General features: G+C 69.1%; 50 protein-coding genes, 1 tRNA gene and 1 pseudogene. 32 read left to right on the plus strand and 20 right to left on the minus strand.

Going from position 1 to position 45,327, the window contains the following annotated elements:
- The 3 genes and pseudogenes from G7B71_RS09855 to G7B71_RS09865 all read left to right on the plus strand — a co-directional run.
- Nucleotides 1-708: pseudogene (locus G7B71_RS09855) on the plus strand (hypothetical protein); the annotation flags it as partial.
- A gap of 78 nt (nt 709-786) precedes the next feature.
- Entirely contained in the window at nt 787-2,178 is a 1,392-nt protein-coding gene (locus tag G7B71_RS09860; RefSeq protein WP_166040367.1) for a M48 family metalloprotease, read from the plus strand.
- A 21-nt stretch (nt 2,179-2,199) separates the two neighbouring features.
- Nucleotides 2,200-2,928 carry a DsbA family protein gene (locus tag G7B71_RS09865; protein ID WP_166040369.1) on the plus strand — a complete coding sequence of 243 codons (729 nt, stop codon included), beginning with the start codon at nt 2,200-2,202 and terminating at the stop codon, nt 2,926-2,928.
- Between the two features lie 91 nt (nt 2,929-3,019).
- On the opposite strand, the gene G7B71_RS09870 is transcribed toward G7B71_RS09865, so the two are convergent.
- Together G7B71_RS09870 and G7B71_RS09875 are read right to left on the minus strand one after the other, a co-directional pair.
- The gene (locus G7B71_RS09870) at nt 3,020-3,670 is read right to left on the minus strand and encodes an RlmE family RNA methyltransferase (RefSeq protein WP_166040371.1); all 651 of its coding nucleotides are present in this window, start codon (nt 3,668-3,670) and stop codon (nt 3,020-3,022) included.
- Between the two features lie 9 nt (nt 3,671-3,679).
- The gene (locus tag G7B71_RS09875; protein WP_166040373.1) at nt 3,680-4,777 is read right to left on the minus strand and encodes a Ppx/GppA phosphatase family protein; all 1,098 of its coding nucleotides are present in this window, start codon (nt 4,775-4,777) and stop codon (nt 3,680-3,682) included.
- 149 nt (nt 4,778-4,926) lie between these two features.
- On the opposite strand from G7B71_RS09875, the gene G7B71_RS09880 reads away from it, so the two are divergent.
- Together G7B71_RS09880 and G7B71_RS09885 are read left to right on the plus strand one after the other, a co-directional pair.
- A tRNA-Gln gene (locus G7B71_RS09880) sits at nt 4,927-5,000 on the plus strand.
- A 58-nt stretch (nt 5,001-5,058) separates the two neighbouring features.
- A complete protein-coding gene (locus G7B71_RS09885; RefSeq protein ID WP_166040375.1) occupies nt 5,059-6,588 on the plus strand; it encodes a M28 family peptidase in 1,530 nt (509 codons plus the stop codon).
- Here G7B71_RS09885 and G7B71_RS09890 read toward each other — a convergent pair.
- Nucleotides 6,585-6,956 (minus strand): VOC family protein, encoded by a 372-nt coding sequence (locus G7B71_RS09890; RefSeq protein WP_166040377.1) that lies wholly within the window; start codon nt 6,954-6,956, stop codon nt 6,585-6,587. The two genes, G7B71_RS09885 and G7B71_RS09890, sit on opposite strands and share 4 nt — an antisense overlap.
- A gap of 98 nt (nt 6,957-7,054) precedes the next feature.
- On the opposite strand from G7B71_RS09890, the gene soxR reads away from it, so the two are divergent.
- Nucleotides 7,055-7,498: a redox-sensitive transcriptional activator SoxR gene (gene soxR / locus G7B71_RS09895; protein WP_166040379.1), complete on the plus strand. Its 444-nt coding sequence runs from the start codon at nt 7,055-7,057 to the stop codon at nt 7,496-7,498.
- Nucleotides 7,499-7,538: 40 nt separating this feature from the next.
- The gene (locus tag G7B71_RS09900) at nt 7,539-8,465 is read left to right on the plus strand and encodes a glutaminase (RefSeq protein WP_166040381.1); all 927 of its coding nucleotides are present in this window, start codon (nt 7,539-7,541) and stop codon (nt 8,463-8,465) included.
- 15 nt (nt 8,466-8,480) lie between these two features.
- Here G7B71_RS09900 and G7B71_RS09905 read toward each other — a convergent pair whose 3' ends face one another.
- Nucleotides 8,481-8,702 carry a hypothetical protein gene (locus G7B71_RS09905; RefSeq protein ID WP_166040383.1) on the minus strand — a complete coding sequence of 74 codons (222 nt, stop codon included), beginning with the start codon at nt 8,700-8,702 and terminating at the stop codon, nt 8,481-8,483.
- A gap of 307 nt (nt 8,703-9,009) precedes the next feature.
- Between G7B71_RS09905 and G7B71_RS09910 the strand changes: the two genes are divergently transcribed.
- The 5 genes from G7B71_RS09910 (at nt 9,010) to tatC (ending at nt 11,964) form a co-directional block, all read left to right on the plus strand.
- Entirely contained in the window at nt 9,010-9,762 is a 753-nt protein-coding gene (locus tag G7B71_RS09910) for a ScpA family protein (RefSeq protein WP_243406193.1), read from the plus strand.
- Nucleotides 9,759-10,358, plus strand: coding sequence for an SMC-Scp complex subunit ScpB (gene scpB, locus G7B71_RS09915; RefSeq protein ID WP_166040387.1), 600 nt, complete (start codon nt 9,759-9,761; stop codon nt 10,356-10,358). Before G7B71_RS09910 ends, scpB begins: the two co-directional genes overlap by 4 nt.
- A gap of 30 nt (nt 10,359-10,388) precedes the next feature.
- Nucleotides 10,389-10,631, plus strand: coding sequence for a twin-arginine translocase TatA/TatE family subunit (locus G7B71_RS09920; RefSeq protein WP_166040389.1), 243 nt, complete (start codon nt 10,389-10,391; stop codon nt 10,629-10,631).
- Nucleotides 10,632-10,744: 113 nt separating this feature from the next.
- Complete coding sequence (tatB, locus tag G7B71_RS09925; RefSeq protein WP_166040391.1) at nt 10,745-11,185, plus strand: Sec-independent protein translocase protein TatB; 441 nt, start codon at nt 10,745-10,747, stop codon at nt 11,183-11,185.
- A complete protein-coding gene (gene tatC / locus G7B71_RS09930) occupies nt 11,182-11,964 on the plus strand; it encodes a twin-arginine translocase subunit TatC (RefSeq protein WP_166040393.1) in 783 nt (260 codons plus the stop codon). The genes tatB and tatC overlap by 4 nt, the downstream gene beginning before the upstream one ends.
- A 57-nt stretch (nt 11,965-12,021) precedes the next feature.
- Here the strand turns inward: tatC and G7B71_RS09935 are convergent, their stop codons facing one another.
- Entirely contained in the window at nt 12,022-12,147 is a 126-nt protein-coding gene (locus G7B71_RS09935) for an entericidin A/B family lipoprotein (RefSeq protein ID WP_166040395.1), read from the minus strand.
- 377 nt (nt 12,148-12,524) lie between these two features.
- Here G7B71_RS09935 and G7B71_RS09940 point away from each other — a divergent pair, with 377 nt between their 5' ends.
- Complete coding sequence (locus G7B71_RS09940; protein WP_166040397.1) at nt 12,525-12,710, plus strand: hypothetical protein; 186 nt, start codon at nt 12,525-12,527, stop codon at nt 12,708-12,710.
- Nucleotides 12,711-12,736: 26 nt separating this feature from the next.
- On the opposite strand, the gene G7B71_RS09945 is transcribed toward G7B71_RS09940, so the two are convergent.
- Nucleotides 12,737-14,323 (minus strand): sensor histidine kinase, encoded by a 1,587-nt coding sequence (locus tag G7B71_RS09945; RefSeq protein ID WP_166040399.1) that lies wholly within the window; start codon nt 14,321-14,323, stop codon nt 12,737-12,739.
- Between the two features lie 39 nt (nt 14,324-14,362).
- Nucleotides 14,363-14,566 carry a hypothetical protein gene (locus G7B71_RS09950; RefSeq protein WP_243406194.1) on the minus strand — a complete coding sequence of 68 codons (204 nt, stop codon included), beginning with the start codon at nt 14,564-14,566 and terminating at the stop codon, nt 14,363-14,365.
- A 281-nt stretch (nt 14,567-14,847) separates the two neighbouring features.
- Between G7B71_RS09950 and G7B71_RS09955 the strand changes: the two genes are divergently transcribed.
- The 3 genes from G7B71_RS09955 (at nt 14,848) to G7B71_RS09965 (ending at nt 16,643) form a co-directional block, all read left to right on the plus strand.
- Nucleotides 14,848-15,648, plus strand: a complete 801-nt coding sequence (locus G7B71_RS09955) for a response regulator (RefSeq protein ID WP_166040401.1) — start codon at nt 14,848-14,850, stop codon at nt 15,646-15,648.
- Nucleotides 15,649-15,745: 97 nt separating this feature from the next.
- The gene (locus G7B71_RS09960; protein ID WP_166040403.1) at nt 15,746-15,883 is read left to right on the plus strand and encodes a hypothetical protein; all 138 of its coding nucleotides are present in this window, start codon (nt 15,746-15,748) and stop codon (nt 15,881-15,883) included.
- Nucleotides 15,884-15,962: 79 nt separating this feature from the next.
- Nucleotides 15,963-16,643 (plus strand): sigma-70 family RNA polymerase sigma factor, encoded by a 681-nt coding sequence (locus G7B71_RS09965; RefSeq protein WP_166040405.1) that lies wholly within the window; start codon nt 15,963-15,965, stop codon nt 16,641-16,643.
- Between the two features lie 111 nt (nt 16,644-16,754).
- Here the strand turns inward: G7B71_RS09965 and G7B71_RS09970 are convergent, their stop codons facing one another.
- Complete coding sequence (locus tag G7B71_RS09970) at nt 16,755-16,934, minus strand: hypothetical protein (protein ID WP_166040407.1); 180 nt, start codon at nt 16,932-16,934, stop codon at nt 16,755-16,757.
- A gap of 51 nt (nt 16,935-16,985) precedes the next feature.
- Between G7B71_RS09970 and G7B71_RS09975 the strand changes: the two genes are divergently transcribed.
- The 5 genes from G7B71_RS09975 (at nt 16,986) to G7B71_RS09995 (ending at nt 22,920) form a co-directional block, all read left to right on the plus strand.
- Nucleotides 16,986-19,721 (plus strand): bifunctional [glutamine synthetase] adenylyltransferase/[glutamine synthetase]-adenylyl-L-tyrosine phosphorylase, encoded by a 2,736-nt coding sequence (locus tag G7B71_RS09975; protein WP_166040409.1) that lies wholly within the window; start codon nt 16,986-16,988, stop codon nt 19,719-19,721.
- Nucleotides 19,722-19,723: 2 nt separating this feature from the next.
- A complete protein-coding gene (locus tag G7B71_RS09980; RefSeq protein ID WP_166040460.1) occupies nt 19,724-20,188 on the plus strand; it encodes a peroxiredoxin in 465 nt (154 codons plus the stop codon).
- Nucleotides 20,189-20,253: 65 nt separating this feature from the next.
- Nucleotides 20,254-20,769, plus strand: coding sequence for a hypothetical protein (locus G7B71_RS09985; protein WP_166040411.1), 516 nt, complete (start codon nt 20,254-20,256; stop codon nt 20,767-20,769).
- A gap of 98 nt (nt 20,770-20,867) precedes the next feature.
- The gene (locus G7B71_RS09990) at nt 20,868-21,668 is read left to right on the plus strand and encodes a ferritin-like domain-containing protein (RefSeq protein ID WP_166040413.1); all 801 of its coding nucleotides are present in this window, start codon (nt 20,868-20,870) and stop codon (nt 21,666-21,668) included.
- 223 nt (nt 21,669-21,891) lie between these two features.
- Nucleotides 21,892-22,920, plus strand: coding sequence for a M23 family metallopeptidase (locus G7B71_RS09995; protein WP_243406195.1), 1,029 nt, complete (start codon nt 21,892-21,894; stop codon nt 22,918-22,920).
- Between the two features lie 114 nt (nt 22,921-23,034).
- On the opposite strand, the gene purC is transcribed toward G7B71_RS09995, so the two are convergent.
- The 4 genes from purC to G7B71_RS10015 form a co-directional block, all read right to left on the minus strand.
- Nucleotides 23,035-23,814: a phosphoribosylaminoimidazolesuccinocarboxamide synthase gene (gene purC, locus G7B71_RS10000; RefSeq protein ID WP_166040417.1), complete on the minus strand. Its 780-nt coding sequence runs from the start codon at nt 23,812-23,814 to the stop codon at nt 23,035-23,037.
- 132 nt (nt 23,815-23,946) lie between these two features.
- The gene (kynU, locus tag G7B71_RS10005) at nt 23,947-25,170 is read right to left on the minus strand and encodes a kynureninase (RefSeq protein WP_166040418.1); all 1,224 of its coding nucleotides are present in this window, start codon (nt 25,168-25,170) and stop codon (nt 23,947-23,949) included.
- Complete coding sequence (locus tag G7B71_RS10010; protein WP_243406196.1) at nt 25,170-26,111, minus strand: alpha/beta hydrolase; 942 nt, start codon at nt 26,109-26,111, stop codon at nt 25,170-25,172. Before G7B71_RS10010 ends, kynU begins: the two co-directional genes overlap by 1 nt.
- Before the next feature lie 240 nt (nt 26,112-26,351).
- Nucleotides 26,352-26,828 (minus strand): UrcA family protein, encoded by a 477-nt coding sequence (locus G7B71_RS10015; RefSeq protein WP_166040420.1) that lies wholly within the window; start codon nt 26,826-26,828, stop codon nt 26,352-26,354.
- 131 nt (nt 26,829-26,959) lie between these two features.
- Here G7B71_RS10015 and G7B71_RS10020 point away from each other — a divergent pair, with 131 nt between their 5' ends.
- Nucleotides 26,960-27,889: a LysR substrate-binding domain-containing protein gene (locus tag G7B71_RS10020; RefSeq protein ID WP_166040422.1), complete on the plus strand. Its 930-nt coding sequence runs from the start codon at nt 26,960-26,962 to the stop codon at nt 27,887-27,889.
- A gap of 159 nt (nt 27,890-28,048) precedes the next feature.
- Here the strand turns inward: G7B71_RS10020 and G7B71_RS10025 are convergent, their stop codons facing one another.
- On the minus strand, nt 28,049-28,963 hold the full coding sequence (locus G7B71_RS10025) for a DUF4349 domain-containing protein (protein WP_166040425.1): 915 nt from the start codon (nt 28,961-28,963) through the stop codon (nt 28,049-28,051).
- 529 nt (nt 28,964-29,492) lie between these two features.
- Here G7B71_RS10025 and G7B71_RS10030 point away from each other — a divergent pair.
- The 3 genes from G7B71_RS10030 (at nt 29,493) to G7B71_RS10040 (ending at nt 34,064) form a co-directional block, all read left to right on the plus strand.
- Nucleotides 29,493-29,933 carry a GNAT family N-acetyltransferase gene (locus G7B71_RS10030; RefSeq protein ID WP_166040427.1) on the plus strand — a complete coding sequence of 147 codons (441 nt, stop codon included), beginning with the start codon at nt 29,493-29,495 and terminating at the stop codon, nt 29,931-29,933.
- A 70-nt stretch (nt 29,934-30,003) separates the two neighbouring features.
- A complete protein-coding gene (parC, locus tag G7B71_RS10035; RefSeq protein WP_166040429.1) occupies nt 30,004-32,244 on the plus strand; it encodes a DNA topoisomerase IV subunit A in 2,241 nt (746 codons plus the stop codon).
- A gap of 71 nt (nt 32,245-32,315) precedes the next feature.
- Entirely contained in the window at nt 32,316-34,064 is a 1,749-nt protein-coding gene (locus G7B71_RS10040) for a bifunctional diguanylate cyclase/phosphodiesterase (RefSeq protein WP_243406197.1), read from the plus strand.
- Here G7B71_RS10040 and G7B71_RS10045 read toward each other — a convergent pair.
- From G7B71_RS10045 to G7B71_RS10060, 4 genes are read right to left on the minus strand one after another with little or no spacing between them, the layout of a single operon-like run.
- Nucleotides 34,061-34,996: a YwqG family protein gene (locus tag G7B71_RS10045; RefSeq protein ID WP_166040433.1), complete on the minus strand. Its 936-nt coding sequence runs from the start codon at nt 34,994-34,996 to the stop codon at nt 34,061-34,063. The genes G7B71_RS10040 and G7B71_RS10045 overlap by 4 nt on opposite strands.
- Nucleotides 34,986-36,191, minus strand: a complete 1,206-nt coding sequence (locus tag G7B71_RS10050; RefSeq protein WP_166040435.1) for a CCA tRNA nucleotidyltransferase — start codon at nt 36,189-36,191, stop codon at nt 34,986-34,988. The genes G7B71_RS10045 and G7B71_RS10050 overlap by 11 nt, the downstream gene beginning before the upstream one ends.
- Nucleotides 36,188-36,787: a CoA pyrophosphatase gene (locus G7B71_RS10055; protein ID WP_166040437.1), complete on the minus strand. Its 600-nt coding sequence runs from the start codon at nt 36,785-36,787 to the stop codon at nt 36,188-36,190. Before G7B71_RS10055 ends, G7B71_RS10050 begins: the two co-directional genes overlap by 4 nt.
- Nucleotides 36,784-37,353, minus strand: coding sequence for a DUF1285 domain-containing protein (locus G7B71_RS10060; protein ID WP_166040439.1), 570 nt, complete (start codon nt 37,351-37,353; stop codon nt 36,784-36,786). The genes G7B71_RS10055 and G7B71_RS10060 overlap by 4 nt, the downstream gene beginning before the upstream one ends.
- A 60-nt stretch (nt 37,354-37,413) precedes the next feature.
- On the opposite strand from G7B71_RS10060, the gene G7B71_RS10065 reads away from it, so the two are divergent.
- Nucleotides 37,414-38,160, plus strand: coding sequence for an SDR family NAD(P)-dependent oxidoreductase (locus G7B71_RS10065; RefSeq protein WP_166040441.1), 747 nt, complete (start codon nt 37,414-37,416; stop codon nt 38,158-38,160).
- Nucleotides 38,144-38,581 carry a dihydroneopterin aldolase gene (locus tag G7B71_RS10070; protein WP_166040443.1) on the plus strand — a complete coding sequence of 146 codons (438 nt, stop codon included), beginning with the start codon at nt 38,144-38,146 and terminating at the stop codon, nt 38,579-38,581. The genes G7B71_RS10065 and G7B71_RS10070 overlap by 17 nt, the downstream gene beginning before the upstream one ends.
- Here G7B71_RS10070 and G7B71_RS10075 read toward each other — a convergent pair.
- Entirely contained in the window at nt 38,578-39,423 is an 846-nt protein-coding gene (locus G7B71_RS10075; RefSeq protein WP_243406198.1) for a hypothetical protein, read from the minus strand. The genes G7B71_RS10070 and G7B71_RS10075 overlap by 4 nt on opposite strands.
- A gap of 259 nt (nt 39,424-39,682) precedes the next feature.
- Here G7B71_RS10075 and G7B71_RS10080 point away from each other — a divergent pair, with 259 nt between their 5' ends.
- From G7B71_RS10080 to G7B71_RS10095, 4 genes are all read left to right on the plus strand, one after another.
- Nucleotides 39,683-40,372, plus strand: a complete 690-nt coding sequence (locus tag G7B71_RS10080; protein ID WP_243406199.1) for an energy transducer TonB — start codon at nt 39,683-39,685, stop codon at nt 40,370-40,372.
- Between the two features lie 74 nt (nt 40,373-40,446).
- Nucleotides 40,447-41,247 (plus strand): MotA/TolQ/ExbB proton channel family protein, encoded by an 801-nt coding sequence (locus G7B71_RS10085; protein WP_166040447.1) that lies wholly within the window; start codon nt 40,447-40,449, stop codon nt 41,245-41,247.
- An 89-nt stretch (nt 41,248-41,336) separates the two neighbouring features.
- Entirely contained in the window at nt 41,337-41,807 is a 471-nt protein-coding gene (locus tag G7B71_RS10090) for a biopolymer transporter ExbD (protein ID WP_166040449.1), read from the plus strand.
- Nucleotides 41,808-41,849: 42 nt separating this feature from the next.
- Nucleotides 41,850-42,272 carry a biopolymer transporter ExbD gene (locus G7B71_RS10095; protein WP_166040451.1) on the plus strand — a complete coding sequence of 141 codons (423 nt, stop codon included), beginning with the start codon at nt 41,850-41,852 and terminating at the stop codon, nt 42,270-42,272.
- A 301-nt stretch (nt 42,273-42,573) separates the two neighbouring features.
- Here G7B71_RS10095 and G7B71_RS10100 read toward each other — a convergent pair whose 3' ends face one another.
- Nucleotides 42,574-43,461: a dienelactone hydrolase family protein gene (locus G7B71_RS10100; RefSeq protein WP_166040452.1), complete on the minus strand. Its 888-nt coding sequence runs from the start codon at nt 43,459-43,461 to the stop codon at nt 42,574-42,576.
- Entirely contained in the window at nt 43,458-44,108 is a 651-nt protein-coding gene (locus G7B71_RS10105; protein WP_166040454.1) for a glutathione S-transferase family protein, read from the minus strand. The genes G7B71_RS10100 and G7B71_RS10105 overlap by 4 nt, the downstream gene beginning before the upstream one ends.
- Before the next feature lie 103 nt (nt 44,109-44,211).
- Here G7B71_RS10105 and G7B71_RS10110 point away from each other — a divergent pair.
- Nucleotides 44,212-45,327: adenylate/guanylate cyclase domain-containing protein (locus tag G7B71_RS10110; protein WP_166040456.1), on the plus strand; the 1,116-nt coding region annotated here is incomplete at its 3' end.

The following is a 45,327-nucleotide window of genomic DNA, read 5'->3' on the forward strand; positions in this document are numbered from 1 at the left end:
TCGCGCGAGCCGGCGTCCGTGTTCGTTTCTCCCGGCTGGAGTCCAGCCGCGTGCTCTTCCGACCCACGCCGCCGCCGCCGCCGCCGCGGCCGCCGCGGTGGCCGTCGCCAGGGTGGCGACGAGCAGCGCGAAGCCGGCGCCGAGGGCGAGGAGATCGAAGCGGTCGAGGCGCCCGAGGGCGGCGAGCCCGTGACGGCCGAGACCGGGACGGTCCAGGCCGAAGCGGCCGAAGCGCCCGTCGAGGCCGCCGCCGAGGACGAGAAGCCGAAGCGCGGCCGTCGTCGTCCGCGCGCCCGCAAGGCCGACGAGGCGAGCGAGGCCGCGGCCGAGACCGCCGCTCCGGTCGAGGCGGAAGCCCCGGCGGCGGAGCCGGCCCCGGTTGAAGCGGCTCCCGCCGAGGAAGCGCCGGCCGAGGAGAAGCCCAAGAAGCGCCGCACCGGCGGCCGTCGCAAGAAGGCCGATGCCGAGGCCGAGGCCGCAGCCGCGGCCGAGCCGGTGCCGGCGCCGGCCAATGACGAGGGCGGCGTCGTGCCGACCCAGGTCGCCGAGAAGCTCGACGGTCACGCCGGCAACGGCACCGCCGCGCCGGACTCGCCGGAAGCGCCGATGCTCGAGCGTCAGACGATGGAAGGCAGCGACGAGGCCGAGATGACCGGCCCGGGCGAGCCCGCCCGCCGCGGCTGGTGGCAGCGCACCTTCGGCGGCTGATCGATCTTCCCCTCCGGCTCTGGCCGGAGGGGAAAAGATTTAATCGGCGGTTCACAATGCGGAGAAGAGAGCAGGACCATGGCTGAAGCTCTTCACGCCCGCCGCGGTCGCGGCGTCCTTGCCCGCCTTCTGCTGCTGCTCGTGCTGAGCTTCGCCTTCGTCGCTAGGCCGGCGATGGCGCAGTCGGTGCTCCGCGACGCCGAGACCGAAGCCCTGTTCCGCGACATGTCGGCGCCGTTGATCGAGGCGGCGGGGCTTCGGCCGGCGGACGTGCGCATCGTCCTGCTCAACGACGCCAGCATCAACGCCTTCGTCGCCGGCGGCCAGATCGTCTATCTCCATTCGGGACTGATCACGTCGGCGAGCAACGCCAACGAGGTCCAGGGCGTGATCGCCCACGAGCTCGGCCACGTCACCGGCGGCCACATCATCCGGTTGCAGGAAGGGATCGGCCAGGCCGGCAACATATCGCTGCTGTCCCTGCTTCTCGGCGCCGCGGCGATCGCGGTCGGAGCGCCCGAGGCCGGCATGGCGATCATCACCGGCGGCCAGGCGGCGGCGATGAGCCGCTTCCTCGCCTTCAGCCGCGTCCAGGAGAACAGCGCGGACCAAGCCGGCGCCAGCTTCCTGAGCCGCGCCGGAATCAGCGGCCGCGGCAGCATCGCCTTCTTCGAGAAGCTGCAGAACCAGGAGTTCCGCCTCGCCATCCCGCAGACCGACAGCTACCAGCGCACCCACCCGCTCAATCGCGAGCGCATCGCGGTGCTCGAGAATGTCTATCGCACCGACCCGGCCTGGGACCGCCCGACCCCGCCGGAGCTGGAGGCGCGCTTCCAGCGCGTGCGCGCCAAGCTGCGCGGCTATATCGACGAGCCGGAGCGGGTGCTCGCCGCCTATCCGGACAGCGACACCTCGGTTCCGGCGCGCTATGCGCGCGCCTTCGCGCTCCACCGCGCGGCCTATCCCGAGCGTTCGCTCGCCGAGGTCGAAACCCTGCTCGCCGAGCAGCCGCACGATCCCTATTTCCTGGAATTGAAGGGCCAGATCCTGCTCGAGTCCGGTCGCCCGACCGAGGCGATCACGGTTCTGCGCGAGGCGGTCGAGCGCTCGCGCAGCGAGCCGCTGATCGCGACCATGCTCGGCCATGCGCTGATCGCCACCGAGGACCCGGCCAATTTCCCCGAGGCCGAGCGGGTGCTGCGCACCGTCGTCCAGCGCGACGAGCGCAATCCCTTCGCCTGGTTCCAGCTCGGCGTCGTCTACGACCGCGCCGGCGACCTCGGCCGAGCCAACCTCGCCAGCGCCGAGCGCTACAGCCTGATGAACGAGCCGCAGCTGGCGCTGGCCAGCGCGCGCAACGCCATGGCCGGAATCACCGCGGGCACGCCGGACTGGATCCGCGCGCAGGACATCGTGATGGTGTCGCGCGCCGCGCTCGAGAACCAGCGCGGCCGGCGCCGGCGGCGATAATCCGGGGACGGTGACCAAGGAATGAGCGACAAGAAGAGCCGCCTCGCGGGCGGCATGAGCGGGTTGTTGCTGGCGGGGGCGATCGGCCTCGTCGTCGGCGGCGGGGCGATGGTGCTGGCGCAGGGCGGCTTCGGCGACGCCCGCACCGAGCGCGTCGTCCACGACTATATCCTCGAAAATCCGGAGATCATCCCGGAGGCGATGGAGCGGCTTCAGCAGCGTGAGGCCGCCGCAGCGATCGGGCCGCGCCGGGCGCAGCTCGAGACGCCCTATGGCAGCGCCTGGGCAGGCGCGGCCGACGCCGACGTCGTTCTGGTCGAGTTCTTCGACTATGCCTGCGGCTATTGCCGGGCGAGCAACTCGGTGGTCGAGCGGCTGCTGCGCGAGGATCCGCGCCTGAAGGTGGTGTGGCGCGAGCTGCCGGTGCTCGGGCCGGCCAGCCAGGAGGCTGCCTTCGTCAGCCTCGCCGCCGCCGAGCAGGGCCGTTTCCGCCAGTTCCACGACGCCCTGTTCGCGCTCGGTCCGCCCAGCGCCCAGAACGTCGCCCAGGTCCAGCGCGCCGTCGGCGTCCAGCTCGCGCGATCGAGCGACGGCCACCGCCAAGAACTCCAGCGCAACATGGAGCTCGCCAATTTGCTGCGCGCCACCGGCACGCCGACCTTCGTGGTCGGCGACCAGGTGATGCACGGCGCGGTCGGCTATGAGCGCTTGAAGCAGGCGATCGAAGAGGCGCGGGCTTCGCGTTCCTAGAGATCGTCATGCCAGCGAAAGCTGGCATCTCAATTCATGTGGTCTCGAGAGGGCCGGGAGATTCCCGCTTTCGCTGGAATGACGGGTGCACCTAGCCCTTGAACCCCTGCGCGACGACGTACCACTCGCTCGAATCCTTGCGGCTGGCGGGCGGCTTGGCGTGCTTCACGGTCGTGAAGCGGCGTTTCAGTTCGGCGACGAGATTGTTGTCGGCGCCGCCGGCCAGCACCTTGGCGACATAGGCGCCGCCGGGGCGGAGCACTTCGCCGGCGAAGTCCAGCCCCGCCTCGACCAGCGCCATGGTGCGCAAATGGTCGGTCTGCGGGTGGCCGACGGTGTTGGCGGCCATGTCCGATAGGACGACGTCGGCGGGGCCGCCGAGCGCTTCCTTGAGAAGGTCGGGCGCGCTGTCGTCCATGAAATCGAGCTGGAGGATGGTCGCCCCCTCGATCGGGTCCGTCGGCAGGAAGTCGATGCCGACCACCACCGCCTGCGGCGCGGTCTTGCGCACCACCTGGGTCCAGCCGCCGGGAGCGATGCCGAGGTCGACGACGCGCTTGACGCCGCCGAGGAACTTGAAGCGCTCGTTCAGCTCGATCAGCTTGTAGGCGGCGCGGGAGCGGTAGCCCTCGGCCTTGGCCTTGCGGACATAGGGATCGGCGAGCTGGCGCTCGATCCACTTGGTCGAGCTGATCTTGCGCCCCTTGGCGGTGCGGATGCGCTGTTTGGGAGGGGCGGGCATGGCCGCTCTCTAGATGCGATAGCCGTCGCGCGCCATGAGGCTGCGCAAGATTCCCTCGCGGATGCCGCGGTCGGCGATGCCGAGGGTGTCGGCCGGCCAGATGTCCATGATCGTCTCGAGGATCGCGCAGCCGGCGACGACGAGGTCGGCGCGCTCATGGCCGATGCACGGGAATTTGGCGCGCTCGTCATGGCTCGCGACGGACAGGATCTGGCTGATCTCGCGCATCGCCGGCGCCGGAACCATCAGGCCGTCGATCTGCTTGCGGTCGTAGGCGGGCAAAGCGAGGTAGACGCTCGCCAGAGTCGTCACCGTGCCGCTGGTGCCCATCAGGCGAATGTTGGTCTTGTCCGCCGGAAGCAGCTGCTGGAAGCGGCGGAAAGCGTGGCGGACGCGCTCGCGCATGCGGCCGTAGGCGGCGAGGCGCTCGTCGGCGTCCTTGAACACCGTGCCCTCGCTCTCGGTCAGCGAGGCGACGCCCCAGGGCGCGCTCCACCAGCAGCGGATTCGCGGCGCCTCGCCGTCGGTGTCGATCAGCACCAGCTCGGTCGAGCCGCCGCCGATGTCGAAGATGAGGGCTGGACCGTCGCCCGGCTCGAGCAGGCGGTGGCAGCCGAGCATGGCGAGCCGCGCTTCCTCCTCGGGCGAGATGATCTCGAGCACGATTCCGGTCTCGCGGCGCACCCGCTCGACGAACTGGCGGCCGTTGACGGCGCGGCGGCATGCCTCGGTCGCCACCGAGCGGGCGAGGCTGACGCGGCGGCGGCGGAGCTTGTCGGAGCAGACCGAGAGGGCGGCGACGGCGCGGTCCATCGCGTCCTGGCTGATCTTGCCCGAGGTGCCGAGCCCTTCGCCGAGCCGGACCACGCGCGAGAAGGCGTCGACGACGGTGAAGCCGTCGTCGGACGGCCGCGCCACGAGCAGCCGGCAATTGTTGGTGCCGAGGTCGATCGCGCCATAAGTGTGGCGCGGGAAGCGGCGATGTTGGGGAACGCCGTTGGCGGCGAGCGGGGCGAGGCCCTCGGAAACCGGAGCGGTGGTGGGTAAGGCCGCGTCGGCCGGACCCCCGCCCGGCGCTTGCGGAGCCGGTACGGCTTGCTGCGCCATCCTGACACTTACTCTTGTTCTCTTGGCGGCCGGGAATACCGTCCGCTGACTTGCCGCCAGTCGTACACGAGGCGACCGTTTCGGGCAAGCACAGGGGTTTCCGAGGCGTTGACAGGGCCGGGCCGCGCTCCTATTTCGCCCGTCCGCGTTGCCCGATCGTCTAATGGTAAGACTACGGACTCTGACTCCGTCAATCGAGGTTCGAATCCTCGTCGGGCATCCAGCTTCCGCCTTCTGATCCAAGCCTCTATGCCTCTGCCGCGTCACGGTAGGGGATGATCATGCGCGGCAGGTTTTGGGCGGCTTCCTTCATTCTGATGCTTGCGGGCTGCGCCACTTCGGCGCCGGGACCGGCGATCAGCGACGCCGAGACTCGGGCGTGGTGGGCGGTGACCGCCGAACTTTCCAATGATGCGATGGAGGGCCGCGACACCGGCTCGCCCGGCTATGACCGCGCCGCCGCCCTTGTCGTCGAACGGTGGCGGCGGGCGGGGCTGCGGCCGGCCGGCGACAACGGGACCTGGTTCCAGCCGATCGCGATGAAGGAGGTGCGGGTCGATCGCGCCGGCACCGCGCTGACGCTGACCGGCCAGGGTGCGCGCCCGGTGCAGATGCAGTTCCTCCATGCCTGGACCGTGCGGCCGACCGAGCAATTGCCCGCTTCCGTTTCCGGGGCTCTGGCCTTTCGCGGCTATTGCGCGGCGGCCGACCTCCGGGACGTGGCCGGCAAGGTCGTCGTCTGCCTCAACACCAGGCGAACGGGAGCGCCGTCGGCCGGGCAGCAGGTCCAGGCCGCGGCCGCGGCGCGGGCGGCGGCGATCATCCAGGTCGACAACCCGTATTTCATGGTCGAGCCGCCCCGCTGGCCCATCGCCTATGCGCGGTCCGTCTCGTTGCTCGACGCCGCGCCGCCCGCAGCCGCCGCGCTCCCGGTCATTCGGTGGAATGCCGAATGGTTCGGCTGGCTGGTTCCGGACGGCGCCGACGATCTGCTTCGGGCCGCCGACCGCGGTGAGCCGGTGGCGAGTTCCGACCCGCCGGCCCGTCTCGACGCCCGCTTTGCGATTGGCCGCGGCACCCTTTCGTCCCCGAACGTTCTCGGCGTCCTCCCCGGCACTGATCCGGCGCTGGCGGACGAATATGTCGTCGTCGGCGCGCATCTCGACGGCTACGGCTTTGGCGAGCCGATCGACGGGGACGGGCTCTACAACGGCACGTTCGACGACGCGGCCTATGTCGCGACTTTGATCCGCCTCGCCGAGCAGAGGCAGGGGCGGGGCTTCCGGCGGCCGGTCCTGTTCGCGGCCTTCACCGGCGAAGAGAAGGGGCTGATCGGGTCGCGCTGGCTCGTCGACCATCTGCCGATGCCGCGCGACCAGGTCGCCGCGATGATCAACCTCGATCAGTTGCGGCCGATCTTCCCGCTCGACCTGCTCACCGTCCACGCGCTCGACGACACGACTCTGGGCGAGGATGCACGGGCGGTGGCGGAAGGGATGGGAATCCGGGTTCGTCTCGATCCCGAGCCGGAGCGCAACCTCCTCCAGCGCACCGACCATTGGCCGTTCCTGATGGCGGGCGTGCCGGCGATCAATTTCGTGTTCGGCTACGAGCCCGGAAGCGACGCCGAGCGGCGCTACCGGCTGTGGTACCAGACCCGCTACCATCATCCCGGGGACGACCTCACCCAGCCGTGGGACCCGGTCGCGGCGGAGCGGTTCAACCGCTTCTTCTACGACCTGGTCGCCCGGGTCGCCGACGCCGACCGGCGGCCGGCATTCGTCCGCGGCAACCCCTATCGGCGCCGCTAGGCGTAGCTGACCACCTCGAACTCGATTCCGTCCGAATCGTCGAAATAGAAGCGGCGGCCGGGGTCGTAGTCGGCGTGGCTCTGCGGGGTGAAGCCCTCGGCGATCACCTTGCGTTCGGTGGCGTCGAGATCATCGACGACCACGCCGATATGGTTGAGGCGGCTGTCCTCGTCACCCGCGGTGAAGCCCGGGGGCGGCGACCAGAGCGCGACATAGGCGTCGTCGGTGCCGACATGGACGGTGCGGCCGTTCAATTTGGCCGGTCCTTCCCAGCGGATGCTCCAGCTGAACAGGCGCTCAAGCATCTCCGCCGTCCGTCGCGGGTCGCTGACCGTCACGTTCACATGTTCCAGAATGCCCTTAGCCATCGTCCGAATGTCCTTTCGCTTGCGATTCGTTTCGCGATGGCGCTTTGATAGAACCTCAACCTAAGTTCAGGTCAAGCAGCTCCCGACGGAGAGGAATCATGCACACGACCGACCTGCTGCCGATCGGCGACCTCGCCGCGCGGACCGGGTTATCGGTCTCGGCGATCCGCTTCTACGAAGCGCGCGGGCTGGTCAGCGCGCTACGCAACCGCGGTGGGCAGCGGCGCTTCCTGCGCTCCGACATCCGCCGCTTGTCCTTCATCCGAATCGCGCAGCAGCTGGGCTTCACCATCGAGGAGATTGGAGGGGTGCTGGCCAAGTTGCCGCAGGGGCGAACTCCGACCCAGAAGGACTGGGCGGCGATCAGCGCGCTGTTCCGCAAGCGCCTCGACGAGCGGATCGCAGCGCTCACCCACATGCGCAGCAAGCTCGACGAATGCATCGGCTGCGGCTGCCTGTCGCTGAAGCGCTGCGCCCTCTACAACCCGCAGGACAGGTTGCGCGAGCGCGGGCCGGGACCAAGGCTGCTGCTCGACTTCTAGCGGCCTTTGCCGCTAGGCAAGGCATCCGGAAGGGGGCGGCATGGACGACATCCTGGCCGAGGTGCTGGCGGCGATCGAGCCGCATCGCGGCGAGGGCAAGGTCGCCGACTATATTCCCGCGCTGGCCTGCGTCGATCCGAGCAAGTTCGGAATCGCCTTCGCCGACGCCGGCGGCGCGGTGCACGGCGCCGGCGACTTCGAGGCGGCTTTTTCGATCCAGTCCATCTCCAAGGTGTTCACGCTTTCGCTGGTCCTAGAGAAGGTCGGCGTGGCGATCTGGGACAAGGTCGGGCGCGAGCCGTCCGGAAGCGCGTTCAACTCGATCGTCCAGCTCGAGCGCGAGGACGGCCGGCCGCGCAACCCGCTGATCAACGCCGGCGCCATCGCCGTCACCGACCAGCTGATCGGCGCCGGCGACGCCGATGCGGCGATCGGCGCGCTCCTCGCGCTGCTCCGCGCGCGCAGCGGCGACGCGGCGATCTCGGTGGACGAGGAGGTGGCGGCGTCGGAGGCGGCGACCGGCAGCCGCAACCGCAGCCTCGCCTGGTTCATGAAGACCTACGGAATCCTCGACAACGAGGTGGAGACGGTGCTGGGCGCCTATTTCAGGCAATGCGCGGTGGCGATGAGCTGCCGCCAGCTCGCCCGCGCCGCCTTGTTCCTCGCCTTCGACGGGCGCGACCCGGCGAGCGGCGCGGAGGTCGTCGCCTGGCACAATGCCCGCCGAATCAACAGCGTGATGATGCTGTGCGGCCATTACGACAATTCGGGCGAGTTCGCTTACCGGATCGGCCTGCCCGGCAAGTCCGGCGTCGGCGGCGGCATCCTCGCGGTCGCTCCGGGGCACGGCACCCTGGCGGTATGGTCGCCGGGCCTCAACGCCTCCGGCACCAGCGCCGTCGGCGCGCTCGCGCTGGAGAAACTCGTCGACCTCACCGGCTGGTCGGTGTTCGCGCCGCGCCCGTAACCCTGCCGGCCGCGATCAGGGTCCCGAGTGAGGCCCGTCGGAGACGCCCCAGCGGTCGCGGTCATGGGCATTGTTGCAGACATGGATGCGCGCGCCATCGTGCCAGACCAAGCGCTTGGCGTGACCGGGCAGGGCGGCCGCGGCGCCGGCCGTCATCGCGTCGCGCAGCGCATGGCGGCGCTGGCGGTGCCAGGCGGCGGCGGGCTTGTCGTCGATGAACAGGCAGTACCAGTGCATGGGTGCCGATCCCTCGACCGCGACGACGCAGGAGAGCGCCCCCGCGTTCCGCGCTGGCCGCGCGAAGATAACCTGGCTTGGCGAAAAAGCGGCGCGGCACTGACCTGTGTGGGTGCGCGCGGGCCAGACGTGCCGCATGGCGACGGCCGGCGCGGACAGTCCTCTCCCGCGCGTCGATCGGACCTGCGGAAGGCGCCTGGGGAGGTGGCCCTTCCGCCCCTTCGGCCGCGAACTGATCCACAGGAACAGGGGCTTCGGCGCGCCGGCGGGCTTCGACTCGCATGCGCGAGCCGCTAGACTTTGGCTCGTGGATTCGGCCGACCCCTTCGACACGCCCGACGAGCCAGACCGGCTGCGGCTGGACCTCGACGGGTGGGAAGGGCCGCTCGACCTGCTGCTGACCCTCGCGCGGGCGCAGAAGGTCGACCTCGCCAAGATCTCGATCCTCGCGCTGGTCGAGCAATATCTCGCCTTCATCGCCGATGCGCGCCAGCTGAAGCTGGAGATCGCCGCCGATTACCTCGTGATGGCGGCGTGGCTCGCCTATCTCAAATCCTGCCTGCTGCTGCCCAAGGACCCGGAGGTCGAGCCCAGCCCCGAGGACCTCGCGCTCAGGCTGCAGATGCGGCTTCAGCGGCTCGACGCGATGCGCGAGGCCGGCGCGCGGCTGATCGCGCGCGACCGCATCGGCCGCGACGTCTTCCTGCGCGGAGCGCCCGAAGGGCTGCCGCTGATCCGCCGAGCGCGCTGGCAGGCCGAGCTCTACGACCTCATCGCTGCCTACGGACGGGTGCGCGCGCGCAGCGCGCCGGTCGTCCACATGGTCGCTCGCCGGCCGGTGATGACTCTAGACGAGGCGCTGGTGCGGATCGAGCGGCTGATCGGAGTGCGCGTCGACTGGGCGGACATCCGCAGCTTCCTGCCCGAGACGCAGGACGGCGAATTTCGCCGCTCGGCGCTCGCTTCGAGTTTCGTCGCCGCGCTCGAGCTGGCGCGCCAGGGCAAGGTCGCCATCGCCCAGGACGAGCCGTTCGGCGAATTGCTGTTGAGGCGGGCATGAACGAACCGGACGAGATGCTTCGCGCGGTCGAGGCGATCCTGTTCGCCGCCGAGGGGCCGCTGACCGCGGACGAGATCGCCGAAATGGCCGGCGAGGCGCTCGCGGTGCGCGCCGCCCTTCAGCAGCTTCGCGACCATTATGCCGGCCGCGGAGTCGAGCTGGTCGAGCGCGGCGGGCGCTGGCACTTCCAGACCGCAGCGGACCTTGCCCCCTTGCTCCGCCGCGAGCGCGAGGAGACCCGCAAGCTCAGCCGCGCCGCGGTCGAGACGCTGGCGATCATCGCCTATCACGAGCCGGTCAGCCGGGCCGAGATCGAGGCGATCCGCGGCGTGCAGATTTCGAAGGGCACGCTCGACGTGCTTCTGGAGGCGGGCTGGGTGCGGCCGGCGGGCCGGCGCGAGGCGCCGGGGCGGCCGCTTACCTTCGCCACCACGGCGACCTTCCTGTCCCATTTCGGCCTGGCGAGCCGGCGCGACCTGCCCGGCATCGACGATCTCAAGGCCGCCGGACTGCTCGATCCGATCGACGTCGCCCTCGAGCGGTCGGGCGGCGATCCCGACCTGCTCGATCTGGAAACTGACAACGGCGCCGCTTAGGTGTAAGCACGGCCGCGAGGAGAATTTTCAATGGGTATGACGAGCATCTGGCACTGGCTGATCGTGCTGGTGGTGGTGATGCTGCTGTTCGGCGCCGGGCGCATCTCCGGCGTGATGGGTGACCTCGGACGCGGCATCAAGAGCTTCAAGAAGGGCCTCAACGAGGAGGACGAGCCGGCGACGCCGCGCCCGCAGCCGCGGCTGAGCGACGAGCGCCCGGCCGAGACGCCGACCGCGTCCGCGCAGCCGACCGCCGACCTCGACAAGCGCTGAGCCCCTTTCCGTCATTGCGAGGAGCGCAGCGACGAAGCAGTCCATGGCTCGATGCTGGATTGCTTCGCTGCGCTCGCAATGACGTGTTGAGGGAAGTCGGGTAGAAACGTCGCATGTTCGGGGTCGATTCCAGCGAACTGTTCCTGATCGTCCTGGTCGCCGTCGTGGTGATCGGGCCGAAGGACCTGCCGCGGGTGATGCGCGAGATCGGCAAATGGGTCGGCAAGGCGCGGGGCATGGCGAGCCAATTCCGCCTCGGCGTCGACCAGATGATGCGCGAGACCGAGATCGCCGACCTCGAGAAGAAATGGCGCGAGCAGAATGAGGCGATCATGAAGGCGCACCCCGCGGCGCTGATCGACAGCGACTGGGGCAAGCCGGCGCTTCCCGAGGAAGCGGAAACGACCGCGGTCCTCCTCGACAAGCCAATGACCCTCGACAAGCGGGCGCCGGCCGAACCGGCCGCCTCGGCCATCCCCGCGCCCGTCGCTGAATCGACGTCGACGAGCAGGCCCGCGCGCCGAGCGCCGCGGGCGAAGCCGGGCCTGCCATGAACGACCTTCCCAAGCTGGACGGCGACGAGCTCGACGCCAGCCGGGCGCCGCTGCTCGACCATCTCATCGAGCTGAGGCGGCGGCTCATCTGGTGCTTCGTCGCGCTGGCGATCTGCTTCGGCTTCTGCCTCTATTTCGCCCAGGCCATCTTCACCTGGCTGGTCCACCCGCTGCTGGTGGCGGGCCAGAACCGGCTCATCTTCACCAACGTGTTCGAGGCCTTCTTCTCGCAGATCAAGGTCGCCTTCTTCGCCGGCGGAATGCTCGCTTTTCCCGTGATCGCGGGCCAATTGTGGCTGTTCATCGCGCCCGGCCTCTACAAGAACGAGAAGAAGGCGTTCCTGCCGTTCCTGCTGATGACTCCGGTGCTGTTCCTCGGCGGCGCGGCGCTCGCTTATTATTTCGCAGTGCCGGTGGCGCTTCACTTCCTGTTGGGCTTCGAGGGCAATCTCGGCGGAGTCCAGCAGGAGGCGCTGCCGGGCGTCGGCAACTATCTCGACTTCATCACCAAGTTCCTGTTCGGCTTCGGAGTCTCGTTCCTTCTGCCGGTGCTGCTCATGCTGATCGAACGGGCCGGCCTGGTCACGCTCAAGCAGCTGCGCAAGGGCCGCCGCTACGCGATCGTCGCGGCCTTCGTGGTCGCCGCGGTGCTGACCCCGCCCGACATCATCTCGCAGCTGCTCCTCGCCTTCCCGTTGATCCTTCTCTACGAACTCGCGCTGATCGGCATCATGCTCACCCACCGCCGCCGAGCGAGAAAGGCGTCCGCGGACGCCTGACACGAAGAAGGCGCCGATTTGCGGTCGACGCCTCCAGGGATCTTGCGAGTAGCGGAATCAGTCCGCGAGGTCGGAAACCTTTTCGCCGACCGACTGGACGTCGCGTCCGGCGCCCTCGATCGTGTTGCACGCCGCCAGGGCGAGGCCGCTGGTCAGCACCAACAGCGTGAGCATCTTGCGCATCTTACTCTCCTGAACCGCCACGGGCACGAAACCCGTCCATGCGCCTGACAATGCTGTCGGCGTGGCGCGGTTCCACCCGTTCGGCGGAGTCGCGTCAAGGCGTGGCTAATACGGGGGAAAGCCCTGGCTCTTCAGAAAAGTTGAGCCCGGAGGCGCTACCGGGGGGGGGGGGAGGTTAGCGCGTCCGGGCTCATGGTTCTGGATAGCGAGAGCGGGGGGGCAAAAGGTCACTATCCGGACTGCTCAACGGCCTTGGCGGGGCGGGGTTCCAGCCCGCGCGATTTTTTTTCTGCGATTTTATCGGGAAGCGGAGCGGACAGGCCGGGAGGCAACCGAGTCGGGCCTGACCGGTTGGAGCGGATGAAAGGAACCCATCCATGCCCAAGCCGCCGAGCTCGCCGCCCCATTCGGACATAGACGGAGTCAACCGCGACGGGACTCGGCCGAGCAAGAAGCTCAGCGGGCGCGGCGACAGCACCGCGGCGCTCGAGCGCGCGGACCGCGAGGACGTGGCCCGCCCGGACTATAGCGACGACCGCTCCGACGACGACCGCACGCGCTAGGCTCAAATGATGGCGCCCAACGGCGCTCAGGGAACCGCGGGCGTGTCGCGGTCGACCACGGCGATGGTCAGGCTGTAGCGGCCGGCCTCGCCGTCGCGCTCCAGCGTGGAGCGGAGCTGGCGTGCGAGCCCGGAAACGATGCGATCGAACCGTTCCTGGACGTCGGGCGAGCAGGTGATCTTGCCGGCCAGGACTTCCGACTCCAGCACCAGCCGGGCCCGGCCGTCCTGCTCTGGCTCCAGCGCGATGGCGACGATGCGCGCGCCGCACAGCATGCCGAACTCGACCACCTCGGTGACCAGGAAGGCGGTCGACACCGCGACGTCCTGGGTGGCGTAGAGCGGCTCCAGCGCGAGTCGGATCTGCATGCCGGCCGCGCCTGTGGGGGCGGTGGCGCGCAGATTGGCGGCGAGCTCCGAAACCAACGCCTTCAAGGCGACTCCGCGATTTTCCTCCAGCTCGGCATAATGGTTGCGGTGCACCACGGCGAGCGCGTCGACCCGGCGCTGGATCGACGCATAGGCCGCCGCGGCCTCGTCGCTGACGCTGCTGCGCGAATGGATGTTGAGCAGCGACGCGACGACCTGGAGGTTGTTCTTCACCCGGTGATGGACTTCGCGGACCAGCCGCGTCTGGCGCTCGACCGCCGCTTCGAGATCGGCCTCGTGGCGCGCGACCGTGCGAGTCACCTCGGCGAAGGCATTGCCGAGATCGTCGATCTCCCTGGCGGCGCTGTGCACGGTCGGCCGTTCGAAGCCGCGGTCGCCCGGCACGTAGGCGGCGATGGCGCGCTGCATGCGCAGCAGTGGGTTGAGCAGCAGATATTGCACGACCAGCCAGCCGACCACCGCGGCGAGTAGCCACATCAGCAGCGGGAGGACGATCATCAGCACCTCCTCCCAGCTCATGCGCGGCGCCGCGGCGTGGAGGCGCAACTCGACGCCGCTGGCGGTGATCGGCTCGCGCAGCACGACCCCGCCGAGCGCCTGCTGGCCCGGTTGCGACGCGAACAGGCGCATCGTCGAATCATCCACGGCCAGCTCGATCTCGGTCGGCTGGGTGGTGCTGCCGAGATTGGCGGCGGCTTCGAGCGACGCGCGCGGAAACTCGATCTGGCCGAGCGGGCGGCCGCCGGCGTCGTACAGCCACAGCCGGAGCAGTTCGCCCTGCGGATCGAGCCAGGCGGCGGACGTGGCACCCGCAGCGACTCGGGGCGCCGGTGCCGGGTTGACGGTGAGCGGCGGGCAGGCGACGCCGCCGCCCGGATCGTAGACGAGGAAGCGCACCGGCGGCGATCCGCTCGCGCGCAGCTGTGCGTCGGCATGCTGGCAGGCGAGCGCCGCGGTTTCAGGTCGGCGCACCGCGTCGCTGGCGATCCTGACGATCAACGCCGCGCGATTGACGACCGAGGACAGGCGCTGCGCCGACAGCGCGAGATTGGTGTTCGCCTCGGCGAGTGCGTTGGAGCGGCTGTCGCGCGCGCTCTCGATGCTGGCCAGGACGGAGATCACCAGCAGCGGCAGCAGCGCCGCGCCGAGGATGAGCAGCATCTTGGTCGCGGTCGGGAGCCCGCCGAACCAGGCGCGGACCGGGTTTTGCTGTCGTTCGGTCACCGGCGGCCCCGACGCTTCATGTTGCGCGTGCGGGGAGAATCAGCCGAGCTTGCCGAGGAGATCGAGCATCTCCGGCGGAATGTCCTCGGCGACCGCGCGTTCATAGACGCTGCGCAAGGCATCGCCGACGTCGCCGGACTGCTTCTTCTTGTTGCGCGGCTTGCGCGGCGCTTCGGGATCGGCCGCATGGTCACCCTCGACCTTGCGACGCCGCTCACGTTCCAGTTCATTGTGAAAGGTCAAAGGATCACCCCACCCGCGGTCCGCTCATTCTATCGGATCTGATCAACCGCTTGCGTGAGGTTGGATCGAACCGTGTTTTCCAGCGCAAATTGTCGCGGGCGAAATAATCACGCCGCGTGGGCTTGGAAACAAAAAACTCCGACGATGGTTCCACAGGTTCTGCAGGCGTATCGGGCGGGGGCCATAGGGGCTGTCACAAACCTGTCCGAGCGCCGTTACACTTGCCAAGCGGGGGTCGCCCTCATAGGCGCACGCTTTAAATGATTGAGGAGTCGAAACGAATGTCGCTCGGCCAGGAAATTGCGCCTCATCTTCCTTTCCTACGCCGCTACGCGCGCGCGCTCACGGGCACGCAGAAGCATGGCGACGCCTTTGTCCGCGCGACCCTGGAAGCGATCGTCGCGGCGCCGGACTCCTTCCCGCGCGACGTCGACCCGAGGGTCGGACTCTACCGCACCTTCCACGCCATCTGGTCCTCCGCCAACATCGAGGAGGATCCGGGCTATTCGGGCGCCGAGGGCGACGGCGCCGAGAGCATCGCCCAGGCCCGCCTGTCGCGGATCACGCCGCTGTCGCGCCAGGCCCTGCTGCTGACCGCGATGGAAGGCTTCACGCCGGAGGATGCCGGCTATCTGATCGGCGCCGCGCCCGAGGAAGTGGAATCGCTGGTCGCCGAGGCGCTCGAGGAGATCGAGCGGCAGACCCGCGCCGAGGTGCTGATCATCGAGGACGAGCCGATCATCGCGATGGACATCGAGACGATCGTCCGCGACCTCGGCCACAGCGTCGTCGGAGTCGCGGTGACCCGCGACGAGGCGGTCAGCCTGGCGCTCGCCAAGCGCCCGGGACTGGTGCTCGCCGACATCCAGCTCGCCGACGACAGCTCGGGCATCGACGCGGTCAAGGACATCCTCGCCGAATTCGAGGTGCCGGTGATCTTCATCACCGCCTTCCCCGAGCGGCTGCTCACCGGCGAGCGGCCCGAGCCGACCTTCCTGATCACCAAGCCGTTCCAGCGCTCGACGGTGAAGGCGGCGATCGCCCAGGCCCTGTTCTTCGATCCGGCGACGCTTCCGGCTTAAGTTTTCAATCTCTTCGCACGGGCGGGGAACCGCCCGTGCGGGGGCGCGTTAGCCCGCGAAACGATTGGAACTTTTGAGCGAGGGTATCCCATTCGCCATGAATCAAGGCCCGGACCATCTCGGGAAAACCGAAGCGCGCGCCGGCACCACGCCGCACGTGGCGCGCTACGTCCTTTTCTTCGGACTGACGTTGACCATCCTGGCCTTCGTCATCATCTATCTGATCTGGATGTAGGTTGCCGAAGCGAATGGGTGCTAAACTCGCCCGTTCAGTCGCGCACGTATAAAGTCCAATGTATATCGGGGGCAGCTCCATGTCGGGCGTGAAGCCGGCGCAAGAAGACGCGACGATCGAGCGTGAAGAGCTCGTGCCGCTGCCGGACGACGAGTTCAAGCAGCAGCTCGGCCAGGTCATTCCGCACCTGCGCGCGTTCGGCCGGTCGCTGTCGGGAAGCCGCGATCTCGCGGACGACCTCGTCCAGGAGACGCTGCTCAAGGCATGGGCGGCGCGCAAGCGCTTCCAGGCGGGCACCAACATGCGCGCGTGGACCTTCATCATCTTGCGCAACCTGTTCCTCAGCCAGATGCGGCGCGCCCGATTCAAGGGCGAGTGGGACGAATTGACCGCGTCCAAGATCCTCGCCGCGCCGGCGAGCCAGGACAAGCATATCGAACTCGCCGACATGCAGCGCGCGCTGCTCCACCTGCCACAGCCCCAGCGCGAGGCGCTGATCCTCGTCGGCGCCGGCGGTTTCGCCTACGAGGAAGCGGCCGAGATCTGCGGCTGCGCGGTCGGCACGATCAAGAGCCGCGTCGCGCGCGGCCGAGTCGCGCTCGAGGCCCTGCTCAGCGAAGGCAAGCTGCCGTCGCGCCGCGAGCACGACAATCACGACAAGACCGCGCTCCAGGCGATCATGAGCGAAGTCGACGATCTGAGCCGCGACCGCCTCCCCACGCCCGACGAGGGCGAGGACGAGGAAGAGACGAAGGCCTGATCCCGCGCGACTGTCGCCCGGACCCTGTTTCAGAGCGCGTCCGACGACTGCTCAGGGGGGCGGGGCGGAATGCCGAAACGGGTAGGTGTGACGCGGTGCCTGGGATCGCGCTCAATCGAGCCGCGCCAACAGGTCCTCGAAGGTGGTGAGGGAACGCATCTCGCCGTCGAGCTGGAAGGCCTGGCGCAAGGCATTGCCGACGCCCGCATGAACGGTGGGCGGCGCCACCTTCACGAAGCGCTTGTGACCGCGGTCGGTCCCATCTTCCCGGCTTGCATTCAACGGTTCCACGGCCTTCTTAACGTACGTTCCTAGATGCGGTTGCAACTGTACCGGACCACAATGACGGATTCAGAACCACGTTGCGTTGAAGAGACACTTGGTTGCGACCAAGATGACATCGAACGCGTGGGTCCGGCGGTTGAACGTGGGCGAACGCACTCCCCCTTCCTGCGGTTCCATCTCGAGTCGAAAAATCCTGTCGCGACCGCGGTTTGCGCCGGCCGGCTGGGCGAGGCGCTGGCGCTGGCGCGGGCGCAGGGGGAGGACGGCGACGTCATGGCGGCGCTGCGCCGCGAGCGGACCGGGCACGCCCTGGCGCTGGCGATCGGCGACCTTGCCGGGCTGCTCACCCTGGAGCAGGTGACGGCGACGCTGTCGCAGCTTGCCGACAGGGTGCTGGAGCGGGCGGTCGCGGCCGCCATCGCCGAACGCTGTCCCGGCGCGCCGGTGCGCGGCTTCGCGGTGATCGCTCTCGGCAAGCTCGGCAGCGGCGAGCTCAACTACTCGTCGGACGTCGACCTCTTGTTCCTGTTCGACCCGGCGACGCTGCCGCGGCGCGAGCGCGAGGATTCCGGCCAGGCTGCGGTGCGGATCGGCCAGCGCGTCGTCGAGCTGCTGCAGAAGCGCACCGAGGACGGCTACGCCTTCCGGGTCGACCTGCGCCTGCGCCCGTCGCCGGAAGTGACTCCGATCGCCCTGCCGGTCGACGCCGCGATCAGCCATTACGAATCCTCGGCGCTGCCGTGGGAGCGCTCGGCCTTCATCCGCGCGCGCCATGCCGCGGGCGACGCCGCGCTCGGCCGTTATTTCCTCGACGCGATCCACCCGTTCGTGTGGCGGCGAAGCCTCGATTTCGGCGCGGTCGGCGAGATCCAGGCGGTGACGGGACAGATCCGCGACCATTATTCCGCGGGCCAGAAATTCGGCCCTGGCTTCGACCTCAAGCGCGGGCGCGGCGGAATCCGCGAGGTCGAGTTCTACACCCAGGCACTTCAGCTCATCCATGGCGGCCGCGAGCCGCAGCTGCGCGCGCCCGCAACGATGGACGCGCTCGCCGCGCTGGGCGCGGCGGGGCGGATCGGCGCCGACGAGGCGGCCGCGCTCAGCGACGCCTATCGCCTCCTGCGCACGATCGAGCATCGCGTGCAGATGGTCGACGACAAGCAGACCCATCAGCTGCCGCCGACTCCGGAAGGGCTCGACAATGTCGCGCAGCTTCACGGCCTGGCGGACGGCGCCGCTTTGCTCGACCTCTTGCGCCCGCATGTCGAGTCTGTGGCGGACCATTATGGCGCGCTCGCGCCGCAATCGCAGACCCGGCTGCCGGGCTCGGCCGCGCTCGAGGAGCGGCTCGCCGGCCTCCACTTTCCCGACCCCCCGGCGGCGGCGGCGCGGATCGAGGGCTGGCGCAGCGGCAAGGCCCGGGCGCTGCGCACCGCCGCCGCGCGCGACCCGTTCGAGGCGATGCTGCCGGGGCTCGTCGAGGCATTCGGCCAGTCGTCCGACCCGATGGCGGCCTTGAACCGCTTCGACAATCTCGTCGAGCGGCTGCCGAGCGGAGTCAATTTCTTCCGCCTGCTCGAGGCGCGGCCGGCGGTGGTCGACTATCTCGCCAATATCCTCAGCCACGCGCCGACGCTGGCCGACCAGCTCGGGCGGCGGTCGGAGCTGCTCGACGGCCTGATCGACGCCAGCGCCTTCGCTCCGCCGCCGGACGTCGCCACGCTTGCCGACGACTTCGCCCGGCGCGAACGGCGCGGCGAGGATTACCAGATGCTGCTCGACCGCGTGCGCGCCCGGGTCAACGGCGTGCGCTTCGCGCTCGGCGCCCAGATCGTCCTCGCCCGGTCCGACCCGCTCGACGCCGCGCGCGGCTATGCCCGGGTCGCCGAGGCGGCGATCGACGTGCTTGCCCGCGCCGCCATCGCCGAGTTCGAGCGCCAGCACGGCAAGGTGCCCGGCTCCGAGCTGCTCATCCTCGGCCTGGGCCGGCTCGGCGGCGGCGAGCTCACCCATGCCTCCGACCTCGATCTGATCTACCTGTTCAGCGGCACCCACGAAGCGCAGTCGGACGGCTCCAAGCCGCTGCGCGCGACCGATTATTTCAACCGCCTCGCGCCGCGCGTCTCGGCCGCGCTGAGCGTGCCGACCGCGGCGGGGCCGCTCTACGACGTCGACCTGCGTCTGCGCCCGTCCGGCCGCGACGGACTCCTCGCCGTCTCGCTGCCGAGCTTCGCGGACTATCAGGCCAGCCACGCCTGGACCTTCGAACATATGGCGCTGACCCGAGCGCGCCCCGTGTTCGGCTCGCCCGAGGCGCGTGCGGCGCTGGGCGCGACGGTCGCGGAGATCCTTCAGAGCGAGCGCGATCCCGGCAAGGTCGCGGCCGACGCCCGGACGATGCGGCGCGAGATCGCGCGCCACAAGCCGGCCAAGGGGCCGTTCGACATCAAGCTGGGCGAGGGCGGGCTCGTCGACCTCGAATTTCTCGTCCAGTCGCTTCAGCTCATCCATCGCACCGGGCTCGACCCGCGCATGGACGTCGCGCTCACGGCGCTCGCCGAGGCGGGCCTCGTCCTGCCCGACCTCGTCGAGGATTATCGCCTGCTCACCCGCATGCTGGTCACGTTCCGGCTCGTCTCGCCGCAATCGGCAGAGCCGCCGCCGCCCTCGCGCGCGTTGGTCGCCCAGGCGTGTGGCCTCGCCGATTGGGACGCTTTGCTTGAAGCGCACGACGAGGCGCGCCAGAGGGTATCGCAATCATGGGCCGCTTTCGCGGCGCAAGCAGAGGAATGACGATGGTCAACGAAGGCGACATTGCTCCGGACGTGGCGCTGGTCGGCGCGGACGGGGAGACCGTGAGGATCGGCGACTTCAAGGGCCAGAAGCTGGTCCTCTATTTCTACCCGAAGGACGATACCTCCGGCTGCACCCGCGAGGCGCAGGATTTCACCGCCCTGGCCGAGGAGTTCGAGAAGGCCGGCACCTTCATCACCGGCGTGTCGAAAGACAGCCCGAAGAGCCACGCCAAGTTCACCGACAAATACGACCTCAAGGTCCGGCTCCTGTCCGACGTGGAAGGCGCCGCGTGCGAGGCGTTCGGCACCTGGGTCGAGAAGTCGATGTACGGCCGCAAATATATGGGTATCGAGCGCGCGACCTTTCTGATCGACCGCGACGGCGTCGTGAAACGGGTGTGGCGAAAGGTGAAGGTGCCCGGCCACGCCGAGGACGTCCTGGCCGCGGCGCGCGCGCTGCCCTGACGCTGGCCCTCCGCGCTGCGGAGGGCTAAAGCGCGTCGACGGGGCCGGGCGGGGGAACGCCAGCGATGAATGCTCGTTTTCGCACCATCATGAAGCTGGGCAATTCCAATCTGCTCCCGGTGATGGGCGTGCTGACCGTGGTCTCGGGCGCGGTCGGGCTCCAGCTCGGCGAGAGCGCCATCGCGCAGATCGACCCGATCCATTTCCAGGGCCCGGCGCCGACTCCGCGCGACGTGTCGCAGGACCCGCTGCCGCCGGTCGGGCCGACTTATGCCAGCGCCTATGGCTGGGCGCAGAGCGAGGCGGCGCTGGCCGCCGAATGCGGCGATTGCGGCACGCCCGCGGCGCGCACCGCGGTCGCGGCGAACTGGGAGCCGGTCCATGGCGCCGCGCCCGAACCGCGCTACGTGCCGGTCTCGGTCCCCCGCTACGAGCCGCGCGAGGTGAAGGTCGAGCGCGAGGTCGCCGAGTGGCGCGACGTCACCCGCTACACCAGCTACCGGGTCGTCGAGGACGAGCCCGAGTTCGAGCGCGTGGTCATCGAGACCGAGCCGGCCGGCGAGGATCTGGCGGGGCTCTAACAGCAACCTGTCATCCCCGCGAAAGCGGGGATCCAGCTTCTCCTTCCGTTTCCGCGGCGCTTGCAAGGCAGCTGGATTCCCGCTTTCGCGGGAATGACATGACTGCCCCTGACACCATCGCCCAGGCCTGCCGCGACGTCCTTCTGGCCGCCGATCCGCTGAGGAAGGTGAAGATCGCCCGAGCCGCGGCCCGCGCCTGGCGCCGCGGCGCGCTGGGCCATCGCTTCGACGTCGCCATGCCCGGCGCGCCCGGCCGGCCGGAGCGGCCGGAGCTGCTTCCGCCCAACCGCATGCCCAAACGCGGCCGCGCGGGGTCGGAGCGCAGCCGAATCGCCCTGCTTCACGCGCTTGCCCATATCGAGTTCGCGGCGATCGACCTCGCCTTCGATCTGGTCGGACGGTTCGGGGAGCGCTTCCCGCGCGGCTTCGTCGACGACTGGATCGGCGTCGGCGCCGACGAAGCGATGCATTTCGCGCTGCTCGACCGCCGCCTCCACGCGCTCGGCGCCCGCTATGGCGACCTGCCGGCCCATGCCGGCCTGTGGGACGCCGCCGCCGCCACCGCCCACGATCCGCTCGCCCGTCTCGCCGTGGTTCCGACCGTGCTGGAGGCGCGCGGCCTCGACGTCACGCCGGCGACCGTGGCGTCGCTCGAGCGCGTCGGCGACGCCCGTTCAGCGGTGATTCTCGGCCGCATCTATCGCGACGAGATCCGTCACGTCGGCGCCGGGATGAAGTGGTTCCGTTACGGCTGCGAATCGGCGGGGGAGGAGCCGGTCGCCCTGTGGCACGGCCTCGTGCGCCGCCATTTTAGGGGCGCGATTAAGCCACCGTTCAACGACTCGGCGCGGGCCGAGGCCGGTTTGTCCCGCGAATTCTACGCAGGGATTGCCGATTAACGCCTTCTTCGCCCACCCCTTGCACATCGATCGGGTGGGCACTCGAAACGGCAACCGCAGCGCAGACTGCATCGTCGCGAGCGCGAACGGAGCGCCTCATGGGGCTCCGCATGTTTTGAGGATGAGAATGCAGGTATCGGTTCAGCGTAAGAACGGCGGGTGGGGCAGCAAGTTCCGGGGCGCGTTCAAATCTCGCGATATTTTTCTCCACGATGGCAGGAGCTTGCGTCGCTTCACCGTCGGCCGCCGGGCCCAGGCCGCGGCCACCGGCGCGGTTCTCGGCCTGCTCGCCTGGTCCGGCTATGCTACCGTCCAATATGCCAGCGCGATGACCAGCGACGTTGCCACGATGCAGCGCCAGGTCGCCGACATGCAACAGGACGTCGAGGCTCTTCGCACCGCCGCCGCCGAGCGCGCCGAAGTTGTCGAGCAGCGCCAGGCTTTCCTATCGGCGATGCTGTCCGGTCAGGCCGATCCCGCCGACGTCGCCCGTCTCCTTCCCGCCGCCGTCGACGGCGACATCGAAGATCCCCGCATCGCCGCCGAGTTCGAGCAGATCGAAGGCATGCAGCTGTCGCTCGCTGCCCAGGCCGACGCCGCCACCCGCGCGCGCTACCGCCAGACCGCGGCGGCCGTCCGCCGCCTCGGCATCGATCCGCGCCGTCTCGCCCAGGGTGGCGTCGGCGGTCCGTTTGAGGAAGCCGCCGGCGGCGCGACCCCGGCCAATGCCGACGTCGATCCGCGCTTCGCCCAGCTTTTCGCCAGCTGGCGCCAGATGGAGCAGCTCGAGCAGGGCGTCGCCTCGATCCCGTCGATGATGCCGGTTCAGGGCGCGCGCTGGACCAGCAGCTTCGGAGTCCGTTCCGATCCGTTCCGCGGCCGCGCCGCGATGCATGGCGGGATCGACATGGCCGGTCCGATCGGTACGCCGATCTATGCCACCGCCGACGGCACCGTCGCCACCGCCGCCTGGAACAGCGGCGGCTACGGCAACCTCGTCGAGCTCGGCCACGGCGCCGGCATCGCCACCCGCTACGGCCACCTGTCGCGCATCATGGTCCGCGACGGTGAGCGAGTCCGTCGCGGCCAGGTCATCGGCCTGATGGGCTCGACCGGCCGTTCGACCGGCAGCCACCTTCACTACGAGGTCCGCATCGACGGCCGCGCGGTCAACCCGCTGCCCTTCCTGCAGTCCGGCCAGGCCCTCGCCGCCCTCCAGAGCAGCTCCGGCGGCCGCGGCGGCAGCCGCTAAGGTAGGCTTCCACTCGCGAAACAAGAGAGGCGCCGCGAGGCGCCTCTTTTTTTGCATCAATGTTCGGGCGGGTCGGCGAGCAATCGCCCTCTCCCCGCTGGGGAGGGGCTCGATTTACCGCCCGCGCTTCTTGCGGTGGGTGTCGAGGTCCAGCACCATATTGGCCTCGCCCTCGGGCAGCAGGCCGAGGCGGCGCGCGACTTCCTGATAGGCTTCGGCCTCGCCGCCGAGGTCGCGGCGGAAGCGGTCCTTGTCGAGCTTTTCGCCCGACGCCATGTCCCACAGGCGGCAGCCGTCGGGCGAAATCTCGTCGGCGAGGATGATCCGGGAGAAATCGTTCTCCCACAGACGGCCGAACTCCAGCTTGAAGTCGACGAGGCGGATGCCGATCCCCGCGAACAGGCCCGACAGGAAGTCGTTCACCCGGATCGCCATGTCGGCGATGTCGTTCATCTCTTCCTGGCTCGCCCAGCCGAAGCAGGCGATATGCTCGTCGGCGATCATCGGGTCGCCGAGCGCGTCGTCCTTGTAATAATATTCGATGATCGTGCGCGGGAGCGGGGTGCCTTCCTCGATCCCGAGCCGGGTCGACAGCGATCCGGCCGCGACATTGCGCACCACCACCTCGATCGGGACGATCTCGACCTGGCGGATCAGCTGCTCGCGCATGTTGAGGCGGCGGACGAAATGCGTCGGGATGCCGATCTGGCCGAGCAGGGTGAAGATATGCTCGGAGATGCGGTTGTTGAGCACGCCCTTGCCGGCGATCGAGCCCTTCTTCTGGGCGTTGAACGCGGTCGCGTCGTCCTTGAAATACTGGATCAAGGTCCCCGGCTCAGGACCCTCGTAGAGGATCTTGGCCTTGCCTTCATAAACGAGACGGCGACGGGACATGGGCTGTGCGACGCTCCAAAGATCAAGCCCCGGCGGCGCGTGTCGCTGGCCCCCGGGGCGTATCGGGAGCGACCCTATAGGACAGGGGGCGGGGCAGGGCAATGCGCGCCCGTCCCGCAATGAGCGGCCGGATCAGGTCACCTTGAGCCGAACCGCGAAACGCGGCTCGCGCCAGCTTTCGCTGCGCAGTATCTCAGCGAGGATATCGACCGCGCGCACCACCTCCTCGAAGCCGAGATAGAGCGGGGTGAGGCCGAAGCGGAGCACGTCGGGCGCGCGGAAGTCGCCGATCACGCCCTTCTCGATCAGCGCCTGGCACAATTCATAGGCGTGCTCGTGGCGGAACGAGATGTGGCTGCCGCGCTGCTCCGGCGCGCGTGGGGTGATGCAGGCGAGTTCGGGGCAGTGGCGCTCCATGCAGGCGTGGAAGACGTCGAACAGGGTGATCGACTTGCGCCACAGCCGCTCCATGGTGACGCCCTCGAACGTGTCGAGGCCGCCTTCCAGCGCGGCGATTCCGAGCACCGGCGGCGTGCCGGTGAGGAAGCGGCTGATCCCCTCCGCCGGGCGATAATCGTCGGTGAAGGCGAAAGGCTCGGCATGGCCCATCCAGCCCTGAAGCGGGTTGCCGAGCCGCTCCTGCAGGCCTTCGGCGACATAGAGGAAGGCCGGCGCGCCTGGACCGCCGTTGAGATATTTGTAGCCGCAGCCGACCGCGAGCTCGGCGCCCGCTTTGTTGAGGTCGAGCGGCACCGCGCCGGCGCTGTGGCTGAGGTCCCAGACGGTCGTCGCCCCGGCCGCCTTCGCCCGCGCCGTGACCGCCGCCATGTCGAACTTCTCGGCGCTCTTGTAATGGACATGGGTGAGCAGGAGCAGGTTGGTGTCGCGGCCGATGCGGCGCTCGACCTCCGCCCGCGGCGCGATGTCGAGGGTGAGGCCGGTGAGGTCGGCGACGCCCGCGGCGATGTGCAGGTCGGTGTGGAAATTGCCGCTCTCGCTGAGCAAGGTCTTGCGGTCCGACAGCTTCGCCGCGGCGACGAGCAGCTTGAACAGGTTCACCGAGGTCGAGTCCGCGACCAGAACCTCGTGCGGCTTCGCGCCGATCAGCGCGGCGATGCGCGCTCCGACGCGCTGCGGCGCGTCGATCCAGCCATGCTTGTTCCAGCCGCCGATCAGGCTGTCGCCCCATTCGCGCGAGATCAGCGCGCCCAAATGCTCCGGCGTCGAGCGCGGCAGAGCGCCGAGCGAATTGCCGTCGAGGTAGATGATCCCCTCGGGCAAAGCGAAGCGCTCGCGATAGGCCCGCAGCGGGTCCGCCGAGTCCATCGCCCGCGCCTGTTCGAGGGTAACGGCCATCAGCGCAGAGCCCTTTCGATTTCCTCGACAGCGGCGGCCCAGGCGGCGCTTTCCGGCGCGATCAGCTCGACATGGCCGGTGGCGTCGATCATCCGCACCCGCACCTCGTCGCCCATCGCGCGCATCTTGCCGGCATAATCCTCGGCGAAATGGGCCGGGATGATGGCATCCTGGTTGCCGTTGATCAGCACCTGCGGGATTCCGAGCGCGCCCATCCGCGGCACCGAGGTGTCGGCGAAGGGATCGCCGCGGCCCGGCCGGCCCTGACCGACGAGCTGCCCGATGACCTCGGTCCCACAGCCGCTGCCCGGCGGCCGAGCGGCGAGCTCGAGGTCCGGGAGGCCGCCGAGACTCACAACAGCGCGAAGCTCCGGCGGCGGGATCATCCGGACGTTTGCGGGCGGCATCCAGCGGCGCCGCTTGGCCGCATACCACAGGGCGAGGTGGCCGCCGGCGGAATGGCCCACCGCCACGGCGCGGTTGGGATCGAGCCCGAATTCGCGGCCCTGGATGGTCAGGGCATGGATCGCGGCCCAGTTGTCGTCGAACACGTGCGGCCAGCCGTTGCCGTCCTCGATCACGCGATAGTCGATGTTCCACACCGCGATCCCGCGCCGCCTGAGATCGTCGGAGATCCAGTTCATCAGAGTGCGGTCCCACGGCGCCGACCAGCAGCCGCCATGGATCATCACCGCGACCGGGTGCGGCCCCGGGCCCTGCGGCAGGAAGAGGTCGACGACCTGCCGTTCGTGGTCGCCGTATCGGATGGTATGATCGGGCGCGGGGCGCGGCCGAGCGAGGAATTCGGGCCAGGTCAGCAGCGCTCCCGCCTCGGGCGCGGGCGCAGGGGCCGCATTCTCGGTGTCACCGCCGGTGCTCATGGTGCAGCCGGCTAGTCCGGCGAGCAGCGCGAGCGCAACGATCTTGGCGCGTGCAGGCAAAGAAAATCCTCCCCGGGCCATGGGCCGCCGGGGAGGATTAGACGATCGGCATCAGCCGCGGAAGCTGTTGTGCCAGGGCGCAGCGAACTGGATGCGCTGCAGCGTGCGGAAGTCGGACACGAGCTTCCGCCAGGCCTGCCGCGTGTCGCGGATGATCAGCATGGCTTATCTCCTTATCCCCACGTTCGGGAAATGAAGGGGCGGCGGGTGGGGTCTGCGCCGCCCCTTCTGCACAGCACATCAGCGGGCCGTGATGGCGATGGTGCGGGCGGCGGCGAGCTGCGTCTGCGCGCCCCGGGCGACGGCCGCGTCGATCTGCGGCCGGGCGTTCCGGACCGCCGCGACAAAGCAGCGGTGGCGTTGCACGCGCTCGGCGGCGCCGTTGGCAACGCTCGGCTGGCACAGCTGGTCCGCCGCGCCGCGCACGCGGCCCTTGAGCGCCGCGACGCCCGCTTCATTGGCGAGGTTGAGGTCAGCATAGCTGACCGCGATGCTCACCGCGCGCACCTCGATCCGGTCCTGCGCCAGGCTCGGCGTGGCGAACACCAGGCTGGTGACGCTCATTGCCAGAACCGCCGCCATCGCCTTCACCGGCATCGGCACGCTGCCGAACAGGCTGCGGACCTTGGCCGCCGCGCGGTCCAGCTTCTGGCCGACATCGGCGCTGAACTGGTCGTGATGGTCGCTCCAGATGCGGCCCAAAATCTGATCCTGCATGTCCCTTCTCCCTTCTTCCCTTCGAGCGACCGAAGCGTCGGCCGCTGCATGTCTCCAGATGGTGGAAAGCCGATCGGACCGCCAACGAAAGGATCGACAGTGATGATAAGCATGGCTTATAGAATCGGACGATGAGAACGCTTCCGCCTTTGTCCGCTGTGCGCGTGTTCGAAGCCGCCGCGCGCCACCAGAGCTTCACCCAGGCCGCGGCCGAGCTCGGCATGACCCAGGCCGCGGTCAGCTATCAGATCAAACTGTTGGAGCAGCGGCTCGGCGTGCCCTTGTTCCTGCGCGCCAAGCGGCGGGTCCAGTTGACCGAGGCCGGGCGCCGCGCCGCGACCCTGGTCTCCGCCGGTCTCGACCAGATTGCCGACGCCTTCTCCGGCCTGCTCGCCGACAATGAAGGCGTGCTGACGATCAGCACCACCCAGACCTTTGCGTCTGAGTGGCTGGCGCCCCGGCTCGGCGCCTTCCAGCTCGACCGGCCGCAGCTCGCCGTCCGCCTCAATTCGGAGAACAATGTCGTCGATTTCGCCCAGCACGAGGTCGACGTCGCCATCCGCATCTGCCGCGATCCGGGCATGTGGCCGGGCCTCAGGAGCCACTTCCTGTTCCGCGTCCACGGCGCCGCCCTGGCCTCGCCCGAGTTCCGCGACCGCCACGACATCAGGCAGCCGGCCGACCTGCTCCGGGTGCCGCGAATCACCCCCGACGATTATTGGTGGGACTTGTGGTTCGAAGAGGTCGGCATCGCCGCGCCCGAGAAGACCCACGGCGGCATCCGCCTCGACGCCCAGTCGATGGAAGGCAATGCGGCGATGGCCGGCGCCGGAGTCGCGATCCTCGCGCCGGTCTTCTGGCGCGGCGCGCTACGCAACGGCGCGATGGTCCAGCTCTTTCCCGAAATCAGCGTCGAGCCGCGCTCCTACTGGCTGGTCTACCCCGACTATAAGAGGCTCCAGCCCAAGGTCGTCGCCTTCCGCGACTGGCTGCTCGCCGAGGTGCGCCGAATGGCCGAGACCGAGCCCGCCGCGATCTTCGCGCCGCCGGAGCTGGATTAGGGATTGCGCGGAAAAAAGCCCTCTCCCCTGAGGGGAGAGGGTTGGGTGAGGGGGCTCGGGCTAGGCGATTAGCCTCGAACCCCGAACCCCCTCACCAACTCCGCCTAGGCGGCAAGGCCGCCAAGGCTCCGTAATCCTCTCCCCGCCGGGGAGAGGAAGCTAGGCCGCCGGCTCGCTCGCGGGCTTGGGCATCCGCTTCCGCACCGCCCGCACGACCAGCCAGATCAGGCCGGCGGCGAGCAGCCAGGGCAGCAGCACGCTCAACAGCACGAACAGCATGTAGGTCGCCCACACCAGCTGGTCCCAGGCATTGCCGGCCGCGCCGCCGAAGTCCGGCCGCCCGGCATTGTAGGCGCTGGAGCTGTAGGCGAGCGTGACGGGGGTGGTGGCGAGTTGGTCGCGCTGCTCGGCGCGATTGTCCTCGAGCGCGCTTATTTGTCGGCGCAGCTCCGCGGCCTGCTCTTGCAGCCCGGCTTTCGCCTCGTCGCGCGTGCCGACCGCGGTAATGCGCTGCTCGATTGTGCGCAGCTCTTCGTGGAGGTCGGCGATCGATCGGGTGTCGCGGCGGATGCCGGTGCCGACATCGGTGCTGGTGATCTCGCTGTCGACCAGCTCGCCTTCCGCTTCCTGCACCGCGGCCAGGGCATTCTCGCCGAATCGGTCGGCGAGGCTCGGGTCGAGCGCGAGCCTGAGCTGCGCCTCGACGCTGTCCCCTCCGCTGCGGCGGTAGGTCATGCCGGTGATCCGGCAGCGGCTGGTGCCGAGCTCCTCGCAGGTTCGGGCATGGCGCTGCTGGACGCCGGCGATGCGGTCGGCGGCGATTCCGAAATTGTAGCTGTAGCCGAACGCCACGTCGGGCGCCGCGTCGGGCCGCACTTCCGGGACGCTCGAGCGGTTCGGTGAAGTGGGCGAGGGCGGCGCCACCAGTGCGGGCGGCGATTCGAAATTCGCATCGGTCGTGGCGGCGTCATTGGCGGCGCTTCCGCCTTCGCCGCGTCCGCCTCTCTCGCCCTGCTCCACGCCGCAGCCGGCGAGAACGAGGACCAGTCCAGTCGTCACAAGGAACCTACGCATCGGGCATCCTCCTCTTCTGGTCCCGTAACATTACCACATTAGTTGAGTTGAACAAGCAGGTGCGTTGCGGCGTTCCCGAATCATGGCCGATCCGTCCGACCAACAGCTTCGGGAAGCCGCCCGCGCCCGCGGCTTCCGGCTGGTCAAATCCCGCCGCCGCAAGCCCGGCGGCGACTTCGGCCGCTACGGCCTCGTCGATTTGAGCAGCGGCCGCGAATGCATGGGTTTCGGGAAGGACGGCCTGACCGCGACGGCGGAGGAGGTGCTGGCCTATCTGCGCGGCGGCGAGGTCGCGTCGTGGAAACGCTCGCTGATCGGCGTGGTGGGTGGGGAGGAAAAGGAGCCGCGAAAGAGGGCGGAGGAGCCCACAGAACCCTCCGCTCGTCCTGAGCGAAGTCGAAGGGCGTCCGCACGAGCGGCCGACCGAGACGCCAAACAGCCATCCGCTCGGGAGGAATCAGAAAGGCCTGCACGAAAATCTCGCGGGTGCCCTTCGACTGCGCTCAGGATGAGCGGGGAGGGGAGTGGCTTGCACGACGCAGACGAGCGCGAACCCGCGCCCGAGCCCACCATCCGCGAGGTCACGCGGCGCGACGCCGCTGCCCTCGCCAAGCTGATCGGAATTCCCGCCGCAACCCTGGCCGACCGCCTCGCCGCCGCGATCCGCAATGACGAGGCGCCCTTGGTCGCTGAGCTGGACGGGCTCGTCGGGGCGGCGGCCTGGACCGCGGTTCCCACCATCCAGCATGGTCCCCGCGGCCGCATCACCCTGCTGCTCGTCGCCGAAGACCACCGCCGGCAGGGCCTCGGCGCCCGGCTCCTCGCCGAAGCCGAGCAGCGCCTGCGCGACGCCGGCGTCGGGACCGTCGAGCTGGCGCTGGACATCGACTTCGATGCGCCGACCGGCTTCCTCCGCCATGCCGGCTTCGCCCGCACGACCAACGGCTACGCCAAACCGCTCGGCGGCTAGGACCGCTTTCACCACGATTGTTGCGCCTGTGCCTCTCGTCACTCGCCGAGCGGCTTGCTAGTCCCCCGCCATGGCCACCAAGTCCGAGCTTCCCGAGATCACCGACGCCCCGTTCGACGACGCTTTGTCCGAACGCTACCTCGTCTATGCGCTCTCCACGATCACCGCCCGCTCGCTGCCCGACCTGCGCGACGGTCTGAAGCCGGTTCATCGCCGCCTGTTGTGGGCGATGCGCCTGCTGCGCCTCGATCCGTCGGCGGGCTATAAGAAATGCGCCCGCGTCGTCGGCGACGTGATCGGTAAATATCACCCGCACGGCGACCAGTCTGTCTATGACGCGATGGTCCGCCTCGCCCAGACCTTCTCGCTCCGCTACCCGCTCGTCGACGGCCAGGGCAATTTCGGCAATGTCGACGGCGATAACGCCGCGGCCTACCGCTACACCGAGGCGAAGCTGACCCAGGTCGCCATCGACCTGATGGCCGGGCTCGACGACGGCACCGTCGATTTCAAGCCGACCTATAATGGCGAGGACGAGGAGCCGGAGCTGATGCCCGGCCTGTTCCCCAACCTGCTCGCCAACGGCGCCAGCGGGATTGCGGTCGGCATGGCGACGTCGATCCCGCCGCACAACGCCGCCGAGCTGATCGACGCCGCGACCCACCTGATCGACAATCCCCAGGCGACCGACGCCGCGATGATGGATTTCGTCGCCGGCCCCGATTTCCCGACCGGCGGAATCGTCGCCGACAGCGCCGAGATCATCGCGCTCGCTTACGCCACCGGCCGCGGCGCCTTCCGCGTCCGCGCCCGCTGGGAGGTCGAGGATCTCGGCCGCGGCACCTGGGCGATCGTCGTCAGCGAGATCCCCTACGGCATCCAGAAGGGCAAGCTGATCGAGCAGATCGCGACGCTGATCAACGACAAGAAGCTGCCGATTCTCGCCGACGTCCGCGACGAATCGGACGCCGAGGTCCGGATCGTCATCGAGCCGAGGAGCCGCACCGTTGACCCGACCGTGCTGATGGACGGCCTGTTCCGGATGACCGACCTCGAGGTGCGCGTCTCGCTCAACCTCAACGTCCTCGACGCGACTCGCACGCCGCGGGTGATGGGCCTGCGCGAGGTGCTGAGCGAGTGGGTGAAGTTCCAGATCGAGGTTCTGGTCCGCCGCTCCAACCACCGGCTCGGCAAGATCGCCGACCGGCTCGAGCTGCTCGGCGGCTATCTCATCGCCTATCTCAACCTCGATCGGGTCATCGAGATCATCCGCACCGAGGACGAGCCCAAGCCGGTGATGATGGCCGAGTTCGGCCTCACCGACCGCCAGGCCGAGGCGATCCTCAACATGCGCCTGCGTTCGCTTCGCCGGCTCGAGGAAATGGAGATCAAGAGCGAACGCGACAAGCTCGAGAAGGAGCGCGAGACGCTCCAGGCGCTGGTCGAGAGCCCGGCCCGCCAGCGCACCAAGCTCAAGAAGGACCTGGCGGAGCTCAAGAAGCGCTACGGGCCGGAGACCGATATCGGCCGCCGCCGCACCCGAATCGAGGAAGCCGGCCCGGCGCGCGAGATCCCGCTGGAAGCGATGGTCGAGCGCGAGCCGATCACCGTCATCCTCTCCCAGCGCGGCTGGATCCGGGCGATGCGCGGCCATGTCGAACTGTCCGCCGCCGAGACTTTGAAGTTCAAGGAAGGCGACGGCCCGGCCTTCGCCTTCCATGCCCAGACCACCGACCGGCTGCTGCTCGTCTCCGCCGACGGCCGCTTCTACACGCTCGCCGCCGACAAGCTGCCGGGCGGCCGCGGCTTCGGCGAGCCGGTCAAGCTGATGGTCGACATCGAGGGGGAGGGCAGCATCGTCGCGCTGCTGAAGGCGAATGCGGCGCCCAAGCTGCTTCTCGCGTCGTCGGACGGCCGCGGCTTCGTCACCTCCGCCGCCGGCGCCCTCGCGGAGACGCGCAAGGGCAAGCAGGTGGTGAACCTGCGGCCCGGCGCGCGGCTCCAGGTCGTCCGCCCGGTCGGCGAGGGCCATGACCGCGTCGCGGTGATCGGCGACAATCGCAAGCTCGCCGTGTTCCGCCTGTCCGAGCTTCCCGAAATGGCGCGCGGCCAGGGCGTCACCATGCAGCGCTACCGCGACGGCGGCCTGTCCGACGCGACCACGTTCAGGGACGAGACCGGCCTGACCTGGTCGATGGGCGGCGAGAGCGGCCGTACCCGCACCGAGGAGATGGGCCCGTGGTTCACCGCGCGCGGCGCGGCGGGGCGGATGCCGCCGACCGGCTTCCCCCGAAACAATCGCTTCACGTGAGCGGCTTCGGCGAAATCAAGAATTAACCTACTTCACCTATCGCCTTTTGGATGCAGGCGGCGAAGAAACGCGTGAGCGACGAGCCCCCGGCCAGCCTCGCGGCTGTGCCGGAGGTCGCCGACCCGCTTGCGCCTGACGTCGCCCGCGTGCTCGGCCATGCCCGCCAGGTCTATCTCGACGCCCTGCCGATCCCCGCCGCGGTCGTCACCATCGATCCCGCCGGTCCCTATATCGAAAGCGCCAACGACGCCTTTCGCAACGTCGCGGAGTTCGACGAACGGCTCGGCGATCGCCGAGTCTCCAAGGTGCGCCTGCTCAGCACCGGCCCGATCGGCCGCCGCCTCGCCGAATATCTCGAGAGCGGCGAGCCCGCCCACCAGTTCGAGAGCAGCGACGGCCGCTCGATCGGCGGCCGCCATTTCCTGATTCGCTTCGCCCGCGTGCGTCCCCTCGAATATGGCCCGGTCCGCTTCGTGATCTCGCTGATCGACCGCACCGCCCAGGTCGAGACCGAGCGCAGCCTGCGATCCGAGATGCTGCTCGACAGCCTCACCGGGCTGCCCAACCGCCTCGCCTTCACCGAGCAGGTCGACCGGGTCCTGTCCGATCCCTCGCTCGCCGACGGCAGCTATGCGGTGCTCGCGGTCGACATGGAGCGGTTCAGCCGGGTCAACGAATGCGTCGGCGCCATCGCCGGCGACGAGCTTCTGATCGCCTTCGCCCGCCGCCTCGTCTCGGCGCTGCGCCCGACCGACATGCTCGCCCGCACCTCGGGCGACGAGTTCGGAATCCTGATGAAGCTCGACCGCGGCCTCGCCGACGCGCTTCGCGCCGCGGAGCGGATCAAGGCCGTGCTCACCCTGCCGTTCCGGCTCACCGACCTCGAGATCCGAATCGACTGCGCGATCGGCTGCGCGCTGGTCGGACGCGGCGTGAGCAGCGCCGACGAGCTGCTGCGCAACGCTCAGTTCGCCTTGAAGCGTTCCAAGCGAGTCGGCGCCGCCCAGGTCTACGAGCCGGTCCAGGCCCAGGCGGTGCGCCGCCGCTTCAGCATGGAAACCGAATTGAGGCGCGCCATCGAGGCCGAGGCGCTCGAGCTCGCCTTCCAGCCGCTCATCGACCTCCAGACCGGCAAGGTGTCCTCGTTCGAGGCTCTGGCGCGCTGGCGCCAGGACCCGATCGGCCCGATCTCGCCGGCCGAGTTCATCCCCGTCGCAGAGGAATCGGGCTTGATCGTGCCGCTCGGCCGCTGGGCGCTCGAATCGGCGCTGCGCACCCTGGCGGACTGGGACCGGGCCAATGGCAGCCCGCTGCCGTTCGGAATGAGCGTCAACCTCTCGCCGATCCAGATCGGCCGCGACAACATCGCCCAGGTCGTGTTCGCGGCGCTCGCCGGCAGCGGCATCAGCGGCAACCGGCTGACGCTCGAGCTCACCGAGAGCGCCATCGTCCAGGATCCCGACCGCGCGAGCAGCGTGCTCACCGGCCTCAAGAAGCTCGACGTCAAGGTCGCGATGGACGATTTCGGCACCGGCTTCACCTCGATCGGCTCGCTCCAGCGCCTGCCGATCGACGTGCTGAAGATCGACCGCAGCTTCGTCGGCAACATGTGCGAGGACGAGGACGCCACCTCGATCGTCCGCGCCATCCTGTCGCTGGCCTCCTCGCTCGGCATCGAGACCACCGCCGAGGGCATCGAGCGCGCCGAGCTTGGCGATGCGCTTGCGGAGATGGGCTGCACCTACGGCCAAGGCTATCATTACGCCCGGCCGATGCCGGCCGACGAGGCGCTGGCTTACTGGCGCGAGACCAACGGCTAGCTGCTTTCCCAGTGAAATGCGACGCGCGAGAAATCGCGCGCGATGAGGTCGTCGCGGCGGATCATGAATACCGCCCAGCCGCAATCGCCCCAGATCAGGCCGTTTTGCGAGTCGAGCTGGAGAAGCACCCGGTCGAATTCGTCCCGGAAACCGGGCTTGCGGAAGTCCCACTGCACGAAGCGGGGATGGCCGCCGACGAACTGGTTCGGCGGTTCCTCGTCGACCTCCACGGGATCGAGCAGGTCGCCGACATTCGCGGCGTTGGCGAGGCCCATCTCTATCAGGATCTGCTCGACCGCGACGCTGTCGGGCGACGGCAACCGGCTCGATAGGGTCGCCGATAGCGGCCGTCCGGCCGCGCGCACGGCCTCGTCCAGGAATGGCGAGCTGTCGGCGAGCGGGTCCAGCGGCCCCTGCACGTGGAGGCGCCCTCCAGCGGGCGGTTCGGAGCGCCAGATCAGGCGCACGTCGCTTCGCGCGGGATCGTCATAATCGGCTCCGAAGCTGTCGCTGCGGGCGATGAAGAATTGAAGCAGCCCCGCCTCGGGGTAGTCGGGAAGGGGCGGCAGGTCGGCGAAATCGAGCTGGGCGAGGAACTCCATCGGCCGGCCGTCGCGCCCACACGGCCAGGCCTCGCCATCGGCGAGCCAGGCCGGCCCGCCGATGCGGGTTCCGGCCGCCTGTATCGGCTTGTCGGGCGCTGCTGCCAGCTGGAGCGACGGCAGCCGCAAACCTGCCAGTCGCTTGAGGAATGTCGCTTCCTGTTCCTCGGTCGCAGGCGGTCCGGGCGGGTTTTCGGAGAGCCAGCGCGCGGCGTCTCGCCGGTTCGCCTCCCGCCGCCGTCGGGCGCGCCGCCGTTCGACCAGATAGGGGATGGCGAGGACGGCAAGCAGCAGCAGGACCGCCGCGACGCCGCCCGGGTTAAGCGCCATGGCGCAATTCCTCGGCCATGATGGCGCGCGCCCGTGCCTCGCCGGGGAAATCCTCGCCGATCCAGCGATCCTCGATGCGGCGCAGCAGCCGCGCGACCTCCGGACCGGCGGTCACGCCCGCCGCGACCAGATCGCCGCCGCGCACCGGCAGGCTGGGGCGCCGCCAGGAAGCGAGCGCGCCGATCCGGGCCGCCGCGTCCTCGGCTCCGAAGCGGTCGTCGAGCAGCAGCCGATCGGCTGCGCATTCGGCACCGATGCGATAAGCGAGCTGACGCGGAGCGATGCCATTGTCCGGCTCCGCGCGCTCGATGCACTCCAGCCGCGCCCGCTGCGCGTTCGACAGGCGCAGGCGCGCCGCGACGTCGACCGCGATCTCGGCGCGGGGGAGCAGGGCGGCGAGGCGGCGAATGCCGTCGGCTCCCACGCCCGCGGCCTGCTCGCGCGGCGGCAGCGCCGCGAGCCGCTCGACGCCGCCCAGGTCGATCTCCGGCAACACTGGGGAGAAGATGCCGCGCTCGACCATGATCCGCACCGTGGGCGTGGGATCAGGCAACGCCAGCAGCCGCAACAATTCGCCGGCGATCCGCTCGCGCGACAGCGCCATCAGGTCGTTCGCGCGCGCCGTGCATGCCTCCAGACCCGCCGGGTCCGGCGCGCCCGCCCCGAATCGGGCGTGGAAGCGGAAGAAGCGCAGAATCCGGAGATGGTCCTCGGCAATCCGCGTCAGCGCGTCGCCGATGAAGCGCACCTGCCGCGCCGCGAGATCCTCGAGGCCGCCGAAATAGTCGAAGATCTCGCCGCTCTCGGGGTCGGCGCTGAGCGCATTGATGGTGAAGTCGCGGCGGCCCGCATCCTCGCGCCAGTCGTCGGTGAAGGCGACGGTGGCGCGGCGGCCGTCGGTCGAGACGTCGCGGCGCAGGGTGGTGATCTCCACCGACTTGCCTCGAATCACCGCGGTGACGGTGCCATGGGCGAGCCCGGTCGGGACGGCCTTGATGCCGGCCTGCTCGAGCCGCCGAATCACTTCCTCGGGCAGCAGCCGGGTGGCGAGGTCGACGTCGGCGACGGTGATGCCGAGCAGGGTGTCGCGCACGCAGCCGCCGACGAATCGGGTGTCGCCTTCGGCGGCGCCGAGCGTCGCGAGCAGGCGGCGCATGTCCTCGCCGCCTTGCCAGGGAGCGTCGGGCAGCTTCATGCCGTGACCGCCAGCCGACGGCTCAAATTCACGATCATCGCCGCCGTTGCCCCCCAGATGCGCCGCTTGCCCCACAGGATCTCATAATAGGTCCGCGTCGCGCCGCGAAACTGTGCTTCGCGAACGATCTGGTTGGCCGGGTCGAGCAGATAGTCGAGCGGCGCCTCGAACATCGCCGCGACCTCGCCCGGATGCGGCGCGAGGTTCAGGTCCGGCGGCACCACGCCGACCACCGGGATCACCTCGAAGCCGGTGATGGTGCGATAGGGGTCGGCGATTCCGATGAGCTCGACCATGCTCGGCGGCAGGCCTATCTCCTCCTCGGCCTCGCGCAGCGCCGCTGCGACGGGGCCGTCGTCATGCGCATCGATCCGCCCGCCCGGGAAGCTCACCTGGCCGGGGTGGCGCTTCATCGTCTCGGGCCGCAGCGTCAGGATGACGGTGGGGGCAGGGCGATCGACGATCGCGACCAGTACCGCCGCCGGCGTCGGGCCCCTGTCCGGATCCTCAAGCTCGAGCGCGTCGCCGGGCAGCAACTCGGGCGTGCGGCGGTGGCCTTCCTCCAGGGCCGCGCGCAGCCGGTCGGGAAGCGTCACGCCCCGGGCTCCAGAGCGAAGAACGCGCCGCCGCTCCACACGCCCGCGGGGTCGGCGCCCTCGGCGAGCGCGATCTCGGCCAGCTCGTAATAGACCGGGCGCGCCACCAGCGCCTCAAGGCCGGAGCGGACGAGGAGATAAGGGTGCGGGCCGTCGGCTCGCCCGGCGAAGCGCAGCGGATGATCGGGTCCGGCAACGACCATGTCGCCGGTGTTGAGGCGGAAGGCGAGCGAACGGTCCAGTCCTTCGCCCTCGGACTTCACCTCGACCGCCATGAACGGCGCGTCCTCGACCTCGATGTCGAGCTTCTCGACCGGAGTCACCAGCACGAAGCGGCCGTCGGCCTCGCGCCGCAATATCGTCGAGAACAGCCGAACCATCGCCGGGCGGCCGATCGGCGAGCCCTCGTGGAACCAGGTGCCGTCGCGAGCGATGCGCATGCCGCTGTCGCCGCAATGGCTGGGATTCCAGGCGTCGACCGGCGGCAGCTTCCGGGCCTCCGCCAGCGCGACGATCTCGGCGAGGCTGAGGCCGGCCAGATCGGGTGGTGGCTCGGACGCGGGCATGCGCCCCTAGTGGAGTCGCCCGCCTTTGCCCGCAAGCCCAACAGCGGATAGGTCGGAGGAATGGAGCAGGAATTCGAAGGTCCCCGCACCGCGATCGTGACCGGTGGCGCCAAGCGGATCGGCGCCGAGCTGGTCCGGGCGCTCGCCGCGGACGGCTGGCATGTGCTGATCCACTACAACCGGTCGAGCGCCGAGGCGGAGGCCCTCGCGTCGGAAGTGGGCGAGGCGACGATCGTCCAGGCCGATCTGGGGGAACCGGACTGCGCGGAGCGGGTCATGGCGGCGCTCGACGGCCGTCCCCCGGCTCGGCTGCTCGTCAACAGCGCCTCGCAATTCAATTACGACAGCGCCGCCGAGTTCACGGTCGCGCAATGGGACCTGCACCAGACGGTGAACCTGCGCGCGCCCGCTCTGCTGAGCCAGGCGTTCGCGCGGCGACTCGACGACGCCGGGCTCATCGTCAACCTGCTCGATGCCAAGCTCGCCGCACCCAATCCGGACTTCTTTACATACACGATGTCGAAGATCGGCCTCGCCGGCCTGACCGAACTCACCGCCCGCGCCTACGCCCCGCGGATCCGAGTGTGCGGCATCGCGCCGTCGGTGACGCTGGTGTCGGGCCCGCAGAGCCGCGAGAATTTCGACGAGGTCCACCGCCTCAACGCGCTCGAACGCGGAGTCGACGTCAGCCACATCGTCGCGGCCCTGCGCTTCATCGTCGCCACCCCGACGCTCACCGGCCAGACGATCGCGCTTGACGCGGGCCAGCGTTTCCTCTCCCTGCCGCGCGATGTCCAATTCCTCTGACAGCCTCGCCGCCACGCCGCGGCTCGACGGCCTCATGCCCGAGCGGCTGACGCCGCGCACCCGCAAGATCGTGCTCCAGGATTACGACCTCAACCTCGACATCGGCTTTCACGATTTCGAGATCGGCAACCCGCAGCGGCTGCTTGTCACCGTCGAGGTGTGGGTCGAAGAATCGGCCTTCGCCATCCACGACGAGGCGGACAGGGCGTGGGACTATGATTTCCTGCGCACCGAAATCGGCGCCCTGGTCGCGGGGCGCCGCTACAATCTCCAGGAAACGCTCGCCCATGAAATCTACGCGCTCGTCGCGGCCCGCCGTGGCGTGACCGCGCTTCGGGTCAGCACCCGCAAGCCGGACATCTATCCCGACTGCGCCGGGGTCGGCGTCGAGCTGTCCTCGTTCGCGCCGGGAGGCGCTTAACCGCGACTCCGGTTGCGCGGGCAAGCCCCGAGATGCTCGCGCACCAGCCGGTAATCGCTCTGGATCGCCTGGGCATGCTCGCGCGCGTCGGCGATGGCCGCAGCAGGAAGCTGCGTGGGCAGGAAGCAGGCGAGGCGATACCACAACAGGCTGTCAGGGCGCGGCTGCGCCGCCCCCGCGTCGACGAACTCGCTCAGCGACACGAACCAGCGCGGCTCGGCGCCGGATTCGCGCGCGACCGTGATCGAGACGGGCTGGCTGCGCGCGGTCTGCAGGAAGATCTGGGTCTCGCCGGTGCCGGGCAGCGCCCCGGGCACGTGGAAGGCGCGGCCGATCGCGCTCACCGCGGGCGGCGCATCGCCTTCCAGTTCGGCGCGGATGATCGCGCGGACCCGGTCGGCGATCGCCGAATCATAGGGAATCGCGGCGTCGGGGGCGATCAGCTGAAGCTCGCCTGGCCGGCCGGGGACGGGGCGGGCGAAGACGAGCCACTGGCTGCCGCGCTGGAGTCGCGCCGGCCGTCCTCGCGCGTCATTGGGAAAATCGGCGAGGTAGCGGACCTGGGCGGGGGTGCCGGATTCGCCGCGAATCAGCGCTGTGAGATCCGCCTCGACCAGGAATCGGCTGTGTCCCGGCGGGACGCCGACCGCCTGTTCGGCGCGCAACGGCCGCGCCCGGCGCAGCGTGACATGCGCCGCGACCGGCGCCGCCAGCGCCAGGTCGGCGGTGTCCGCATATGTCAGGGCGACGGAATTTTGATCTTGCAAATCACTAGCTTGCGCCGGGGCGGGGGCGGCGATGGCGGCCGCACAGAGCAAGGTCAGGCGCAGGAGATGTGGCATGGAGTTCCTCTTTGCGAGAGTCCCCTCTCGACATCCGAGTCTGAATCGCGTTTGAATATGGCCGAAATCAGGTTTGGCGTTGGGGCTGGGAGGCCCGTTCGAGACTCAGCGATACAGCATTGCGTCACCGAAACTGTCGAGATAGAGACACGCCGCCTTTCATTGGTGAACTGGAACGAGGTCGGAGCGTTAGCGCAACCGAGCCGTACGATGTGGAGATAGGGAGCGCCGCCGTTTAATGTCGTACCTTGACCAAGGCATGAGCCCCAGCAAGATGTGGGCGATCATCATCGTCGCCCTGATTCACGTGCTGCTCGGCTTCGCGTTCGTCACCGGATTCGCCAACGAGTTCATCAAGAAGGCGAGCAAGGATCTCGATGTGTTCGAGGTCGAGGAACCGCCGCCCCCCGAGGAGGAGCCCCCGCCCCCCGAGGAGGTCGAGCCGGTTGCGCCCGAGGTGGTGACCCCGCCGGCGATCGTCCGCACGAACCAGCCGCCGCCGCCGCCGATGCGAACCACGACGGAGCAGGCACCGATCACCTTCAACCCGGATCCGCCGCGCGCCCCCCCGGCACCGGCAACGCCGCCGCCTGCGCCGCGCGTTCAGTGCCCGGGTGGAGTGACGGTTCCGGCCGGCACCGCCTGTCCCGCGCCGGCAGCCCCGCCGTCGCCGCCGCGCCTGCGCAGCGGCACGATCAGCAACGACGACTATCCGGCTTCGGCCATCCGCGCCCAGGCGCAGGGCACGACCCGGATGAGTCTGCAGGTCAGCGCACAAGGCCGTGTCACCAGTTGCTCGGTCACCGGCTCCAGCGGCAATTCGTCGCTCGACAGCGCCGCCTGCAGCCTCGCCCAGCGCCGCTACCGGTTCACGCCGGCCACGCGGGGCGGCCAGCCCGTCGCCAGCACCTACTCCCAGTCGGTGCGGTGGCAGCTGCCGGACGAGTGATCCACCTTTAAGGCCTTTGTTTAACCCGGGCGGTCTCGCCCTCGACCCAAACCGTTGAAGAGAGGAAAGTTAACATGGCAGCACCAGCCTCGGGTGGCGGTTTCCAAGAACACGGAATCGTCGAATCCATCATCGAGGGCGGTCCCATCGCCATCGGCACCGCGATCATCATGATCATCATGTCGGTCGCGTCCTGGTACATCTTCTTCGTGAAGATCTTCGAGCAGAACAAGATCATGCGTGAGGGCCGCGCCGCCCGCACGACCTTCTGGCAGTCGGCGAACCTGCGCGAAGGCGCCAACAAGCTCGACAAGAACGGCGCCTATCGCCAGATCGTCGATGACGCCCTTCAGGCTCAGGAGCAGCACACCAAGCTGACCGATCCCATCGACCAGCATGACTGGCTGATCGGCTCGCTCGCGCGCAGCCAGGGCGCGATCGTCTCGAAGCTGGGCTCGGGCCTCGCAGTGCTCGCCACCGTCGGCTCGACCGCTCCGTTCGTCGGTCTGTTCGGCACCGTCGTCGGCATCTACCGCGCTCTGATCCGCATCGGTGCGTCGGGTTCGGCGTCGATCGACGCGGTCGCCGGCCCGGTCGGTGAGGCGCTGGTCATGACCGCTCTCGGTCTCGCTGTCGCGGTTCCGGCCGTCATGCAGTACAACTGGCTCATGCGCCGCAACAAGGCGATCGCCGAGCAGCTGGGCAAGTTCTCCAACGACCTGCACGGCTACCTGATGTCGGGCGGCGCCGTGAAGCCGACCGTTCCGAGCAGCGCTGCTCGCGCCGCGGCGGCCAAGCCGTCGACCGGTCCGACCACCGGCGCGACCGGCGGCACGGCGAAGCCCGCCGGCGGTCCGACCCTCGGCAAGTCTTAAGCTGACGCATTCGGGCGGCGCCGCATTCGGCGGTGCCGCCCGCAAGGCCGCCCCAGCGGCGGCATCTGGACTAGGATAGGAAATAAGCCATGGCGATGCAGGTCGGCGGCGACGGTGGCGACCAGACACCGATTTCTGAAATCAACACGACGCCGCTCGTTGACGTGATGCTGGTGCTGCTCATCATCTTCATCATCACCGTCCCCGTGGTGCTGAACACGATCCCGGTGACTCTGCCGCAGGTCGAGTTCGAGCCGACCACGACCAAGGCTGAGAACGTCAACCTCTCGATCCGCGCGCCGGGCGGCCAGTGCGAGGTCTATTGGGAGGTCACCCGGGTGACGTCGCAGGAACTCCTCGACCGCGGCGTCGCCGCGCTGCGTGAGGAAATCGAGCGCCAGGGTGGGCCGGACAATGTCGAGGAGCTGCCGGAAGTGCACATCCGCGGCGACGTCAACACGCCTTATCGCTGCATCGGCGGCGCGATCTTCACGATGCAGCGCGCCGGTTTCACCCGCGTCGGCTTCATCTCGGAGCCGGTGCCGGGCGGCGGCGGCTGATCGACGGCTGGGCGATAACGAAGCGATTTAGGAGTAGAGAAGATGGCAGCCGCAGTCGTTAGCGACTCTGACGAACCGATGATGGACATCAACACGACGCCGCTCATCGACGTCATGCTGGTGCTCCTGATCATGTTCATCATCACCATCCCGATCCAGACCCATGCGGTGAAGATCGACCTGCCGACGCCGAACGACAGCCCGGCGCCGCCGATCGACCCGCAGCGCAACAAGATCGCGATCGAGGCGAACGGCACCGTGCTGTGGAACGCCGCGCCGGTCGATCTCAACACGCTGCGCCAGTATCTGGAGCTCACCACCACGATCCGGCCGACTCCGGAGCTCCACATCCAGCCGCATCCCGAGGCGCGGTACGAGACGGTCGACGAGGTTCTGGCGGTGATCAAGCGCGCCGAGGTTCAGTCGATGGGCTTCGTCGGCAACGAGCAATATTCGACCTTTTGATCCTCGGATCCGAAGCGAAGCGTTAAGGGCGGTCCCGCGGGGCCGCCCTTTTTGCATGTGCGTCGCGAGGAGATCGCCGTCGATCCTGACGGCACGGTCAGGTGGAACGGCGCGGCCATCGCGATGCCCGAGCTTCGCGCGACCCCTGGACGCCACCGATCGCCTGAGCCGCCCGCCGGAGCTCCAGATCGAGCCTCATCCGGAGGCGCGCTACGAGACGGTCGACGAAGTGCTGGCGGTGATCAGGCGGGGCCGACGTTCAGTCGATGGGTTTCGTCGGCAACGAACGCTACCGCAGTTTCTAGGACGAGGCTCCGGCGAGATGGCGGCGGAAGAAGGCCAGGGTCTCGCCCCAGGCCTGCTGGGCGGCGGCCTGATTGTAGCGGGCCTGCGACGTGTCGTTGTGAAAGGCGTGGTCGACGTCCGGATAGCTGATCGCCCTGACGTCCTTTCCCGCCGTTTCGGCCGCCTGGACATAGGGCAGCGCCGTCCGGTTCACGCGCTCGTCGCGGCCGGCGAGGATTACGAGCAGGGGAACCTGCAGCTGCGCCGCTTCGGCGGGGTCGGGGGCGGGGCCGTAGAACGGCACCCCCGCCGCTAGGGCGGGGCCGGCGGCGAGGGCGAGGCGGTGGACCATCGCTCCGCCCCAGCAGAAGCCGACTGCGCCGACCTTGCGGCGGTTGTTGACCCCGGCGAGGCGGCGGATCAGCGCGGCCCCGTCGGCGACGGTCGCCGGCATGTCGAGCGCGCCGATCATCGTGCGCGCCTGGTCCTCGTCGGCGGGCGTGCCGCCGGCGGCGCTCAGGAAATCGGGTGCGTAGGCGGCATAGCCGGCGAGGGCGATGCGCCGGGCGACGTCGCGGATATGTTCGTTGAGACCGCGATTCTCGTGGACCACGACCACCGCCGGCCGGTCGTCGCCGCCGCGCTCGGGACGGGCGGCGTAGAGCGTAAGCTGCCGCCCCTGGCGCACGTCCCAGATGACCGTCTCGGTGTGGAGCCGGTTGTCGTCGGCGGGCACCACCGGGGCGCAGCCGGCCTGGGCGGCGACGGTGCCCAGTAGCGCGCTCGCCGCCGCGGCTCCGCCGGCGATGCGCGCAAGCTCCGCCATGAATGCGCGCCGGTCCATGCCTTCATGGGTGTAGCGGTCATAGAGGGCGATGACCGCGCGGGTGACCGGGTCGCTCATTCCGCCGGCTGCGGCATTTGCGGCCGCTGGACGTGAGCCATCGCCTCATCGTCCAGTTGGTTGGCTCGGACGGCGGCCGGACGCTCGCGCAGGCGCGCGAAATAGGCCTCGAACGCCGGCCGCTTGTCGATCGTCCCGAACTGGAGGCCCCAGCCGATCTGGGCGCCGACATAGACGTCGGCCGCGGTGAACTGATCGCCGCAGATATAGGGCCCCTGCGCGACGGCGCCCTCGAGCGCGTTCATGACGTCCTCGAACGTGCCGTAACCGGCCATCATCGCCTTGTCCCTGGGCGCGAGCAGGCCGAGCGCCTTGCCGGTGACCGCGCTCTCGACCGGACCCGCGGCGAAGAACATCCAGCGATAATAGGGCCCGCGCCGGCGGTCGCCATGCGGCGGCGCGAGGTTCGCCTCGGGAAAGGCGTCGGCGAGATAGGCGCAGATCGCCGCGGCTTCCGTCACCACCGTGTCGCCATGCTTGATCGCCGGCACCTTGCCCATCGGGTTGACCGCCAGATAGTCGGCGTCCTTCATGGTCGTGCCATAGTCGAGCAGCACCGTCTCGTAGGGCGCGCCGACTTCCTCCAGCATCCACCGCGCGATCCGCGCCCGCGACATCGGGTTGGAATAAAAAATGAGGTCGGCCATCACGAGTCTCCCTTCTCAGGCTCGCGGCGATCATAGCAGTTCGCGGCCGCCACGTGATCCATTGTTAAGCGCGGCGTGCTATGGGCACGGCAGGGGGAGCCAGATGGAAATTCGATCGTCCGGGCCGTTCGAGGGCGCCGTGCTGGAGGAAGAATATCAGCGCGCCGGCAGGACGGCGCGGATTCCCTATGTCCGCGGCTACGTCGTCGTCGCCCTGGCGGTGCTGGTCGGTTACGCGATCGCCAATCCGCTCTTCTTCGACGAGGAGGAGCTGGCGCGGTTCGTCTACCTGCTGGTGCCTAGCCTGCTCGTGCTCGGCTCGTATCTCGCGGCGACATTCTGGGATCGCTATCCCGACATCCCGCTGATCGATTTCACCGCGTTGCTGGCGCTGTCGATCCTGGTGACGGGCGAGAACGTCATCCTGTTCGACGAGCTCAACCGCCAGGGCGACGACGTCCACGGCAATGTCGGCATCAGCGGCCTGATCGTCAGCGCCTTCGCAGCCTTCGCCATGACCGGGCGACCGCGCTGGTTCCTGACCTGGACCGCCCTTCACGCGATTGGGTTCACCGCTCTCGTGCTTCTGCTCGATGCCAGCGCGGAAGTGCGCTTCTACGAGATCATGAGCCATCTGACCGGCGCGGGCGTGATGCTGTTCCTCAACTGGGGGCTGAGCCGCGCCGACCGCCACGGCTTCCTCCTCAATGCCGCGCTGGAGGCCGAGCGGGCAAAGACCGAGGAGCTGCTCTACAACGTCCTGCCCGAGGCGGCGGCGCAGCGCCTCAAGGCTGGGCAGGTCGTCGCCGACGCCTATTCGGATGCCTCGGTCGTGTTCATCGACGTGGTCGGCTTCACCAAGCTGTCCGGCACCGTCTCGCCCGGCCACCTGATCGACCTGCTCAACGCCTTCTTCAATCTCGCCGATCGCTGCGCGGCTGAGCATGGCGTCGAGAAGGTGAAGACGATCGGCGACGCCTATCTGGCAATCAGCGGCGGCAACCTCCCCGCGACCAACAGCGCCGACGCGGCGCTCGCCTTTGCGATGGCGGTGATCGATGGGCTCGGCGAGGTAGAGGAGGCGATCGGCATCCCCGTCCAGGTGCGGGTTGGAATCCATAGCGGCTCGGTGGTCGGCGGAGTCATCGGCGCGACGCGCATGACCTACGATTATTGGGGCGAGACAATGAACGTCGCCAGCCGCCTCGAAGGGCAGGCG

Source organism: Sphingosinicella sp. YJ22, from assembly GCF_011320075.1.
GTDB lineage: Bacteria > Pseudomonadota > Alphaproteobacteria > Sphingomonadales > Sphingomonadaceae > Allosphingosinicella.

Coding starts and splice junctions, on each gene's coding strand:
- G7B71_RS09860 (WP_166040367.1), top strand. CDS start 787: ATGGCTGAAGCTCTTCACGCCCGCCGCGGTCGCGGCGTCCTTGCCCGC.
- G7B71_RS09865 (WP_166040369.1), top strand. CDS start 2,200: ATGAGCGACAAGAAGAGCCGCCTCGCGGGCGGCATGAGCGGGTTGTTG.
- G7B71_RS09870 (WP_166040371.1), bottom strand. CDS start 3,670: ATGCCCGCCCCTCCCAAACAGCGCATCCGCACCGCCAAGGGGCGCAAG.
- G7B71_RS09875 (WP_166040373.1), bottom strand. CDS start 4,777: ATGGCGCAGCAAGCCGTACCGGCTCCGCAAGCGCCGGGCGGGGGTCCG.
- G7B71_RS09885 (WP_166040375.1), top strand. CDS start 5,059: ATGCGCGGCAGGTTTTGGGCGGCTTCCTTCATTCTGATGCTTGCGGGC.
- G7B71_RS09890 (WP_166040377.1), bottom strand. CDS start 6,956: ATGGCTAAGGGCATTCTGGAACATGTGAACGTGACGGTCAGCGACCCG.
- soxR (WP_166040379.1), top strand. CDS start 7,055: ATGCACACGACCGACCTGCTGCCGATCGGCGACCTCGCCGCGCGGACC.
- G7B71_RS09900 (WP_166040381.1), top strand. CDS start 7,539: ATGGACGACATCCTGGCCGAGGTGCTGGCGGCGATCGAGCCGCATCGC.
- G7B71_RS09905 (WP_166040383.1), bottom strand. CDS start 8,702: ATGCACTGGTACTGCCTGTTCATCGACGACAAGCCCGCCGCCGCCTGG.
- scpB (WP_166040387.1), top strand. CDS start 9,759: ATGAACGAACCGGACGAGATGCTTCGCGCGGTCGAGGCGATCCTGTTC.
- G7B71_RS09920 (WP_166040389.1), top strand. CDS start 10,389: ATGGGTATGACGAGCATCTGGCACTGGCTGATCGTGCTGGTGGTGGTG.
- tatB (WP_166040391.1), top strand. CDS start 10,745: ATGTTCGGGGTCGATTCCAGCGAACTGTTCCTGATCGTCCTGGTCGCC.
- tatC (WP_166040393.1), top strand. CDS start 11,182: ATGAACGACCTTCCCAAGCTGGACGGCGACGAGCTCGACGCCAGCCGG.
- G7B71_RS09935 (WP_166040395.1), bottom strand. CDS start 12,147: ATGCGCAAGATGCTCACGCTGTTGGTGCTGACCAGCGGCCTCGCCCTG.
- G7B71_RS09940 (WP_166040397.1), top strand. CDS start 12,525: ATGCCCAAGCCGCCGAGCTCGCCGCCCCATTCGGACATAGACGGAGTC.
- G7B71_RS09955 (WP_166040401.1), top strand. CDS start 14,848: ATGTCGCTCGGCCAGGAAATTGCGCCTCATCTTCCTTTCCTACGCCGC.
- G7B71_RS09960 (WP_166040403.1), top strand. CDS start 15,746: ATGAATCAAGGCCCGGACCATCTCGGGAAAACCGAAGCGCGCGCCGGC.
- G7B71_RS09965 (WP_166040405.1), top strand. CDS start 15,963: ATGTCGGGCGTGAAGCCGGCGCAAGAAGACGCGACGATCGAGCGTGAA.
- G7B71_RS09975 (WP_166040409.1), top strand. CDS start 16,986: ATGACGGATTCAGAACCACGTTGCGTTGAAGAGACACTTGGTTGCGAC.
- G7B71_RS09980 (WP_166040460.1), top strand. CDS start 19,724: ATGGTCAACGAAGGCGACATTGCTCCGGACGTGGCGCTGGTCGGCGCG.
- G7B71_RS09985 (WP_166040411.1), top strand. CDS start 20,254: ATGAATGCTCGTTTTCGCACCATCATGAAGCTGGGCAATTCCAATCTG.
- G7B71_RS09990 (WP_166040413.1), top strand. CDS start 20,868: ATGACTGCCCCTGACACCATCGCCCAGGCCTGCCGCGACGTCCTTCTG.
- purC (WP_166040417.1), bottom strand. CDS start 23,814: ATGTCCCGTCGCCGTCTCGTTTATGAAGGCAAGGCCAAGATCCTCTAC.
- kynU (WP_166040418.1), bottom strand. CDS start 25,170: ATGGCCGTTACCCTCGAACAGGCGCGGGCGATGGACTCGGCGGACCCG.
- G7B71_RS10015 (WP_166040420.1), bottom strand. CDS start 26,828: ATGCAGGATCAGATTTTGGGCCGCATCTGGAGCGACCATCACGACCAG.
- G7B71_RS10020 (WP_166040422.1), top strand. CDS start 26,960: ATGAGAACGCTTCCGCCTTTGTCCGCTGTGCGCGTGTTCGAAGCCGCC.
- G7B71_RS10025 (WP_166040425.1), bottom strand. CDS start 28,963: ATGCGTAGGTTCCTTGTGACGACTGGACTGGTCCTCGTTCTCGCCGGC.
- parC (WP_166040429.1), top strand. CDS start 30,004: ATGGCCACCAAGTCCGAGCTTCCCGAGATCACCGACGCCCCGTTCGAC.
- G7B71_RS10045 (WP_166040433.1), bottom strand. CDS start 34,996: ATGGCGCTTAACCCGGGCGGCGTCGCGGCGGTCCTGCTGCTGCTTGCC.
- G7B71_RS10050 (WP_166040435.1), bottom strand. CDS start 36,191: ATGAAGCTGCCCGACGCTCCCTGGCAAGGCGGCGAGGACATGCGCCGC.
- G7B71_RS10060 (WP_166040439.1), bottom strand. CDS start 37,353: ATGCCCGCGTCCGAGCCACCACCCGATCTGGCCGGCCTCAGCCTCGCC.
- G7B71_RS10065 (WP_166040441.1), top strand. CDS start 37,414: ATGGAGCAGGAATTCGAAGGTCCCCGCACCGCGATCGTGACCGGTGGC.
- G7B71_RS10070 (WP_166040443.1), top strand. CDS start 38,144: ATGTCCAATTCCTCTGACAGCCTCGCCGCCACGCCGCGGCTCGACGGC.
- G7B71_RS10075 (WP_243406198.1), bottom strand. CDS start 39,423: ATGCCACATCTCCTGCGCCTGACCTTGCTCTGTGCGGCCGCCATCGCC.
- G7B71_RS10080 (WP_243406199.1), top strand. CDS start 39,683: ATGAGCCCCAGCAAGATGTGGGCGATCATCATCGTCGCCCTGATTCAC.
- G7B71_RS10085 (WP_166040447.1), top strand. CDS start 40,447: ATGGCAGCACCAGCCTCGGGTGGCGGTTTCCAAGAACACGGAATCGTC.
- G7B71_RS10090 (WP_166040449.1), top strand. CDS start 41,337: ATGGCGATGCAGGTCGGCGGCGACGGTGGCGACCAGACACCGATTTCT.
- G7B71_RS10095 (WP_166040451.1), top strand. CDS start 41,850: ATGGCAGCCGCAGTCGTTAGCGACTCTGACGAACCGATGATGGACATC.
- G7B71_RS10100 (WP_166040452.1), bottom strand. CDS start 43,461: ATGAGCGACCCGGTCACCCGCGCGGTCATCGCCCTCTATGACCGCTAC.
- G7B71_RS10105 (WP_166040454.1), bottom strand. CDS start 44,108: ATGGCCGACCTCATTTTTTATTCCAACCCGATGTCGCGGGCGCGGATC.